Raw genomic sequence first — 57,671 nt, forward strand, 5'->3', positions numbered from 1 at the left:
AGTCATCTACGAAAGGGTTGTGCGAGACGAGCACGTGGATAGGCGGCAGGTGCAGGGGCAGAGATGTCTAGAGCTGAGCCGTACTAATGAGCCCGGGAGCGTATAATCGATTCTATCTACAAGCTATCTTCTTTTCTCGACGGCGAGAACAAGTCTATAAAGTACAGGCACAAAAGCTACCTCATTTGGGGTGGCTTTTGTCGTTTATAGTTGTTGAACGTAATTTAATAATGCAAGTTTGACGTCTATCGCCTTTTTTATACGGACTACGTCATTTGCTTTCGCGCTGACTAACAAGAAATACGGCTGGGTGGACGATACACCTGTAATTGGGGCCGGGACGTATGCCAACAACAAAATCTGTGCTGTGTCGTGTACGAGCTACGGATAATTCTTCATCCGGGCCGTAGTTGCCTACGACATTTCGTAGTGATGGAGTGCAAAAGTTTATCCTTGAAAGAAGCCTGTGACTACGTAGTGCAGAACAAACTGAAAGTGATTGGGGCGAGGGTGGTCTGATCGCTGTTGATCGTGAAGGTATTGTTGAGTTACCGTTCAACTCGGAGGGGATTTACTGCGTTTGGTGCAACGAAGCTGGCTAAGGCGAGGTAGCGATCTTTGCGTGAACAGGAAGCAAACGTTTTAGTGCGTAGTGACGAATGATTACTCTCATCAGGTGTGCGGGTCGGTTCCTAGACAAAATACCGCACTTGTTTTGAGGTACAATATGCTTTCCTTCAATCTCGTATAAACAGTACCGTACGCCGGATTGTAATTAATTGTACGGATTTAGACGGATTGGGCAATTAGCGGGTGATCTTACCAACACCGTGGTTGTTCATGGGTTTCAATTTAAGCTCGTCGATATGAACGCGTCGACTGACGCAGCTACAGTCAATTAACAAGCAACCCGACTAACGACGCTGATCGTAATCGGGTTGCTACACTCGTTTATGTGATGAGGTACTCCGCAATTATTAACATCCTCAAGAAGGGAAAGTTGTTGGTAACCGTTACTGGTGAGGCAACGGCCAAAAAAGCCCGATCACATAAAGCAATCGGGCTGGTCGTTCCAAGACGGTAGGTTAACCTCATCACTTAAACTTGATTCATAATCTATAACTCTGGTAGTTTTGTGGATGTTTAGCCGCTGACTCAAAAAACAAACAATTTCTACAAACAAAACGTAGCCAACTGCTTTAGCTGATCAGTCAGTTTTGCTGGTAATTGACTCATTTTCTGCTGGGTAATTTGCTGAAAACATACATACTTCTTCATTGATTCGTTCCGAGTTATTCTCTCAAATTAAAGTTGTGAATGGGTTGGGTTGCCGATACGTAGCCCTACTACGTATCGGCAACCCAACCCATTCGCTAGTAGCTATGATCTGAACCGAGCTATACCTTAATGCAGTTGGGCCAGTGAGTAGTTACTCACTGGCCCAACTGCATTAAGGTATTAAGCTACCAACAGCTACCTTATTGATTAAAGGTTATGCTGTTCAACTGAATGATGTCGTTGTTGGGTTTGGTACGTTTCACCACCACAACGTAAACATCGTGCTTGCCACTAATGGGTTTGTCGAGTGTCATCGTTACCTGCTTCGCCGTTTTCCATTCGCCAGTGGCAGTGTAAGCAGTTCGGCTAACAACGGGCCCAGCATAGGAGTCGAGCCGGAGTTCAATCTCACCGTCTTTGTCAACCGACGAATAGTCGTAGGTTAACGATTTGATTCCCGTCATGTCAATGGATTTTAGCAGGACGTACGCCTTGTGGCCACCGGCGCTCAGGCGGTTGCCCCAACGAGGGAAACCCACGTACGAGTCGGCATCGAGCGTCCGCACCTTCGCGTTACGTAACGTGACTACATCCGTACTCGTCAGCGGCCCAACCACCTTTCCGCCATTATCGGTATACGTTGCTACCAATGTATACTGGCCACGGGGCTCTTCGGCTTTGTGTTCATTCAGAGCCAGTTGACCTTGCAGCGGAATGGTTTTCTGCTTTTGTTCATCAGTCAGCGAGAAAATGTACTTCACCATTTCCTGCGCATCCTGTACTGGAATCTGCGGGTGCGCGCTCATCAGGTGGTCTTTGCTCCAGTTGCCGCCACCCCCTTCAATGATCTTTTTCGCGAGCCGCTCGGTGATACCGGGCTGCCCTTTATAGCGGCTGGCAACGGCCAGGAACGTTGGTCCTACTGAAGGTTTATCAATCGTGTGACACGCTTTACAGTCGCTGTTCGCAATCAAGGTTTTACCCAGTGATCCATTGCCAATGGCAGCCAGATCCTGGTGCCCCTGCTGAGGAGCGGCTACAGGTCGGCTGCCCGGCTGTCCGCTGTAAGCGTAGTAGATCTTAATGCGTTTAGGATCGATTTTAACGTCCTCTTTGTCGGTTACTTTCACCGCGTAGGTAAAGGGTTTGCCCTCCCAGAAGAACGATTTGTTGCCAGGTGTCGTGATCGCTACGTCGGGTTTAGCATTGCCAACCTTAACCACAATGGTATCCATGCCTACTAGACCGGTTTGATCCGACACTTTCAGGATGGCATTATAGACACCAGGTGTGGTATATGTGTAGGTCGTGTTTGGTTGTTTGGCACCTACTGTTTTTCCGTCGAACAGCCACTGATACGTCAGGACGTCGTCTTGGTCGAGGTCGGTACCCCGGCCGCTGAACTTAACGCGCAGAGGAGCCTGTCCAACGGCTTCCCGAATGATGGGCGCATTCCGCGTGTCGGAAGTCAGGAACGAGCGGGCACTCAACTGAGCCATTGCTACGGAGTCGACCACCGCAGCGCGGGCAATCGGCGCGCGGTTACCGGTGTTGTATTCAATCTTGACCAGACGTGCATCGTCGTTGTCGGCACCATAAACCGAACCGTATTCCAGCATGTACATAACCCCGTCTTTGCCGAACACCAGGTCGATCGGACGCCGGAAGTCTCCGTTTGTAGCCATGAACGGCTCGTTCCGTACGTAGTTTTCGTTCTGGTCGAAGCGGGCGGCTACGACCCAGTTGCGCATCCAGTCGAAAAGGAACAAGGTACCGTCGTAATATTCAGGAAACTTGTTTTTCGAAGGTGAACTCCGATCATAGCTATAAAACGAGCCCGCCATAGCACTTCGTCCACCCTGGCCCAGTTCCGGAAACTCTTTCGAGGCCGCGTATGGGTACCAGATCATCGCCGAATTGGTGGGCGGCAGGTTTTTCAGGCCGGTATTGTTCGGCGAACTGTTAACGGGTGCTTTCGGGTCAAATTTCGGACCGGCATTGTTGGTGGCATAGTCCAGATCAGGATAAGGCTGGCTGTTACCGATGAACAACGGCCAGCCATGATTACCGGGTTTTTTGGCCTGATTGAATTCGTCGTACCCGCGTGGACCAATGGTGCTGTCTTTACCCGCATCAGGCCCGATTTCACCCCAGTATAAAACCGAACTCTTTGGGTTAACGGCAATGCGGTAGGGGTTACGTAGGCCCATGGTATAAATCTCCGGACGGGTCTGCGCGGTGCCCTTAGCAAACAGATTACCATCGGGAACGGTATACGTACCATCGGCCTGGGGACGGATACGTAACACTTTGCCGCGTAAGTCGTTGGTATTTGCGGCCGAACGCTGTGCGTCGAGGGTCAGGTGATCGGGCCGTTCGTCGATTGGCGAGTAACCATTCGACGGGAAGGGGTTGGTATTGTCGCCGGTCGACAGGTACAAGTTTCCTTCTTTATCCCAGGCGAATGAACCACCGTGGTGGGCACTGGCTTCGAACTCGTGTGGAATTTTGAGCAAGACCTTTTCCGAAGCCAGATCCAGCGTATTGTCGTTCTTCACCACGAAACGGGACAGGTGATAGGCCGGATTCGCGTCGACATTGGGCGAGTAATACACGTACAGAAAATGGTTGCTCGCAAACTTCGGATCGAGCGTCACGCCCTGTACGCCAAAACCCTGTTTGGTGGTTACGTTAAACTTGTGAACCAGCTTATGCGTGTTGGTCTTGGTATCATATACCGAGAGATTGCCACTACGTTCGGTGAAGAACACGCGGCCATCGTCCGAGATGGTCAGCTCCATGGGCTCGTTCAAATCGTTGACGAGTACCGTTTTGATGAACCGATTCTCTTCGGGCATCACCACGGCATACGACTTACTATAGTCGAGTGGTTTGCCATTACCCATTACGTAGTTGAGTCCACCCAGTAAATGCTTTATAAATAGGGGCTCACTAAAACTAGCATTTTCGTGGCCACCGCCCGTGTAATAAGCCCGACCACCGTCGAACTCGTGGTACCAGGCGATGGGGTGATTGCTGCCATTCGTGCCGCCTTCGTACGTATTCTCGTCGAGGTTGGCCAGGACGTTCAGGTCGGTATAGAACGAACGGTAGTTGTACCATTCGTCGGTACGTTCCCAATGATCGGGTAAGTGGGCCGTTGACGGATGATTCTTATCCGTTACGTCGACCGTGGCTTTGCGCACGTTCGAGTTGCTGGGGTGACTGGCAAAATAGGCACCTACTAGTTTGTTATACCACGGCCAGTCGTATTCGGTATCGGCAGCTGCGTGGATGCCCATGTAGCCGCCACCGGCCTGAATGTATCGCTCAAAAGCTGCCTGCTGAACCGGATTCAAGATGTTGCCCGTCGTACTCAGGAACACAACGGCCTGATAATGTTTCAGGCTGTCGTCGTTGAAATAATCGGCGTTCTTGGTCGTGTCAACGCGAAAATTGTTTTCCTGCCCCAGTTTCTGAATAGCCGCAATGCCGAAGGGTATGGACGTGTGCTTCCAGCCTTTGGTCTTCGAAAAAACCAGCACGCGACGGGGAGATGACTGAGCGGGCGGAACGGTTTCCGTTGTCTTGGCCGCTGTTGTGCTGATTGTTGGTTGGAAAACAGCCTGTTCTGAGTTAATGGTGGCAAACAGTCCAGCCGTTGCGCTTGCTGTCCCGAGCAGATAAAACCAGTGCTTAGCCAATGAGGATGACCAAATCATAATAGAGTACTAGTGTTCATGTATAGGTAAAATCATAGGCAGTTTTATGACGCGAAGTCGTATCAAAAACTGATAAAGTAGTAAGTCGAATCCGTTCATAAACTACCCGTTCGTTTGCTTGACGATACGCATTGGCTGCTAGCGGCCTGATTACTTAGCTATAGGTATACTGAATTTGGCTTTTTGCACATTACTGACACCGGTCAGACGCCGTTGACGATCGGCCGTTGCCCTTACGTCTTTCAGGGGATGAAATCCAGAAGGTAGCCACCTCAAAAAGAAAACCGCTCAGTCTGTTACGTCTGAGCGGTTTCTTAACTAATTCCTGGTGCGTTACTTTGTTTCAACCAGACTAGGCGTAACCCAGCGCTGGGCTACATTCAGGGTGTAGTCCAGAAAGGCGCGGGACGTACGTTCGTAGATTTCATGGCCGATGAAGCGACCGTTCTCGTCAAGGTTTTTATCCGTTTCGTGCGATTCGTACAACTTCGGCGACACAATCGAGTAGCTGTTCGTGAAGCTGATGATTTTGCTGACTACCGTGGTCATATCTAGCGCCGGCTGCCGACCACCGCGTCCGTTCGATATGCCAACCATGGCAAACACCTTGTTTTCGAACAAGTGCTTGAATGCCGGGCCACCTAACTGGTGAATCGTATTTGTCGCTTGCGGAGGGGCAGTCCAGTTATATTCCGGCATGGCAAAAATCACCAGATCCGCGGCCTCCCAAACACCAATCAATTGTTGCTGGAAAGGGGTAAGGGCATCTTTCCTGACCGGGCCTTGGCCAGCAAAAGGGATATCGTATTGCTCAAAGTTGACAATCGATACGTCATGCTGACCGCTTTCGGCTAATGTATGCTCTACGTATCTGGCAAATCGAAGAGAATTGCTGTTTTTACGTGAGGAGGTTGAAATTATGGCGATATTCATTGTATAGGCTGCGTCAATCTGGATTACTAACTCTAAGGGTAAGCGTTTAGTTTCTTTGTTAATTTCAGCTCACTATGCAACGTTTCCAACGAACTCAGAGTCTGATAGATAGGCTGTTCCCTAAACAAATCTATAAGTCATGAAACAACTCATTTGTCTTCTCCTGTTAAGCGGATATACCTACGCGCAGGTACCCGCAACAGCCATCCGGCGCGACTCGGTACCAGCGGTGTTTCCGCCCGATCATATCCCCAACGCAGTACCGAACGTATCATTTTATCGGTACCCAACAGACCCGGCCACGATCATGCGGGCCGACCTGGACAACATGCCGGTCAAACGGCCCGATTCGTCAATTACCTATGCGAAGAAATCACAGTCCATACAGCCGTATAGAGTGCCTGAGCAGCCGCTGTTTCTAAAGCCACAACTGCAAGTGCTACCCAAGAATTGGCGTTGGAAATAACCCTAGCTGACCAGTGCCTGTGCCAGATCAGCAATGAGGTCTTCTGGGTGTTCCAGACCAATCGAGATACGTAACAGATTTTGCGGAGTCGCCGAAACGGGGCCTTCTACCGACGCCCGGTGCTCGATCAGGCTTTCAACCCCGCCCAAACTGGTGGCTCGGATAAATAGCTTAAGCTTACTGATGAAGCGTAGTGCAGCGTCAGCTCCTCCGTTCACCTGTACCGATAGCATAGCACCCGGCCCGTTCATCTGCTGACGAATTACATCCCGATCGGGGTGGTCCGGTAAGCCGGGATAATGCACGCGTTCAACCGCCGGATGGCCGTTCAGGAAATCTGCGACTACCTGCGCCGTTGCCATTTGTGCCCGTACCCGTACGCCCAGCGTTTTAATCCCCCGACTAATCAGCCAGCAATCGAAGGGTGACGGAATTGCGCCCGACAAACCCTGAAGTGTACGAACCCGCTGCGTAAAGTCGGTATTATGTTTGAAGACCAGCGCACCGCTCAGTACGTCGGAGTGGCCGCTGAGGTACTTGCTCGTCGAGTGCATCACTACATCGCAATTAAGCTCAAGCGGGCGCTGCAGGACCGGAGTCGCCCAGGTATTATCGCAAACGACAAGGGCACCGGCTTCATGAGCCAGACGTACTACCGAAAGCAGATCCGTAATCGCCAGCATGGGGTTCGATGGCGTTTCGCACCAGACGATACGTGTATTTTCGTGTATCGAGCTTTGCACGGCGTCCAGATCGCTCATGTCCACACGGGTGTAGGTCAGGCCCCACGGATGAAACACCTGTTCGAGCAGGGCAGGCGTACCATAGTAGGCTTCGTTGGCCAGCAGAACATGGTCACCGGGCCGCAGCGCCTGTAAGAGTGTCATGGTTGCCGCCTGGCCGGAACCGAAGGCCATGGCGACAGCGCCCCCTTCCAGCGCAGCCAGCGCTTTTTCCAGTGCTTCGCGGGTGGGATTGTTGGGTCTTGCATACGAATAATCGTCCGGCAACTCATTGGCTTCATTGCGGGCGAAGGTCGTAGACAGGTGAATAGGAGAGACCACCGCACCGGTGGTTGGGTCAATCTGGTGGGTAGCGCGAAGGGCGAGCGTATCGAAATGCATGTGGGCGAGTGTTTGAAAACACCAGGCTTCTTGAGGAGCAAGGATGATTCCCGTAACGCAGTAAGTGAGGATTTGATTCCCAAGTCAGTACCCCTCCTAACCTCCCCTTTGAGGGGAGGTTAGGAGGGGTACCGACCATACAAAAATCCATCATTCGCTTCTGGCTCTTCCATAGATACTATCTCCTAGAACGAATGGCTGGGAGGGGTATTGACCTATAAAGCATTATTCACTCTTGAGGACCTTGGCTGGGTTGCTGCGGGCGACGCGAATCGTTTGCGAGCCAATCAGCAGAAAGGCGATACCCATCACAATCAGGGCCCCAGTCAGCAGTTCCAGGCCAATCGGCAGATGGTAGGCAAAGTTGCTTAGTACGATCTTATCGAAAAAGAAGTAGGTGGCTGGCAGGGCAACCAACGCTGCCAAAACCAGCAAGCTCAGAAAACCTTTGCTTAGCAAATACACCAGTCCGCCTTCACTGGCGCCCATTACCTTCCGGATGCTGATTTCCTTCAACCGGGTTTCGGTCGTAAACACCACCATGCCAAACAAGCCAATGGAGGCAATGCAGATGGCCAGGAACGTAATGAAGCCGATAACTTCAATCATGACCGAAAACTGACGGTAGGCTTCTTCAATCTGATCGTCGTAAAACTTAGCTTCGATTGGGTGCACGTTGTCAATCGTCCGCCAGGCCTGTTCAATACGTGCCATCGTTGCGGGTAGATCGGCGGAGGTGATTTTAACGTTCAAATAACCCCAGGGCTCATCGGCCGAATAGCGGAACATGACAGGCTCAATCGCTTTCTCTACTGTGCCGTAATGAAAATCTTTTAGTACGCCCACGATCGCCAGCTTCTTATTGTCAACGGTTATGAGTTCACCTATGGCTTTCTGCGGGTTCCGTTTCGCGATGTTAAAGCGCTTCAGCGTCTGCTCATTGACGATAACCTCGCGTTCTTCGCCTTTCTTCGGTCGCAAGGTGAAATTAGTCCCGGCCAGCAGTTTGTGCTCATGAATTGGCAAGTAGTGTTCATCGACCTGGTTAAGCCAAACCATCGCCGAGTCCTGCGGATTGTTGTACTTCACAGACGTACCGTGGATGCTGCCCAGACTGGTAATCATCATGGATTTGGAAATCGCATTCACTTCGGGTAGCTGGGCAAGCTCTTTGGCCAATACATCACCGTTAGTGCCCATCAGTTTGATATTCAGGATGTTTTCGGTCGTGAAGCCTAAATTAAAATTGAGGAAGCCTTTGTATTGGCGATAGCCTATGATGGTCGTGGTAATAAAGATGAGTGAGAACGTATACTGGATGACAATCAAGGCTTTACGTAGGTTGACATGCCGGAATACGGTTAACGACGACACATCTTTCAGGACCTGAATCGCTTTAAGTCGAGAAAAGAAGATAGCGGGGGCGAAACCAGCCAGAACGCCCACTGTTACGGCCAGTAACAGAAAATACAGAATCAGCTTCGGCGAAAGCTCCAGGACCACCAGGTTGTTGAGTTGAGGAGCCAGTGACAGGAACTGGGTACGTAAAATCAGGAAAAGAACGAATGAAAACAGCAGGGCCAATAGCGAAAGAATCACCGATTCGGTCAGGAACTGGCCGAGTACATGCCCTTTGAGCGCGCCGTTAATCTTCCGGATGCCCACCTCGCGCGAACGGCGCAGTGATCGGGCAATAGACAGGTTTGTATAGTTGAAACAGGCAGAAATAATGATCACTAACGCCAATCCGCCCAATACCCACAGCACGACAGGTATCATGTTGGGGCCAATCTGATTGTCGAGCCTAGGGCCCAGGGCAATCTGCTTGAGCGGTTGCAGGGATACGGCAATGGTTCGGTTCGCTAAGTGTCTTTTCTCCTCGGCGTTTATCTTGTCCAGTGAAGTTTGCACCGTTTGAGGAGTGCCATTTTTGGACAACAGCACATACACGTAATTCTGCCAGATATTGTCCCAACCGTAAAAGTTCGGGTCATGTTTACCAAGCTGTGCTTCGGCCGTTGCAAACGAGACCAGGGCACCGAACTGTAGGTGAGATAGTTTCGGAACGTCTTTCATCAGCCCTGTCACTTTGTAGGTCAGCGTATCGAACCGGACCGATTTGCCAAGTGGATCAACTTCGCCGAACAGCTTTTGGGCCGTTTTCTCGGTTAACACCAGCGAATAGGGGTCTTTCAGGGCCGTGGCCGGGTTGCCTTCCAGCAGCGGGAACGTAAAGACCTTGAAAAATGAAGTATCGGCGAAAAGACCGTCGAGGGGCAAGGTTGTTTCGCCAACGGTGGCATCGCCGTAAAAGCCATTCCGCATAATTGTTACCTGATCCAGACCAGCTACGGATTCACGAATGTTCCTGCCTATTTTGACCGATGTAGACGCAAGGCCTTTTTTAGGCTGCTCTGGCGTTTCGTAGCTGCTGATAACCCGATAGATGCGGTCGCCGTTCTCGTGAAAATCATCGTACGAGCGCAAGTCGGTAACAAAGGCAATCACCAATAAGCCAACCGACATGCTAACGGCTAATCCGAATATGTTGATGGCGGAAAATAACTTGTTGCGCACCAGGCTGCGCCGGGAGGTTTTAACGTAGCTGCCAATCATGATCCAGTGAATAAACAGGTTTATAAAATCGGGTTTGCGGACGGTATACAATCGGAAAAATTTCAGTACGTCGAGTACGTAAATCAGGCGTGCTCGTTTAATGCCTTTGGTACGTAGGTTGCGGGCAAAGTATTCGTTCAGATCCCCCTGAAGATCTTCCAGTAAATCGGGGCGGCAATACCAACTGAGTAATCGTATCGCCCAGCGGGGTGGCTCAGCAGAGGGTTCGTTGGACGTTTTCATAGCGAGCCTTCGAGATTAAAGCCGGGAATAATGCGCCAAAGTCCTTCTCGAACTTCTTTGGCCTTCAGCAAGGCTACTTTACCGGCGTGCGTTACTTCATAAAAGCGTTTGCGTTTGCCTCCGCGGGTGCTGGTTGCTGCGCCCAACTGACTTTTCACCAGGCCTTTTTCTTCCATCCGATTCAAAACCGCATGAACGACGCCAAGTTTGGCGGTCCGGCCAGTATGTTTTTCAAGTTCATCACAAATGGCAACGCTGTAGGCGTCATTCACTAACGCGGCAATGGTCAACAGCACCAGTTCTTCAAATTCACCCAGGTTTGTGCCTTTCATTAATCTCGTTCGTATAGACGCGTTTAATTAAGTCCTTAAATGTATGTAAAACAGATTTATTAATTCATGCTTTGTATGTAAAATAATTGTTCTCGAACAACTCTTTACCTGATTTAGTCTACTACATGAGCACCAGGCTGGCATTGAATCCCAGAATACTACTACCTTTATGCCAACCGTATGCAAGCATACTATAGGTTATGGAACAATCGTATCAGAGCTTATCATTTGAAGAGGCCAACGGCGTGTTAACTGTCTCACTGCTGGGGCCGGGTAAAGGCAACGCCATGGGGCCGGAGTTTTGGGAAGAACTGCCCAGAGCAATGGATGAGATAAACCGCATGAGAGACGTGCGCTGCCTGGTTTTTCGGGGAAGCGGTGATCATTTCAGCTACGGGCTTAATGTGCAGCAGATGATGCCCAAGCTGGCCAGTATGACCACGGGAACGATGGTCGCTCATCAGCGCGCCGAATTGATGGAGCAGATTCGGCAGATGCAGCTGGGCTTTTTTAAGATGCATGAGTCGCCCAAGCCCGTGATTGCGGCTGTGCACGGCTGGTGCATTGGGGGTGGCGTCAACATGATTGCCGCTGCCGACATTCGGCTCTGCTCACGCGATGCCAAGTTCAGTCTGCGCGAAACGAAACTGGCCATTACGCCCGATATTGGCGGTCTACAGTGGCTGCCGCCGATCATTGGTCAGGGCTTTACGCGCGAAATGGCCTTTACCGGGGGTGATTACGATGCTGCGTATGCCGAACGGATCGGCCTGGTCAACCACGTATACGATACGCCCGAAGCGCTGTTCGAAGCGGCAGCTACGTTGGCTCGTCAGATTGCCGATAATCCGGCGACTGCGGTTCAGGGCGCAAAACGAGTCTTAAATTACAGCATGAACAAGTCCATTGAGGATGGACTGCAATACGTTGCCGTCTGGAATTCAAGCCAACTGCAATCCGACGATTTCAGCGAAGCTATGCAGGCAACCATTGAAAAACGTAAAGCCGAGTTCAACAAGAAAAGCAGTAGAGGCTATTAAAGAGTGAAATCGAACCGCCGAAGCGGAGATAAATAGATAAAGGGCAGTTTGGTCTTTTTGCTTTATATCTCCGCTTCGGCGGTTCGATTTCACTCTCTAAAATATGACTACACAGATACTGGATCGCCTGCGTATTACGAGTTTATTTGCTGCACTGGTAATTGCTTTTTGGACCTGTTCCACTAAAGAGGCTACCCCTGAACCGGCCGAACCTGTAAAGAATTTCTTTACTCGGTTAGTTGATATTGTTGAGAATAACTCAATCAATCGGAAGAAGATAAATTGGGTCGATTATAAGACTAAGGTTTGGGCGAAAGTTGGGGGAGCTAAAACGGTTCCCGAGACCGAAGCTGCAATGACGCTGGCATTGGGTCTATTGAAAGATAATCATAGTACGATAGTGGTCGACAACAAGCGGGCGTTATACGGCGGAATTGGCTGTACGCAAGCACCAGCGCCCATCCCGTTCAGTTTTAACCGGCCAGACATCGGCTACGTTGAGGTGAAAGGATTCAACAGCTCTGGCCAGGAGGCTGTCAATTTTGCACAAGCTATCCAGAATGACATAGCTCGCCAGGATAATGCCCGCATGGCCGGCTGGATCGTGGATTTGCGACGTAACACGGGTGGAAATATGTACCCCATGATTGCCGGATTAGGCCCCTTGATTGGCGAGGGCATTTGCGGCTATTTTTATGACGTTGATGATAAGCAGATTGCCAGCTTCGCTTACAAGAACGGAGGGGCGCTAATTGGCCAAAGTAATGCAGTCCAGATAGAAAAGCCTTATCAGCTTATCAATTCGAACGTGAAAGTTGCTGTACTAATTAGCGGAACAACCGCCAGTTCAGGCGAAGCAACTGCAATCGCCTTCATGGGTCGTTCGAATACCCGATTTATCGGAACAGCCAGTTGTGGTCTTACAACTGGGAACACGGGGTACGACCTACCTTTTTACGGGTACAAACTAAATCTGTTCACGTCGAATATGGGCGACCGGACGGGAAAGATATACGGCAAGGAAATCACACCCGATGAAGTGGTTGCTTATGATGAGGCTGTTGACCGTGCCGTTAAGTGGATTATGCAATAGCCCCTAATTTTTACAAGTCTCAAAATAACTGAACCGAATGACCACAGGAATGCTGCGCGACGACGCGTTTACGGGAAAAACCATTATTGTAACCGGCGGAGGTACAGGGCTGGGCAAATCCATTACGAGGTACCTGCTCCAGTTAGGGGCTAACGTCACCATCTGTAGTCGTCGGCAGGCCGTTATTGACCAGACAGCCCAAGAGCTGATGGATGAAACAGGCGGACAAGTTTTGGCCGTAGCTTGCGATGTACGGAATCCTGAGCAGATCGAAAACGTAATTGCGGAAACTATCGCGAAGTTTGGCAAGATAGATGGCCTCCTCAATAACTCGGCCGGAAACTTCATCAGCCCTACAGAACGCCTATCGTACAAAGCGTTTGATACGATCGTTGACATTGTGTTGCGCGGTACATACTATTTTACGCTGGCCGTCGGCAAGTACTGGATCGAGAATAAAATTCCGGGCGTCGTGCTCAACATCTCGACAACCTACGCGACGACGGGTTCTGGCTACGTAGTACCGAGTGCCGTAGCCAAGGGCGGTGCCTTGATTATGACGAAATCGCTGGCGGCTGAGTGGGGTAAATACGGCATTCGGCTCAACGCCATTGCTCCTGGTCCCTTCCCAACCAAAGGGGCCTGGGATCGACTGTTCCCTGAACCCCTGGCGAGTATGATGGACCCAACAAGCCGCATCCCGCTGAAACGTGTGGGTGAGCATGGCGAACTGGCAAACTTGGCAGCTTACCTGTTATCAGACTATTCAGGCTACATCACCGGCGAAAGCATTACCATTGATGGGGGAGAGGTATTGATGGCTGGCGAGTTTAGTCACCTCGAAAACGTTACGTCGGAACAATGGGATATGATTGGCGAAACGATTAAACAGGCCAACCGAGCCAGTAAAAAAGAAGGTCAGGGGTAAAGGGCTTTAATCAAGCTTGTAAAAGTTGCTGACGCCTAGCCCCGCTACGGCGGGGCTAGGCGTCAGCAAAAGCCAATAGCAAAAGCTATAACTTCTTCTCGTACGCTAAAAAGCGCAGGCCTGGGCGAAAGCTGAGCGTTATTTCACCGGCGTATTGATAGCCCAGCTTTGGAAATAGCCGCTGAGTTGCCTGATTCTCCGAATTCGTGTCAATCCGTAAGAAGGCGATGTTACGTTCCTGAGCAAGCTGCTCCGCCTGGGCCAGTAAGGCAGCAGCTACCCCACGACCCTGAAATGCTGAATCGACGGCCAGGCGGTGGGTAACAATGGCTTTCTGGCTCAGATCGAAGCCTACCTGTGCGTATTCGGGTTCCTGATCTTCGGTCAAAGCCGCAACGCCCGCAATCTGACCATCCAGTTCAGCTACCCAAAGCTGTTGTTTCACAATATCCTGGCTGAAAACAGTCTCGTTTGGGTAATGGTCATCCCACTGGAAGTTGCCGGCCTGGTGCATTAGCGGCACCACGCGTCGGACCAGATTTGTAAGGGCGGGTAAATCAGCTAAAGTGGCTAAGCGAATAAACATAAATCAGTTGTTGTCATCACATGGTCATTCATGGGCATTCATCGTAGGACAATTAATAACCATAAATGACTAATTACTGAATGACTCTTTTAATAACGCGAGCAGTTTTTGATTCGGTAAATTCTGCCGTCGGCTTTTGTGTAAATGTAGAACGTATCGTTCAGACCCAGACCAAACCGGAGGTCCGTTTTCTTGCTGCCCGACAGCTCCTGGAACGTAGTGACTTTGCCACCAACTTCAATCTGCATTTCTTCAATTGATGCCTGTTTACCAAGTTTCAGTTGATTGTTCTCCACGAAAAAGACGCGCCCGTTAACGATGTCGCCGAAGATGTATTTACCCGTCAGCAAGGGTAGGTCGGTTCTCGAGTAAACAAAGCCAGCCGAAAACGCATTGCCTTCGTCGTGGTCGTACATCGCCACGGGATAGGTGTAGTGCATGGCCTGATCGTTTTCGGGAAGCGCGTAGACGTAATCCATTTTCGCCCGGTAATTCATAAGATATAAACCTTCCCGTTCGGGCCAACCGTAGTCGGCTCCCGCTACGCCGATATTTAACTCCTCGATATTGTGGTGACCAATGTCGGAGATCAGCATTTTACCATCGGGTGTCCAGCTAATTCGGTTTGGATTCCGGAAGCCACGGCAAAACACTTCACCCAGCGAATTCGGGTCATTGTCCTGGGCGTATGGGTTGATGGCCGGAATACCGTAGCGTCCGTTCTTGCTGTTCTTTCCCCGTGGATCGATACGTAACACTGAGCTCCAGACATCCGATTTATCATTACAAATAAATGGAAAGCCATTTTCGGTTGCCCCACCGTCACCCACGCCGATATACAATAGGCCGTAGTCCGGACTGCCGGTTTTAGCGTGCGGATTAAATGTGATTTCCTGCACACCGTGAATGGGTGATACCATATTGACCCGCATCAGTTCTCGACCGGTACCGGCAAACGTATCACTCGTCGGATCGCTTACCTTCCATTCCGTCAGCACCCATTGTAAGGTGACTTTAATCGAGTCAGCGTAGGCAAAATCAGCGGGAGCGGCATTCGCTTTTTCGGTGTGGGTGGTGTACAGAAGGCCGTTGCTGTAAAACTCCGGGTGAAACGCATAACTTCCGAATCCGGTGGCTAAACCCGGCGTATTGATGAAGGCAGGTCGCTCTTTGCCCATCTGCATGTACGGACGTAGTTTATCGTCAACTAGCTCATACAGCGTACCCCGCAAATCTTCCAGAAATACCCGGTCTTTTTTGCCGGGTAGCACCTGCATTTTATTGATCCGGGCAAGTGGAACCTTGTCGGCACTAGCCGGAGCCGTAAGTACTTCTTCTAAACTTAATCGCAAGCCGGAGCTGGCGATTTTGGCCGGAATAGGATCGGTTAAGGCGGCACCTAAGTTAGCGGTCCCGGCAACGGATGATTCACGCTTCTGATTGGCGTGGATGTACGACATAATCGCTTGCACATCTGCGTTGCTCAGCGTTGGAAACGCCGGCATCACCTGCTTATACTCGTCAACCAGCCTTGTTGCCCGCTTATCGCCATGTTTGATAACATCAGGGGCATTGCGAATAAACTTACGGATCCAGTCGGGCGATACGTCCGTCGTCACTTCGGCTAGATTCGGGCCGATGCCTTTTTGCAGAAAATTATGACAGGTAGAACAGTTGTTCTGAAACAGTTGCTGTCCTTTCGTAAGGGTTTGTTTATCGGTTGAATACGAACTTGTGGCTGAGGCTACTACAGCGGCTGATTGTGCTTTCCTCGATGCGGTTGGCTGTTGAGCGTAGGCAGCGGCACTTACGCCGATACTGCTCCCGATCAACAGAGCCCAGAAACGGTAAGAGCGTATAGATACAGTAAGGTTTACGGATAAATCCTTTTGGGCAGGCATTGACGTAGTACAGTTGATCGACGGGGGCGTCAGTTGGATTCGCGTTCTTGTAGCTGTAAGCCTTAGTTTCTTACGGCTTACAAGTAAAAATAATGAAGACCGAAAATCTACTTTCCTTCTTTCAACATCTCCACCACCATCGTCAACTCGTCGACTGTAGCCTCCGGATTACCATTGTAACCGACCGCCCGGTAACGAACCCGACCACTGGCGTCAATTACTACTTTGGTTGGAATTCCCTGCACTTTATAGGCATTAGCCACCCGCTGTGAACCGTCGAGGGGAACGGTAAAATCGTATGGGTGCTTGTTCATGAAGTCGTACACGCGCTGGATGGGACCGCCTTCGCGTGTGTTTATAAACAGAAACCTGACGTTCGGATCGTTCTGGAACCGCGTTTTAGCCTGTTGCATAGCCGGGAACGACGCTATACAGGGACCGCACCAGGTCGCCCAAAAGTCCAGCACGACCACTTTACCCTTTAAGGCCGATGAGGCTATTGTCCGCCCCTGTAAGTCCGTCATGGAAAAAGCGGGGGCAGGTTCATTGATCATTAATTGCTTTAATTCGTCGCGTTGTTCAGCCCGTATGTCGGCTTCCAACTCGGCCAGGTACGTATCGGCTTTGGTCAGATCGTTGCCGGGCTGTTTGGCATACCAGTCGCGCAGGGCGGTTTTCAGGCGCTTTGTCGCTTTTCCAATTTGCACGGCCGCTTCGGCCATGGGCTGGGCGTCGGTTCCGTGATTTGTCCGAACGGCACAGAGAAAGTAAAGCTCATTGGTCCGCGGGTCGCTGCTATCAACATCGTCTGGATTCATCACTTCCTTATAAGCCGCAAATGCGTCGGGGTCTTTGCCTTGCTGTTCCAGGGTTCGGGCGTATGTTAGCATCAACTGCCGATGTCGGACTTGTTTTTCGAGAGCCCAGTCACCCGTTACGCTGGCTGGCTTAGGCTGCGTTTTCAGTACGGCCAAGGCTTTTTTGATGAGCTGCTCCGCTTCGGGTAAGGCGCGACGATCTTCCGCCAGTTGGGCCGCCATGCCGTTCAGCATCAGTACGTCAATCTGAGAAGCCGGTTGCGGCTCTACAAACGCCAGCAAGCCACGAATGTCGTTATTCTTGAAGTACCCGTCCGTCATCATAACGGTTAACGCGGGTAGGTGAGGGGAGTTTGGGAACTCCTGGGCGAACGCCTGATAAGCTGTTTTTTTGCGATTCCAGTCAGGTTGGTTTCGCACAGCCATTGCCTTATCTTTCTGGGCAAGCGAACCCACAGGATCAACCGTTTTCAGGCGTTCCCGCAACGTATTAACCATCTTCAGGTCACCAATGCTTTCGTACAATTGTATGGCCGTGTTCAGATCGCTCGTGGTTGGTGTAGGCCGCGAAGCCAGATACGACTCAATACCGGCTTTCACTTTGGGACCATACCCCGGCTTTTTCTGCTTGACCAAGGCGGCCAGATAATCAGACCAATAGAGCGAATGCAGCTCCGGATGTTTCCGGATTTCATACTCGTACAGAGCCGCTACCCAGTTGGGGTCAGGACGTCCGCCCGCTTCGTAAATGAAGTTCGTTCGGGTGTATACCGACGCCTGCCCACCCATGGCGTGCGGAACCAGTCGTCCGGTTGCATCATAGACCGGAATCATGTACAAATGTCCGCCTGCCAGATCCGTACGTTTCGGTTGTTGGCTATTTCTGAACAGCAGCAGAATGCCAGCCGCGTCTTTCTGGGGAATGTACACCTGCCCAACATATTCTTTCCCTTGCCGAACAAGCGTAACGGTTGTCGGGCGACTCAACTGCATCGTCGACGGTGCTCCGTAGCGCACGTATCGTCCCTCTATGGTGCTGTCACTGGCAAGAGACGTACCCTGGGGCGTATACGTAAACGATACCGTTTGCCCAACCTGCGGAGTCGCTGGTGAGAAACAGATTTGCGCAGTAGCTGCCTGAAAAGCAACCACTGACAAGCTAAGGGGTAGAATTAGTCGTGCGTCCATAACGTAGTAAGAAAAGGGTTAGGCCGCCACCGGCTGCTTCTCCCGAACGGGTTTAGAAACAGCCAATAGGCCAACAAAGGTGAACAGACCGTTCAGCAGGAGCCGCTCGAAACCGAACTGATACCCGCCAAACCAGGCCACCGAATTCTCATTGACAATATACGTCAGCACCGGAGAAACAAGACAAATCCAGGGAACAAATCGATCTATAACGGGCCGTTTGCTGAAGATGCCAAAGGCATACAGGCCTAATAGAGGGCCGTATGTGTAGCCCGCAATATCGAATACGGCCGTGATCACTTCTTTGCTGTTGAGTTGCCGGAAAACGATGATCACTACGTAAAACAAGAGCGAAAAACCTATGTGGACGATGTGTTTGATGCGTGACCGGTCGGCTTCGGGCCGGTTTTCAACGTTCATAAAGTCAACGCAGAAGGAGGTTGTCAGGGCTGTCAGCGCCGAATCAGCACTGGCGTAGGTGGCTGCGGTAATGCCCAGCAGGAACGTAATGCCAACCACTAAACCCAGGTGATTCAGGGCCAGGGTCGGATACAGATCATCGGTGCGTTCGGGAATCGCAATGCCTTCGCGCTGGGCGTAGATGTACAGCAATACACCCAGCGACAGAAAGAGGAAGTTGACGATAACCAACGTAACGGTAAACCAGAACATGTTTTTCTGAGCCTCGCCAATGTTCTTACAGGTCAGATTCTTTTGCATCAGATCCTGGTCGAGCCCCGTCATGACAATGGCGATGAAGGCCCCCGAAATGAACTGCTTGAAGAAGTTTTTCGGATCGTTGCCGTCCCAGAAGAAAATCTGCGACATCGAGCTTTCCTGAACCGTATTGACCAAACTACCGAACGATAAGCCAAGATCTTTCGATATCAGAACAATGGTTAAAATAACCGCTGTAATCAGAAAAACCGTCTGTAGAGTATCGGTAACGATAATAGTTTTAACGCCCCCTTTGAAGGTATAAATCCAGATGAGTCCTATAGTGATAAGCACCGACACTTCGAACGGAATGCCCAGGCCATCGAACAATGCGAGTTGTAATACGCCTGCGGCCACGTACAGGCGCACGGCCGAGCCGACCGTGCGGGCCAGCAGGAAGAACCCCGCCCCGGCTTTGTACGACCAGAAGCCAAAGCGCTTTTCGAGATAGCCGTAGATGGAGATGAGGTTAAGCCGATAGTATAAGGGCATCAACACCGTTCCAATGACGATGTAGCCAATGATATAGCCCAGGACAACCTGAAAATACGAGAAACCAATTTTGCCCACGGCACCCGGCACCGAAATAAACGTAACGCCCGAGAGCGACGTACCAATCATGCCGAAAGCCACTAACCACCAGGGTGACTGTCGGTTTGCGGTAAAGAACGTATTGGTATCCGCCCCCCGCGCCGTGTAGAATGAGACGGCGATCAGCATGGCGAAATAGGCAATCAGAATCACTAAAGCAACGGTGGTATTCATGGGGAATAAAGCAACTTTTCAGGCCCAATTGGGGTTCTTCTATAGCGCAGTTGGGGCTTTTAAAAATGCCCATTTTGCCGTAAATTTGCTAAGTAAACACGATTTTATCTCCCATGCAACCTTTTGAAGAAAACGAATGGTCCGACACTTCGGTGGACGTGCTTGACGAAGTTATCGAAACAGACGTTCATAATCTCGTAGTCTTCAACGACGATGTAAATACGTTTGAACACGTAATCGATACGTTGATCGACGTATGCAAACACACCCCTGAGCAGGCCGAGCAGTGTACGTTACTGATTCATTACAAAGGTAAATGCGCCGTGAAGAACGGCTCGTGGGAGGAACTTGTGCCGATGCGCAATGAAATCTGTCGACGTGGCATTAGCGCAGAAGTCTTAAACTAATTAGTGAAGGAGCGATTGAGTGATTGAGCGAATCGCTGTTAGACCCATTCACTCAATCACTAATTTATTCAATCACTCAACTGAATGGAGTATCCATCCAAACTTATAGAAGACGCGGTGAATGAGGTGTCGAAGCTGCCAGGGATCGGGAAAAAAACCGCCCTTCGGCTGGTATTACACCTGCTCAAGCGCGACGAAGAACAAACCGAATCGCTGGCGCAGAGTTTAGTGGCCGCTCGTACGAAGGTTAAATATTGCCAGAAGTGCCATAACCTGTCGGATCACGACCTGTGCAGCATCTGCTCCAGCAACAAGCGCGACGAATCGCTGATTTGTGTCGTTGAAGATACCCGCGATGTGCTGGCCATCGAAAATACGTCGCAGTATAAAGGCTTATACCACGTATTAGGCGGCATCATCTCGCCTGTTGAGGGAGTTGGCCCGAGCGATCTGCAAATTGATTCGCTGATCACTCGCCTGAGTGGCTCCGAAGGCGAACAGGTACGCGAAATCATCCTGGCAATCAGTCCGACGATGGAAGGCGATACCACGGCGTTCTATCTGCAAAAGAAGCTTAAGCCGTTCAAGCTCAAAATATCGACGATTGCCCGAGGGGTGCCCATTGGTGGCGACCTCGAATACGCCGACGAGATAACCCTCGGTCGGAGTATCCTCAGCCGAATTGCTTATGACTAACCGAAGAAGCCCCAGATAGTTGGGGCTTTTTTGTTAAATGGAGGTATAGCTGACGTAAATCAGGCTGGCTAGTTGGTATCAGCTAATGCAGTATAAAGGTTTATAAATTATAAAAAGTCTATTTCTTTTGCGATTACAACGTGAGTCAAGAAAACATCCCTTAAGTGGGTTAGTTAATAGGTAATGGCGTTGTAAACGCATTTTCATTCTTCTACAAACCAACATTCGCATGAATCGCTCCGAGTTTTTGAAGTTGGCTTTCGGTGCTTCGGCCAGTATGATCGCTTTCCGCTCGTTTGGGTTTTCGAACCAGGCTGAGGGGCCGTTTAAACTGGCTCCGTTACCCTATGATGCTGGTGCCTTAGAGCCGCACATCGATAAAATGACGATGGAAATTCACCACGGTAAGCACCATAAGGCGTATGTCGATAACCTCAATAAAGCGGTTGCCGGTACCGATATGGCCAAGATGGACATCGACGCGTTGGTGAAAAGTGTGAGTAGCAGCACGCCCGCTGCCGTTCGGAACAACGCGGGTGGTCACTGGAATCACACCTTTTTCTGGAATATCCTGGGCCCGCAGGGGGGCGGAGCACCGAAAGGAGCACTGGCCGATTCCATTAATAAGAAATTTGGCTCGTTCGACAACTTCAAAACCGAATGGGGTAAGGCGGCAACGGGTCGCTTTGGCTCGGGTTGGGTGTGGCTCATTAAGAGCGGCAACGACGTTGAGATTACATCGACACCAAATCAGGACAATCCGTTGATGGGCCTAGCCGAGAAAAAAGGAACGCCGATCATGGGTCTCGACGTATGGGAGCATGCGTACTACCTGAAATACCAGAACCGTCGCCCGGACTACGTAGCGGCCGTCTGGAACGTATTTGACTGGAACAAGATCGGAAAAAACTTTGCGGGATAAAGACCGTACGCCCGTACTCTAAAGGGGTTGTTACGTCAACTGCGGATGGACAAGATGCCGTTCATGCGCTGACGTAACAACCCCTTTAGGATTTTAATCAATTAATCGCTAACTGGTTCGGCAGTACGTAGCGGCAAGTAGACGTGGAACGTAGTGCCGTGATCTATTTCGCTTTCTACCGTTATGGTGCCGCCATGGTTTTCGGCTACCCGTTTGCAGGTGGCCAGCCCTATGCCTGAACCGGCAAATTGCTGCTGACCGTGCAATCGGCTGAAAAGGCCAAACAGTTTGCTGATATCCTCGGGCGCAATCCCAATACCCTTGTCCTGTACGCTAACCAGGGCGTACGACAAAGAACGATCGACGCTGGAATAATCCGGAACGGCGTTACCTGAAATCACCTGACCAGAAACGGTTACGTTCGGCCGCTGGCCGGGTCTCGTAAATTTTATGGCATTGCTGAGCAGGTTTTGAAATAGTTGCCGTAATTGAATCGGGTCACCCAACATCGAGGGGAGCTGCATGTTTACCGTAACGGTAGCCTGTCGTTCGTTAATGAGTACCTCCAGGTCGTTCTGGATATCGGCCAGCAACTCCTGCATATTAACCAGACTACCCTTGTCAGAAAGCGTCAGACTAGTCGGGGTTGTGATGCGTGCGTAGGCTAACAAGCCTTTGATGAGCCGGTCCATCCGCTCGGCCGCCAACTGCATGCGTCGAACCAGATCCAGCCCGTTCGGCCCCAGTGTTTCGGCATAATTTTCGTTCAGGAGGTTGCCGAACGATCTGATCTTCCGGAGCGGCTCCTGTAGGTCGTGACTGGCTACGTAGGCAAACTGCTCCAAGCTATGGTTCGAACGCTGAAGATCGTTGTTCATACGCTGAAGCCGCTGCTGCTGGCGGAATTGTTCGGACACGTCACGGTAAACGCACATGGCCATCACCACATCGCCCCGTTCGTTACGCACCGGTCCGACGTAACATTCGCAGCGCCACCCGCCCCATTGGTCGCTAAAGGTATGCTGCTGACCCATCAGAGCCGTGCTTACGTAGGACTGCCAGTCTTCTCGAAACTCAGGAAGAATGGTGTCGGCGATACGTTTGCCCACTACATCGCTGGCTTCCTGGCTATCAAACAGGCCGGGTAAACTGCCATTCGCGAACAAAACTTTGTGAAAGTAATTGACTACCACTACGCACATGCCCGGCACAGTCGACGACAGCGATTTAAACAGAATGGCTTCACCCAGCAGGGTGCTGGTTGTATTTTTCAGCGCCGTTATATCAGTGAACGACACTACGGCGCTCTGACCGTCGCCGAGGGGTTCAATGCACAGGTCGAACCACAGTTCTTGTCTGGTGCGGCTTATCTGGTAAAACAGTTCGCTTCGGTGGGGTTGGCCCGAATTAATCACCTCGGCAATGTCATCCCAAAGTGTGGTGGGCTGGGAGGGAGGGAAGAGTTCGGCGGCAGTGCGTCCAAGCATGTCGTCGCGTTCCAGACCTAAAATCTGCTCAGCGCGACGATTCGCCAGCCGCACGATGAACGTATCGATGTCGTCTTCTTCATTGCGGACAGCTTCATAAACGAGTATTCCGCTAGCAGACTGATCCAAGGCCTTCTGCCAAAGTGAGGCAGGCGTTTGGATCGCATGGGCGTTCTTTACATTCATACTGGACAGTGATCCGGAAGTAACGTTTCCGGATTTGGATAGCGACGAATACAAAGTAACAAATCAAAAAATAGTCTTGTTATAAAATTTATTGAATTGCCTTTTGGCTATGACTGTGGCGTTTCGTACTCTGCCCACAGAATTACCAAACTTTCGTATTTTTGTGAAAATAGTTTAGTCTATGTCATCACAAGAGTTATACGACGAAATCCCGTCGCTTGATTTAGCTGATTTTACGTCGGGCGATGCCGAACGGAAAGCCCGATTTGTTCAGGATTTAGGGCGGGCGTTCAATCAGATTGGGTTTGTGGCCATCCGGAATCATGGTCTTACTACCGAGTTAACCAAGAAGTTATACGACACAACTCAGGCTTTCTTTTCGGCTCCTGATCAACTCAAACAAAAGTATGAGCATCCAGAGCTGTTTGGCCAGCGTGGCTATATTGGTAAAGGAAAAGAAACGGCAAAAGGCTTTAAAGTCGCTGACCTGAAGGAGTTTTACCACATTGGTCAGCCCGAACCCGTTGGCGACATGCCCGCTAACGTATTACCCGAGGAGTATCCTGAATTTGGCGATGCTACGTTAACCGCCTACCAGACCCTTGAGAATGCCGGCAAACAGTTGCTACGGGCCATTGCCTTGTATCTGGAACTGCCCGAAAATTACTTCGATGATAAGGTAACCAACGGCGATAGTATCCTGCGGGCGTTGCATTACTTCCCGCTTGATCCGGAAACAACACCAGATGGGGCCGTACGGGCGGCTGCCCACGGCGACATCAACCTGATTACGCTGTTGATGGGAGCCTCGGCCGATGGCCTGGAAGTGCTTCGGCGGGATGGCAAATGGATTGGTATTACGGCCTTACCTGATCAGGTAGTGGTGAACGTCGGTGATATGCTCGACCGGCTGACGAATCATAAGCTGAAGTCAACGATTCACCAGGTGGTGAACCCGCCCCGGGAGAAAATGAATCAGTCGCGGTATTCGATTCCCTTCTTCATGCACCCGCGTGCTGATATGGACCTGAGTTGCCTGGAAAGCTGCATTGACGCCGAACACCCGAAGCTGTACGTCGACATGACCGCCGGTGAGTTTCTGGATGAACGTCTGATGGAATTGGGCCTCAAAAAAGCTTGATTTGCGGGCTGGTTTAGTGGACTGATGCAGCCGCGGGTTCACTAAACCAGCCAACGCTATGTTTCTCCTTCCCCTTCCTAACCCGCTACATGCTGCCTTATCTACCGACCGTTAAGCCCGTACGTCGAATTCGGTACTTCATCTTTCTGAAAGATGTGCTGATACTGGCGTTGACAACCTTCGGTGGGCCGCAGGTACATCTGGCCATGTTCTTCGATCGGTTGGTGCAAAAACGGCGCTACCTGACTGAGGGCGAACTCATGGAGTTAAATGCGCTGTGTCAGGTGCTGCCAGGCCCTACCTCAACGCAGACTATCACGGCCGTAGGCTACAAAATAGGCGGACCTAATCTGGCTTACATTACGTTGCTCATCTGGGTATTGCCTGGTGTTTCGATTATGACGGCGGCCGCAATGGGCATTTACTACCTCGAACAGCAGCATCTGTCGCTTCAATTTGCCCGGTTTATTCAACCCATGGCCGTCGGCTTTCTGATAGTTGCCGGATACCGGATCGGGCAGAAGGTCATTAAGAATCAGATCAGTTTGGCGCTGGCCATTACCGCGGCTCTGGTCGCCTACGTCTTTCGGTCGCCCGTGATGACCCCCATTGTTATTGCCGTTGGCGGGCTTACGACAGCCCTGACGTATGCCAAGCAGGAGCGTATGGAGAAGAAACCGTTACAAATCCAGTGGGCTAATTTTCTGCTTTGGTTAGGCGTATTGATTCTGGCGGCCGGACTAGGCGCTATTACCCAGTTGCTGCCCGTTCGGCTCTTCGAGAACTTCTACCGGAACGGCAGTCTGGTTTTTGGCGGAGGGCAGGTATTGACGCCTATGCTGTACAACGAGTTCGTAGCCTTCAAGCATTACCTGAACCGGGAGGAGTTTCTGTCGGGTTTAGGTTTAGTGCAAGCCCTACCTGGACCCGTGTTTGCGTTTGCTTCGTATATAGGAGCGTTATCGATGCGTGACGCTGGTTTATCCGGCCAGTTCTGGGGCAGCTTCGTGTCTACGGCGGGTATTTTTCTGCCGGGTACTTTTTTAATCTTCTTTGTCTACCGCTTCTGGGAGCAGCTCAAGCGCTACCGGGTTGTACGGGCATCGCTGGACGGTATCAACGCAGCCAGTACAGGACTTACGGCCGCAGCGGCCATCGCCCTGTTCGAGCCAATGGCTCCTCACTGGCCGTCGGTGGTGGTGGTGCTGGTTACCGTCGTTGTGTTGCTATACACCAAAATACCGCCTTATCTGCTCATTCTAGGCGGGTTGCTGGCAGGTGTGTTCCTGTAACCGCTGTAACGCGAACGGATTGCTGCGGAGACCAGCTTACTGTCTGTAACCCCTCGGCGAGTTGATGTGACCACCCCTTTGTCGAGCAACGTCAACTGATCGCCCAGCGTAGAAATTCCCGTTATCTCAAGCGCATGGTCGGTTTTTTGAATGCAGCGTACTAAATCTGCTTTCGGCTCCCTAATTCAGGCGTTTACTTTGCTACCCTAAGCTGACGAATAAGCGTTAAAGTCCGTCAGTCGGACTGGCGGCTTGTCACCCCGATTCTGCAAACACGCTTCCTCCGGTTTGCACGTACTACATGTTTTTACCCGTCTGTTTATCAAGGTAATTTTATAATTGATCTTTTGGGTCAAGCGTAATTGCCTAATTACCAGCGACAATATATGTCGATTGGCATTGTTTTATTAGAAGAAACTTCCTACAACCGTCAGCCGCAGAGAACAATTTATATAGGATTTTAAGTGACAAAAGAGGGCAAATAGAATCTAAATAGAGAATGCCGATCGATTAATAACACTGAGTAATGGAGTATGGTAAGTAATTCTGCCCCAATAGCCAAGCCGCAGCGCGTCACCAGGATCGATAAGCGAGCGAACATCTCCCGTGACGAACTGATTGCCGAATATATTGAGCCGGGTATACCGGTTGTGCTGACAGACGCCACCCAGGACTGGAAGGCGATGGGGAAGATTACCCCCGAGTTCTTTAAAACCCACTACGGTCACCTGACAAAGCAACTAAAAGGAACGACCTATACGCTGGCCGAGTACGTAGACCTTATGCTGGCCTCTACGCCCGAAAATCCAGCCCCTTATCCGTTTAGCTTCAACGTTGGCCAGACGTGCCCTGAATTATTTGAAGATATAAAGCCCGAGGTCATCTACGGCAAATCGGACCGGATCAAGCACCCGTTGCTGCCCAAGTTCATGCTGCATGGAACCGAGACGTATGAATTCTTTTTGGGTGGAAACGGCGCTAATTTCCCCGTTCTGCACGTCGATGCCTTGTTTTTACATACGCAGATTACCCAACTCTACGGAGCGAAAAAGTTTATCTTTTACCCGCCCGATCAGGACGAATACATGTATCCCAGCGCGGAGAATCCCAAGGTTTCTCAGGTGGATGTGTTCAATCCTGATTACGAAAAGCACCCTTTATTTAAAAAAGCCACCCCAATTACGGTTATGGTAGAAGAAGGGGAAACGGTCCTGTTTCCCACCCGATGGTGGCACACGACGCGCATCCATGAGCCGTGTATTTCGCTCGGGCGGGTTCACCTGAATGCCTACAACTGGGCTGATTTTACGCGGGATAACTATAGCCACTGGAAAAAACAGTACCCCGCCATTGCACTTCCTGCGTTCCTTTACGCCAAGACGTTAGGGTATGTGATGGATATACAGGAAACGTTTAGATGAGCGCTCTTTTCCTGGTAAGTAGCTGTTTTAATAAAAACCCGGTTAGGTCAATGACCTAACCGGGTTTTTCATGCTACGTATTAAGCATATTGTACACGTCTTCGCGAATGAACGTGCGCTTCATTGCCTCCGTGGAGTGGACTAAGACATAGCCCGCTTTCTTTAGTTTGTCGCAGGCGCTCTTAATGCGGAAGTGGAAGAGTTTATCGGTAGCATTGTGAACCTCATCGAACTCGACCAGGATCGCTTTAATATCGAGTTTGTCTTCTACAATTGTATCGATAACCGTATACTCAGCGCCTTCGATTTCGATCTTAACTAAATCCAGGGCCGTGTGGCCAAGCATGTTCATCAGGTTGCTCAGTCGATCCACGGGAGCTTCAATGTATTCGCCCGATTCTTTGAAGAGATAGACCGAATGTGACGGATAATCGTCGCGGGTTGGGGCGTAAAATTTGAGTGTCGTCTGGCTGTCCCATACCCCAATATCTACGAACCGGATTGAATCAAGCTGCTTCTGAGTAATCCGATACGTAAACGGGTCGTTGACATGAATCGTCAGCGGCTGATTTCTGCTCGTATACTCGTTCAGTTTCTGAAAGTGAAGTATACCCTCCGGCATCGGGTCGAAAATAAAGACCTGCGCATCAAAGAGCACTTTAAGCTCGGTATCAAACGAAATGTCTTCGCCTGCCCCAATGCAATAGCAGATCGAATTGCTGTTCAAAAAATTGGCAGGTACGTAATAGCCATGATAAGGCGAACCGACATGCAAAATGTTACGTAGAGGTTTTAAGCCTTGAGTAGGATGAATTCCGATCACTTTCTTAGCAAGATCAATCACATTAGTCATTTTTTAAGTTACTTACTTCTTACATAGTACGTTGTGAATTGCCTAATGGTCACTCTCATGTGAAAATATATTCACCTGGTCACGCTAAACAGTTATTTTTCGGCTAAACAGCGAGTTTCCAGAATGAAAAAAATGATATACATCAACTCACAGAGGGGTCTTTAATGAACGAGCGTACCCACCTGTATGAACGGCGCTTGACTACTTCCCGATTGCGCAGACACAAAAACAGCCTGACGAGTATGACCCATCAGGCTGTTAACGTAATCACTACGTAAAAGGGGGTTATCTACAGCTCATCCGATAAAAACTTGCGGATTGTCTGGTGAGGCCGCAATGCCTGGGCTTTGCCGTTGGTAGGTGGTGTACCGTTCGTGCGCTCGGTTGGGCGGCTACCATTGGTGCGATTGCTAGTCTGGAGCGTAAGCATCTCTTTGCGTAGCTGCTGCTGCTCGTCGTCCGACAGGACGGTACGTGTCGCTTCGCCCTGCCCGTATCCATCGTTGAAATTACTGATGCGGCTATCGGTCTGAGCCAGCTTTAACTCGGCCAACAACTCATTCAACTCCGCCTGCAGGGTTCGGCGCTGCTCGCGCAGTTCATCAAGTGCGGGTAATAAGTCGAGGTTATGCTGCAATACGTTCTGACGGATGCGTTGTTCCGCCAATTGTGCTTCGAGGGGAGCCAGTTCTTTGTCGACACGCTTGAGCCGACGGCGTAGCTTCCAGAGTTTAATATCGGCCTGCAACCATCGGAACCAGTACGCCGACAGCACAGGGAGGGCAATTCCCAAGCACACGGCACCGGCCAGGGCGAACAAAATTCCGCTCAGCACAAACGACAGCAGTGCCCAGGGGCTATTAACCAACGCCAGATTAAGCTCGCTCGACTCACTGAGCTGTTTTTCAATTTTGTTGACTACTGATGGGCTAAGCGTTTGCGTAGCGGCTGTTGGATCGGTATTCAGCTGAAGTTGCCGGACCGATTTGTTAATGGCGGCTTTTAGCTGATCGGTACGGTAGGCTTCGTAGCGGAACCAGCCCAAAACGGCGAGGGTAAGTACCGAAAACAGCGCCAGGGCAATCTTGAACCGCTCGTATTTGGTGCGATTTTGTTCAGGGTTTTCCTGATAGGGCTTCTCGATCAGGCGATCGTAGGCTGGCTTCAGCAGAATCGACACCATCGCCAGACCAACCGCAAACGCCCAGGCTTCGTTGGTATTTCGAATGTTCAGCGCGTAGGCAACAATCTCGTGCGAAATGATCAGGTCACCCGCCAGAAAAGAAATGCCAGCAATTAAGAACAAGAGACCCGCCAGCAATGAGTAATCGGGGGCTGCTTTTGTCCGGCGCTCCCGCAGATCATCACGGTCGGCCTGTAAGGCTTGCCGCTCGGCCTCGCGGTATTGAACCTGTTTATCCAGGCGCTCGACCTGGAGGGTATGGTTCTGTAGATCGGCATACGCGCTGCGGTTGGCTTCCGTGGATTCGGCAAGTTGCCGTTCCGTGTTAGCGAGCTCAGTGCGTTTTTCGTTGATTCGGTCCGTCAGCCAGTCCGTATTTACCTGACTGGACAGATAGCCCTCGTATGTTTCCCGGTTGACTCCTTCTACGCCACTGGTGTAGCCATGCTGGAAGTCTGGATTATTGGTTGGTTCCATGCCGTTAAGTTTAACGTTATAGAGTCACAGCCTTACCAACGGATTAACGTCAGCAGCCCATAGCGGTTGTTCAGATTGTATGTGACTCTGTAAATTGTGTACCTACATAACGTTATAACGTTGTAATACTTCGGTTCGCTGCGATTCAGAAAGGCGGTCGCGCAGGCTTCGGGCAAGTTCGAACTCGCTCAGAAATAAATTAACAAGTCTATCCCGCTGTGCGTTCATTTGCGCTAAGTCGGCGTCGGCCTGACTTAAGGCCGTTGCAATTGGCCAAACCTGAGTACGCATAAGGTTGATTTCCTGTTGTATCTGGTCTGCCTGCGCTTCCCAAACCGGAGTCAATTGCTCTTTATCGCTCAGTAACTGCCGATTCGCCTGAATATTAGCCAGGTCATGGCGTAGGGTTGTCAGCGTGCTAAGCAGGAGTTTTCCGGCGAGTAGAAACAGGAAAAAGATAAAGATAAATAAGGCAAACGCCTGCCAGACCGACTTAGTCTGTAATGCCTGGACTAGTACAAACACTGATGCCGCCAGCGGTAATCCGATCTCTTCGATCAGTCGCCGACCCGATACTTTTGACCCTTCTTCGTAGAAAAACGATTGCCGCCCGAACAAGCTAAACATACCGGCCAGATACACGCCCACCGCCACCCAGCGATTCGGAAAAGCGGGTTGCAACGTATCGTCGACCAAAAAGAAAGTACCTACGCTCATGACGGCCGACAAGCCCAGGCTGATCAGGGTACGTACCAGGTTATCCTGAGCGGGCTGACGGTCGCGCAGTTCTTTGATGCGGTTAAGCAGGTCAGTACGGTTGGCTTTGCGTTGGGTGATGAGCGAGTTAACGTCGTCAATACGTTCGGAGCACTGCTCCCGAAAGGCCTCTAACGGTGCCGTCTGTTGAGAGAAATAAGCCGTTATTTCGGCCATTTTCTGGTCGGGCTGCGCGTCGGTTAAGCCGAATAAGACGCCTTCATCCCGCAGTAACTTCTCATCCGTCAGCCAGTCGGGCGGCTGATGCGTGACCTGATACGTATTGGATTCTGCGAGTACTGGAAGCGGTAGAGTCGGAATGGGTGCAAAGGAAGGGGCTGACGTAGCGCCAAGGGCTACGGGATTGGCAACCGCAGCTACTGGGGCAGACGAAGAGGCAGTCGATGAAAAAAGGCGTTTGAAAATCGTCATTTATGAAACCGGCTACCAGACCAGTCGGATTAGCGTACACAGAAAACGCCCTGAAATACGCGAATAGTACCCCAAAGAAGCAAATCTTAGTCGGAAGTCGGAAGCGATGGCGATTGAATGGCCGGGAGTACCAGCCACTTGAAGAGGAACCAAAGCACCGCCATTAGCCCAGCGTACAATACGCTTAGACCGGGGTTGAAATAGATAATGGCTACTAAGCAGATGATGGATAGGAGTAGGGCTATGAGCGGAATAGCCGGATAAAAAGGCGTTAAAAATGGCCGGTTCAGGCTAGGTTCCGTCCGGCGAAGGCGAAACAGGCTGAGTAAACTACTGATATACATGACCAGAGCCCCGATAACCGAAAGCGTAATGATTTCGCCGGTTGTTCCCGAAAATAAAGCCGCCAGACCAATAATTCCGCCTATGAGTAACGACCAGTGGGGCGTACGAAACCGCTGGTTAACGTCGGCCAGAAACCGGGGTAAGTAACCCGCTCGGGCCAGCGCAAACAGTTGGCGGGAATACCCGAGCGTATTGGCATGAAACGACGCGATAAGACCGAACAGGCCTAACCCAGCAAAGACTTTTGCCCAGGAATTCTGTCGCCCGAGTACAATGGCCAGCGTTTCGGGCAGGGGATAATCCAACTGGCTCAGTGGACGCCAATCGCCGGAGCCAGCGCACAGCAGCATCGTGCCGAGAGCCAGCACCACTAACGTACCGATACTCAGCAGATAACCTCGTGGAATGGTTTTTCGGGGATCCCGGACCTCTTCGGCCACCATCGCTACACCTTCAATAGCCAAGTAAAACCAAATGGCGAAGGGCAAAGCCGCAAATACGCCCGCTACGCCAAACGATTCGTTGTGCGCCAGTACGTTCTCTGTTTTATAGGCCGGTGCCACCAGGGCCATGAACACCAGCAATTCTACAACCGAAAGCATGGTAATGATCACCGAGAAATTGGCTGACTCGCGAACGCCCAGAATATTAACGCCGATGAATAGTACGTAGGAGACTACCCCTACGCCGAGCACGGGCAGCGCTGGATTTAGAAAGTGAGCATAAGCACCGAGCGCAGCCGCAATGGCGGGAGGAGCCATCAGAAAATCGACCAACGTAGCAAAACCGGCGATAAATCCTCCGGTAGGCCCGAAAGCCCGAAACGCGTAGGCAAATGGTCCACCAGCGTCAGGGATTGCCGTGGTCAGTTCAGTGTAACTGAAAATGAACGTCAGGTAAAGAACCGTAACGAGTAAGGTGGCGATAAGAAAGCCGATCGTGCCCGCCACTGCCCAGCCGTAGTTCCACCCGAAATACTCCCCCGAGATGACCATGCCAACGGCAATCGCCCACAACTGCGTGGTAGAGATAACCTTCCGTAAGCCGGATGGAGCCCCCTCCGTCGGAGTCTGACCAGTTGTAGAAAGCAAAGAGGAACCGTCGGCGGAATGAGGCATAAGAAGTCAGTATTTGTAGGATAAAATTCAGCGAATGCATGAGCCTATCGTTGCAGGAATACGCGCTGAAGAGCCGCCCAAAGCCGTTTCTTTAGATTCTGATCGGCTTCGATAGTCGGCAGCGAATCGGCCATCAGGAACGTAATACCCTCAAAACGAACGGGTGAATACCGGTCCATCATAATATCGAGGCTGATGCGCTCAAACGGCACCCCGAACGTAATGAAGTGGTTGATGTATTTACCCCGCAGGAGTTCGGCGAAGTTGAGGTCGTGTACCCCGTGCAGGTTTAACAAATCGACCCCGTCAACATTCAGGTTTACCGCTTTCAGAATCTTCTCCAGAAACAGCAGGTTGCTCGGGTCCAGCGCTTCGTCGGCGAGCAGCAACACTTTATGGTTCAATTGCGGGAAGCGCGGCTGCTGTTGAACGGGTGGAAGAATAGAAGGGGTTGTCGCGCGCGGAACAGGTTGGGGTAAGGGCTCAGGAGTCGGAATGACTACTCTTGGCTCGGGGATCAGAGACGTCGTCAGCGGGGGAGCTGGCGTGTCGACCAACAGGGCCTTATCCCGCTCATTTGTAACCAGGCCATTGGATAAGGCATCCAGCTCTTTAAAGAAGTCAGGCGTTTCATTCTGCTCAGCCTCGTCCGCATGGGTAGCCGTAGCCACTTCTTCGCTGACACCAGTAGCGCCTGCCCATACGTCGTTCTCCAGCCGAAACAGTTGGTCGGTCTGGTAAAACGTCTGGTAAAAATTCTTTATGGACATAAGGCTGGAGTTTAGCGGCTGGGGCTTAATGGATACCACTTTACAGGTTTCAGGGGCTCCCGTCGACCGTCGAATTTCTGGTCCAGAGGTCCGTAATATTTAACGAGGTAGTTCAGGATGGTAGGTTCTGAATCGCCTAAATCCCAAAGCTTCTGCGTTCGTTGCATCCATCGGATTCGCTCAATCCACTTCTCCCGCGAAAAATGACTTTGCAGAATCAGCTTACTCGAATGACAGGCCGTACACTGGGCTTTCACCAGCATCAGGTGTTCATCGAGGGCAAGGCCTGTCTCCGCATCGGTTTTGGTCGAGTCGGAAGCTTGGCTGATTGCCAGTCGAGGTGTCATGCCCGTTAGGCTCTCCGTTCGGAGTAACGACGAACTAGATTGGTTTGAGACCTTATTTCGAACATGGCCTTCGGTTGTCGTGAGCGTAGTAGCCGCTACCGATGCCCAAACGGCAATGGCTAGTCCAAGAATGGTACGTTTGTTATTAATCATCCTTTCGCTCCTTTCGTCTGACCGTCCGCTTTCACCGCAATTCGGTGACAGGCATTGTTACAATACCCTTCGGGGTTCCATTGGGGCATAACCATCGGCTGCGATACACCGGCGTCATCCGTTGCCCGCGCCCAGATCTCGTAGTAACCCGCCTGCGGAAGTTTGACCGTAGCTGACCAATGCTGCCAGGCAAGCCGGTTTTTGGGTGATTTCAGTTCTGCTTTTTGCCAGGTAGCGCCAAAATCAGTGGATACGTGCAGTTCGCGTACCGCACGGTCGCCAGCCCAGGCATGACCACGTACCGTCAGTGGTTGACCAGGGGGGAGGAGCGCACCTGTTTTGGGGAACGTAATGAGCGATTTAACCGGCATCGACTCAATAATCCGGAACTGGTCCTCCGGCGGGTCAACGCCTGGTTCAACCGGGTTTATCGGTACTTTATAGCTCTTGCCCGTCATTTTGGCTCCGTCGTGCACTTTGTTACGTACGGCGATGGTATGCAGCCACTTTCCCGAAACCGAAGCCGGCCAACCACCGACCACCAGACGTAATGGAGCGCCGTGTACAAGTGGAATATCCTGGCCGTTCATCGCCCAGGCTACCAACGTTTCGTCTTCCAGTGCCTTTCGCATGGGCACGCCCCGCGAAATAACAGGCTTTGCGGGGTCGAGACTTACGTGCAGGTCTTTACCGTAATAGCCAATGTACACAGCATCACTGGTTACGCCAACATCGGCCAGTATGTCTTTCAGACGAACGCCCGTCCATTCCGCGCAGCCTACGGCACCGTCGGTCCACTGGTTACCCGATGTTTTCGGGAAGTAACCCGCCCGACCGTTGCCCGCACATTCGAGCGTCAATTGATACGTATAGGCCTTAAATTTTTTCTTAAGTTCACTCAGGGTATAGGTCTTTGTTTTTTTTACCGACTCGCCATTGATGGTCAGTGTCCAGTTCGCTACGTCGATGGTTTCAGGGGCCAGCCCGTTGTTGCGGATAAACAGCTTATCGGCGGGGGTAATGGCGTCATCTAACAAATGGGCGGGAGCCTCTACGTTCCAGGGTTTGTCGCTCAGCACGACCATCTCCTTGCTCTTGCCCGCCAGCGGATTAACATCAAAAACAAGTGGTATATACTGCTTGGGGAGTCGATCAGCGAAAACAATGTTAGTGCCGAGTAAAGTGGTTAGCGTTGCCAGCGAACTCTTCTTGAGAAAGCCCCGGCGGTCGAATAAGCGATCCGATGAACCTGAAGATGTCATGGGTTGTGCGTAAATTCCGGTTGTAGTCCTCAAAAATACGCAAAAAAAGACAGCCCTGCTCAGAGGAGACAGGGCTGATTAGACAGAAATGGCCGTTGACGACTAGGAATTAACTTCCTGCCGGGTCGAAATTTTCAACGTATCGTAGAGCCAGCAGTAGCCGGTAACACAGCTTACAAACAGCACCGCTGCTAGTGCTAGCATAAGATAAGAAAAGGGGGTGGAGATTAAGCCCAGCAAACAGGGGATAACGAAATCGAGGATCAGTAAGGCCCTGATGACCAGATCGACCCGACCAATATTTTTTACGAAGTTCATAGGTTAAGAATAAAGTTACGATAGGTACGAGGTAAATATAAAAAGTTTACAAGTAGTTACTGCAAATACTGTGCAAAGGCCACAAAAAAAGCCCCGGTTAACAGGGCTTTTTTGCAAAAAATATACTAAACGGATATGTAACCCGCGTCTAATCAGACCATACCAACGGCTTGCCGGTAAATGATGGCCTCCCGATCAGGGCTGGTCGAGATGAAACTAATCGGTAGTCCCAGTGCATCTTCCAGAAAATGAACGTAGGTCGCCAGTTCAGCGGGCATTTCATCAAACGCATGCACATTGGCCAGGCTGGTTTGCCAGCCGCTGAAGGATTTGTAAACCGGCTCCACCGCGGTATCGCACAGGTCGTACGGAAGCAACTCGGTTATCGTGCCATCGGGTAATTTATAGTGGGTACAGACGTTGATTTCGTCGAAAATGTTCAGCACGTCGACTTTCATCATCACCAGTTGCGTTACGCCATTGATCATGATAGCGTATTTCAGGGCGGGCAGGTCGAGCCAGCCACAGCGACGTGGGCGGCCGGTTGTAGCACCGAATTCCCGGCCTTCCTGCCGAATGCGTTCGCCAGTTTCGTCCGCTAACTCCGTCGGGAAAGGGCCGCTGCCAACGCGGGTGCAGTACGCTTTAAAAATACCGAATACTTCCCCAATTTGGCGGGGGGCAATGCCTAAACCCGTGCAGGCACCAGCCGTCATCGTGTTCGAGGACGTAACGAACGGATACGAACCGAAATCAATGTCGAGTAACGAGCCCTGAGCGCCTTCTGCCAAGACCTTCTTACCGCTTGTGAGGGCATTGTTAACTGCGTATTCACTATCGGTAAGCTGGAATTGCTTCATGAACTCGACCGCGGCAAAGAACTCTTCTTCGGCCTGGGGCAGCGCCGTCGCGTAATCAAATCCGTTCTGTTCCAGGATCACTTTGTGCGTATTGACCAGCTTCTCGTATTTGGTCGGGAAGTTCGGCGACAGGATATCGCCCACGCGCAGACCCATCCGGGCGACTTTATCCTGATACGTCGGACCAATTCCCCGCAAGGTCGAGCCGATTTTCGATTCACCTTTTGCTTGTTCGTAGGCTGCATCCAGCAGCCGATGAGTCGGCAGGATGATCGAGGCTTTTTTGGAAATCTCCAGGTTAGTCGTCAGGTCGAGGTTGTATTTGGCCAGCCCGTCGATTTCTTTTTTAAAGACGATCGGGTCCAGCACCACGCCATTCCCGATGATATTCAAAATATCAGCCCGAAAGATTCCCGACGGAATCTGGTGCAGCACGTGCTTAAAGCCGTCGAACTCAAGCGTGTGCCCGGCATTGGGGCCACCCTGAAACCGAGCAACAACCTGGTACTGGGGAGCCAGCACATCTACAATTTTACCTTTTCCTTCATCGCCCCATTGGAGGCCTAATAAAACATCTACCATTCTGATCGGACCGCGGCTGCGGTTTTGATTAAGCTAATTCATTAAGGATGCGGACATCAGTCGGCATGGGCTGAATATCCCGAAACGTAAATGCCAGTGGGCCTGACCCGTGCGTATTCAAGCACTCAAGCCGTTGGCGGGCTTCCTCTACAGTGGGCTCATGCCCAACCGGAACCCACCACAGCACGGTCAGCAACCGATCTGGCTTTTCAAACCACTTCCGGCGGTCTTTCATGACCTCCGTATGCATACTTTTAAATACGAATGCCTGCAAGGTCTCGGGCGAACTCCAAACCGACATATTGACAATAATACGCTCATCGTCAAATGGACGTAAGTCAGTAGCGTTATTACCATCGCCTTTTAACCGCCAGACAAACCCCTCACTTCCCTCGGCTAATCGATTGATGGTATCGAGCTGGTCGACAAAATCAGCCATGATTGGATGATTAATGTCAGGAGCAAGCATACGTGAGATGTTTAGCTGAGCTAAGTGCATGGATGTTATAGGGTTGGCAATATAGGGCTGTGCCAGACGTAACCGTGTCTGACGACATAGGGTGCTCTAGTCTTCGATGGGTACCTGCACACCTTGCTGGTCTTTTTCGCGGTCCGACGTTTCGGTTACCTGGCGGTTTTCGCACTGGTCACGCGCGCAGGAGCCGTAGAAGATCAGCGAGTGGTGCATCACGTTAAACTTCAACATATCGCCCACCATGTTCTGAATATTCTGAACCCGGGGGTCACAGAACTCCATTACTTTATGGCAGTCCGTACAGATGAGGTGATCGTGCTGGCGGTATCCATACGACTTTTCGTACTGAGCCAGATTCCGGCCAAACTGATGCTTTGTAACCAGATCACAGTCTACCAAAACGTCCAGCGTATTATAAACCGTGGCCCGGCTGACGCGGTACTTCTTGTTTTTCATCGAGATGTATAACTCGTCCACATCGAAGTGGTCCTGCCGGTTATAGATCTCTTCCAGTATAGCAAATCGTTCGGGCGTTTTTCGCAGGCCTTTCCGTTCGAGGTAAGCCGTGAAAATCGTCCGGGCCGATTCCAGATTTGTTTGAGTGGGAGCAGACATAACGCAAAAATAGTGATGCGTGATGAGTTATGAGCGATGACGGGCAATTAAGTGAAAACGACCCGCGCTTTGAACTCATCACTTTTTAAGAATCAAACCGTACGACCTCAAACACGCCCTGAACTCGTTCCAGTTTCCGCATCAGCGTTTCGAGGTGAGCCGTATCGTTGACATACAGCCGAATGTTGCCCTCAAAGATACCATCTTTTGAGTCAATCGTTACCGAGCGCATGTTGATGTGCAATTCGTTGCTGATCACCCGCGTTACGTCGTTGACTAGCCCAACGCGGTCGGTTCCCGTGATCCGAAGGCCAGCCAGAAACGCCAGTTCTTTCTGGGACGTCCACTTGGCTTTGATAATGCGGTTGCCGTGGTTCGACATCAGCTCAACCGCGTTGGGGCACGTAACGCGGTGTATTTTAATGCCATCGTTGATGGTCACAAAGCCAAATACGTCGTCGCCGGAAATCGGGTTGCAGCATTTCGAGAGGGTATAGTCAATCCGGTCCATATCCTCGCCGATGAGCAGCATATCGGCATCGGCCCGTTCGCCGTGGATTTTCTTTAGCTCTTTAACGAAGGCTTTTGCATCCGGTAACGTGTCGGTGTTGAGCTTATTGGCGCGGTTCTCTTTGGCTTCCTTATCCGCTTTAAACTTCTTGAGTTCCTGAACGTCGACATGGCCTTTGCCAACCCGGTAGAAGAAGTCATCGGCGGTTTTGGAGCCGAAGTAGGCACGTAGCTGGTTAATTACCTCATTGGTCATTTCCAGCCGCAACACGCGCAGTTTCTTCGCAACCAGATCCCGACCGTCGGTTACATACCGCTTGTTCTCTTCCTTAATTAAGTCCTTAATCTTGGTCTTCGCCTTCGACGTCACCACAAAGCGCAGCCAGTCTTCGCTCGGCTTCTGGCGGTTCGACGTGATTACTTCGACCTGATCACCGTTTTGCAGTACGTGGCTCAACGGGACCAAGGTATTGTTCACCTTGGCCGCCATGCAGCGCGCGCCAATCTGAGTGTGAATGTCGAACGCAAAATCAAGCGCTGTAGCTCCGCGCTGCAACACTTTCAGATCACCTTTCGGCGTAAAGACAAAGACTTCTTCGCTGTACAGATTGCTTCGGAAGTCGTCGACAAACTCGATGGCGGCCTTTTTATCGCTGTTGCTGGCCGACTCGATCATGTCGCGCACCTGACTGATCCAGGCTTCAATGCCCGCGCCGGTCTGGGTATCGTTGCCTTTGTACTTCCAGTGGGCGGCATATCCCTTTTCGGCAATTTCGTTCATCCGTTCGGTGCGGATCTGCACCTCTACCCACTGCCCCGATTTGCTCATCACCGTGGTGTGGAGCGACTCATAGCCGTTGGTACGTGGGGTACTGATCCAGTCTTTTAACCGGTCTGGATTAGGCTTATAATGGTCCGTTACGATGGAGTAGGCCCGCCAGCAGGCGGCTTTTTCTTCTTCCGGCGCTACATTCAGAATAATGCGAACGGCGAACAGATCATATATTTCCTCGAACGGCTTCTTCGATTTATTAAGTTTCGTCCAGATGGAATAAATCGATTTCGGCCGCCCTTTTATTACGTATTTGATGCCGGTTTCGGCTAAATCAGCTTCAATCGGCTCAATGAACCGGCCGATAAACCGGTCGCGGGCTAATCGGGTCTCGCGCAACTTCTTGGCAATATCCTTGTACGCTTCGGGCTCAACGTGCTTTAGGTAAAGATCCTCTAACTCCGATTTTATGGTATATAAACCCAACCGGTGGGCCAGGGGGGCGTAGATATAAATTGTTTCGGAGGCAATCTTTAGCTGCTTATCGCGGGGCATGGAGTCCAGCGTTCGCATGTTGTGGAGCCGATCGGCCAGCTTGATCAGAATAACGCGGACGTCATCGGATAAGGTCAGCAGCATTTTGCGGAAATTCTCGGCCTGCTGCGACGTACCGTACTCGAAAATGCCCGAAATCTTGGTGAGTCCATCAATGATCTTGGCCACTTTAGGGCCAAATGCCCGGTCGATATCCTCGATGGTGGTATCGGTATCTTCGACTACGTCGTGGAGCAGGGCCGCTACGATGCTGGTCGGCCCCAGGCCAATCTCTTCAACGGCAATTTGCGCAACGGCTAACGGGTGGTATATATAAGGTTCGCCCGAGCGCCGACGCATATTTTTATGGGCTTCAGCCGAGGTGTTAAACGCCTTTTTAATCAGTTTGGCATCATCCCCCTTCAGCATTGGTTTGGCCGCCCGTAACAATCGTCGGTAGCGTTTCAGGATTTCCTGACGTTCCAGTTCCAGGTCGATCACGGGTTCAGCCGCGTCAGCGGGCCGACCGGGTCGACGGTCAATTGCATTCATCATGGTTCGGCGTCTATAGGGGCAAGGGCCCTTCGGGTTGTACTCGTACTACCAAGATAACAAATTAATAACCGAAAGTAGACGAGATAAACGTTAAAAATAAAAGCTCGCGCCTGTTTCTTGGTGAATTAAATTCTTTTTGTACCTTTGCAGTCCCAAACGGCTAAAATCATCGATTCAGCCAATTAATTGGGGTGCAGCGGAGACGCTGTACTGGCCATAAGTTCCGCGGGCGTGGCGAAATTGGTAGACGTGCCAGACTTAGGATCTGGTGCCGCAAGGCATGGGGGTTCGAGTCCCTCCGCCCGTACAACGATTCAAAGAGCGAAAGAGTGAAGGAGTGAAAGAGCATTGCTAAACAATCCACTCTTCATTCTTTCGCTCTTTCCCTATTTAAAACTGATACATCTGTGGATATTACGTTAGAAAAATCCAGCGAAACGAATGCGTCGCTGAAGATTACGCTGACTCCGGCCGACTACAAGCCCGAAGTAGATAAAAAACTGAAAGACTACGGCCGTAAAGTCCAGTTGAAGGGCTTTCGTCCGGGCCACGTACCTGCTTCGCTGGTTCAGAAGATGTACGGCAAAAGCATTCTGGTCGACGAGATCAACTCGATGCTTAGCAAGACAGTTAGCCAGTATATCCGGGAGAACAAATTACAGGTAGTGGGCGACCCCGTTCCCGATCGCACGGAGGCTGACGCCATCGACTGGGATAACCAGACCGATTTTGCGTTTAGCTATACGCTGGGCCTGGCTTCTGAATTTGACATTGACTTTGCTGATCTGCCGAGCGTAACGCAGTACGAAATTCAGGCGGGCGAAGCTGAGATCAATACTACCATTTCCGATCTGCAGCAGCGGTTCCATACCCACAGCCACGGCGAAGAAGTTGGTGATGGCGACACCATCTACGGTGAATTGAAGCAACTGAACGTTGCTGAAGGTGCTGAAGGATTCTCGGCCAAGACAGCGTTTCCTATGAACCAGATGGCCGAAGAAGCCAAAGGTCAATTCGTCGGTAAGAAAAAAGGAGAGGTTGTTACGTTTGCGTTGGAGCAGGCGTTCCCCGACGAGAAAGCGCGGGCTACGGCTACGGGCGTTAAGAAAGAAGAAGCGGCTGAACTGACAGGTGAATTTACGTTTGAAATCGACGACATCACCCGCCACGAGCCAGCCGAACTGAATCAGGAGTTTTTCGATAAGGTACTCGGCGCGGGTGCCGCTACTGACGAAGAGCAGTTCCGGGCTAAAGTAGCCGAAATCATTCGTAGCAACTACGGCCGTGAATCGGCGCAACTGCTGCGGTTAGATATTGAAAAAACGCTGCTCGACACTACGCCAATTCTGCTGCCCGACGAGTTTCTGAAAAATTGGCTGCTCGAAGTAAACGAAGGCAAGTTCACGCCGGAGCAGGTTGAGGAGCAGTACGAGGACTTTACGAAGTCGGTTAAGCTGCAGCTCATCAAAAACAAGATTGCCGAGAAAGCTGACATCAACGTCGAATTCGAGGAAGTGTTGGAAGTAACCCGCCAGATGGTTCGTGAGCAGTTCGGTTTCATGAGCGGTGAAAACGAGGAAATGAACCAGACCATCGACCGCATTGCCCGGAATTACCTGGTCGATGAGAAAAACAACGGCCAGAACTACACGAGTACGTTTAACCGGGTGTATGACGACAAAGTCATTGAATACGCGAAAACGCAGATGACCCTTGCCACCCAGGAGGTATCGGTCGATGAGTTTAAAGCGCTGGTTGAGAATCGCTAGTACACGATAAGACTATACAATACAAGACGAAGGCCCGGTCATTGATCGGGCCTTCGTGCGTTTAAGATGTTTTCGGACGCTATGTAACGTAGCCAGCTTTTATCCATAATTCACGCTACTTACCGGAACATATCCGCGATAGCGTGTTTATACTTCTCCAGAATAATCTTGCGCTTGAGTTTAAGCGTCGGGGTTAGCTCACCGCCCTGAACCGTCCATTCGGCCGGTAGCAGCTCAAATTTTTTGATTTGTTCGACGTGGTTGAAGGCCTCATTAAAGCGATTGACATCGGCCGAGATCAGCGCTCGTACCTGTTCGTCTTTGGCGGCACCGGAATCTCCTGGGTATGATTTGTTCTCCTGAGTGTACCACTCCTGAACCAGCCTGAAGGCGGGCACAATCAAGGCTCCGACAAACTTCTGCCCTTCACCGACCACCATTATTTGCTCAATCCATCGGCTTTCCACCATTTTATTTTCAATAGGCTGGGGCGCTACGTATTTGCCTCCGCTTGTTTTGAACAGCTCTTTCTTCCGGTCAGTAATCTTTAAAAATTTACCATCTACCAGCGTACCAATGTCGCCCGTACGCAGCCAGTCGCCCGTCATGACCTCTGCCGTCAGATCCGGGCGTTTGTAATAGCCCATCATGACATTCGGCCCTTTGCACAGAATTTCACCATCTTCGGCAAAGGATACCTGGACATCCTTAAGCAAAGGACCAACGGTGCCGAACATCCGGTTCGCTTCACTGTAGCGGTTTCCGCTGATGATGGGCGACGCTTCCGTTAAGCCGTAGCCTTCCATGACGATGATCTGAGCTGCGCCGAAAAGACGTAACAACCGAACCTGACAAGCGGCTGCACCGGTAATGATTGCCTTTACCTGACCACCCAGCGCTTCCCGCCACTTCGTAAACACGAGCCGGTTCGCCAGGGCCAGTTGCAGCCGATAGCTTAAGCTAGTTGGTGTGTTGATCGTGTAGCGCTCTCCCAGTTGAATGGACCAGTCAAACAGGCGTTTCTTGATACCTGTCAACTCGGCTCCCTTGGCCATAATGCCTTCGTATACTTTCTCCAGCAGGCGGGGCACCGTTGTAAAAACGGTTGGCTTCACCTCGCGCAGATTCTGAGCGATAACGTCCATGCTTTCGGCATAGTAGATCGACACTCCGCAGTAGATGTAACAATACGTAGCCATCCGCTCGACCGCGTGGTTCAGGGGCAAAAAACTAATTGCCCGGTGGCCACGAACGCCTATTTCGTTAATGACCAGCGCACTGTTGAACATGTTACTGAGGATGTTCTCGTGCGACAGCATCACCCCTTTGGGCGTACCCGTGGTACCGGAGGTGTATAAGATTGTAGCCAGATCGCTGGGGGCTACCAACTCACGGAGCTGATGAAGTTGCTCCTGCTGGCCCGTATCCTCGATGAGCAAACTGCGCCAGTGCTTAGCATTGGCGACGTTCTCAAACGTGAAAATGGCTTGCAGCGTGGGTACGTATTGGCTGATGCCCTGTACTTTTTGATATAGCTCCGCTTCGCCCACAAAGACCATTTTTATCGACGCATCGTTGAGGATAAACTGAAGTTCAGCCGGGTTAATGGTCGGATAAATCGGTACGGAAACAGCGCCAATCTGCTGAATAGCCAGGTCGACCAGCATCCATTCGGGGCAGTTTTTGCTGATGATTGCCACTTTATCCCGGCCTTCGACCGTACCATCGCCCCGCGAAATACCCTGGTTTAATAAACCGACGCTGAGCTGGTTCACCAGGTTAATGACCTCCTGCGTGCTGTATGTTTTCCAGTCGCCGGCTTCCTTAGCCGCCAGCATATCGGTTAACGGATAGTTCTTAAGTTGGTACGCGAGGCAATCAAATAATCGGGTTGGTTCGTTCATGTGGTACTAACAAGTTTCTTAATACGTATTTTCCGGCCATACATACGTGCGGAGACGGCACAAGCTAAAAACACGTCGGCGACGAAAATGTCTTGCCGACTGACAAGGCGTTTTCGTCGCCGATTCTATTAAAACGGGCAGCCCAACATTCGTGTTTTACTTGTCGGGCTGAATATACGCGGCCATGGAGTAGGGCCTCTAAATTTTTCTTTCTATCGGTCAATGGATGTATAAAACGGCCATGCCCTTACTCGTTTGGGTTTTAAGCTTCATGGACGGGTTAACGAAAGAGTAAAGGCGCAAACTGATACAAGTTCTGCCGCCACGCCAGAAACGAGTGACCACCGGGCACTTCCGTGTACTGGTATTTGATGCCGTACTTGTCGAAAAGAGCCATTGTGTTCTTGTTGTTCTGGTAAGCGATGTCTTTTTCGCCACCCATGGCAATCCAGAATAGCTTCCAGTTGTTGATTTGCGGGTTTTTAAGCACCTGGCTGTACTTCGCTTCCAGTTCCGACAGTACCGGCGGGAAATAGCCCGTACTCAGGGGCAGTACGTAGCTGAACAGCTGCGGATTCCAGAGTGCGATGTTTATGGTCTGAATACCGCCTATCGACAAGCCGGCCAGTGCGCGGCTCTCGCGCCGATTCGAGACGTTGTAGTGTTTCTCGATATACGGAATAATGTCCTGCACAAAATCGCGGGCGAACGGGTCCTGGTCAGGCCCTGCACCCATCGGTAAGGCTGTGCCCGGTACGTGTCCGGCGGGCATCACCACCAGCATCGGCTTAAGTTTACCCTCGGCCAGTATATTATCGAGAATGAAGTTTGCCCGGCCAAGGGTTGTCCAGGAGGCATCGTTATCACCCCCGCCGTGCAGCAGATACAGCACTGGTAGTTTGTCCTTCATCGAAGCGTAGCCGGGTGGGGTGTACACGTGCATCCGGCGGGTGATGCCCAGCGCCGACGATGGATACCAGACGGTTTCTACTATTCCGTGCGCTACGTTCTTAACCGCCAGGTAGTCAATCTCTTTCCCGGCCAGCTCAAAGAAGTTGGATACGCCATTCAGCGATTCCTCAAATCTCGGATTTTTCGGATCAAACGTTTTCACACCATCTACGGTCAGATCGTAGCTGTACACATTCGGTGTAAGCGGTCCCAAAACCAGCGACCAGACACCATCAGCCCCTTTCGTCAGCTTCTGGGCCGGAAAGCCGCCCGGAAAATCGCCGGAAACCGTTACGTCCGAAGCTTTGGGTGCGTAAATGGCCAGCTGCACTCGTCCATCCGCCAGAAATTTAGGAGAAGCTAACGTATCGTTGGGCGTATTGCTGCGGAAGTTCGGCTGAGCCTGTGCCCATTGGGAAAGCAAGAAAAAGGCAAACATATAAAAAAGCGGGTAACGTGGACGGAAAGAAATCATGCCGGAATAAGGGGTTAAAGGAGTCTATAAACCTGAATAAGCACCTGGTCGGGCCGACGGATGCCGGTAGCGATAAAGACCGATTTAGTGAGCCAGCTATAGCGCGCGTCGGCGGTCTCGAATTGGGGTATTGACCGAAAATAATACGTAGCCGGATCGACAACCTCACCTCGCGCGAGCCGTCGCATTACGTCCGGTGGACCATGCCGTAAGCCCTGGTTCACAATGGTGATGAGGGAGCCGTCGTCTGTGCTAAGCAGGTAACGGGCCTCAACTTCTGTTACGCCATCGGACCGACCGATCTGCCAATCGTAGCCACCGGCCACAACCTGACCGCGAATGGCCGGACCTTCAAACACACCGCCGGTGATAGGAATGACCCGACGAATGCCTTTAGGTGTCGGGCCCAGCTCCTGAATGGCGGCCACGTTAACCCGTAGTTCGAACACAAATTCCTGTTTGATCGACTCCATTCTTCGTTCAGCTTAAGGTGCTTTGGTCAATAAACCCAGAAAACCGAGCCACTCGCCGAAGCGATCAATCCAGGTGTCGACCGGCAGGTTCTGCTTGTGCATCCCAAAGCCATGACCACCTTTGGCGTACATGTGCAGTTCAGCTCCTTTACCGGCGGCTATCCAGTCGGTGTAGAGCTTGGTACTGTGCGGAGCCAGCTTCAACTGGTCGTCTGTGGCGGCTGCGACAAATAGTGGGGGCGCGTCGGTAGGAACCGTAGTTTTGTCTAGAGCACCGGTGTAGGCGTAAATAGGGGCAACAAACGCCAGTCGCCCCGCTTTTGTGTCACTGAAAACGACACCGGCCGCTACCGTCCCCCCGGCCGAGAACCCCATAATCCCGATTCGGGCCGGGTTGATGCCAAATTCGGCCGCATGTTGCTGAACGTAGTCAACCGCTTTTCGACCATCGGCAATGGCCAGCGGAACAACGGGCGCATTTTCGGCATCCAACTTTTTGAAGTCCTGCATTTTGGGAAGTAGTTCGGCGACCGGATCGTCGGTCAGACTGTGGACGAGTCGGTATTTGAGCACAAACGCGGCTACTCCTTTCGCATTGAGCCATTTCGCTACGTCGATACCTTCGTTGTCGATGGAGAGGGTGTGAAAGGCACCACCCGGACAAATAATAACGGCCGTGCCATTGGCGGTTGCAGGGTTAGGCAGATAGGCCGTGAGCGAGGGGTTGACTACGTTATAGACAACCCTCGTTTTAAACATATTCTGCGCGTTTTCTTTTTCCTGCCAGTTCCAGCTCTCTGAACCGGGTGCTTTACCGGAATAAAGCGGAATCACCTGCTGAGCCTGAAGGGCCGATGCACAGAGCAGCAAAAGAAGAGTTTTTCTGAAATAAGGCATAGGTAGGGGTTGGGTAACTAGTGAGTAATCAAGACGGACGCACCGTTTTCTGGTTCAGGGTTTCCTTGTCAAATCCGGCAATCTGGCGGTACCGGTCCATCACCGCTTTCAACTGCGCATACGGAATGGCGTCGTAGGGGTTCCGAAACCCATCGGGCGCTGCTTCTTCCATCATGTCCATAATCTGATCGGGGCCTTTCTGCCGGTTTTGGAGCACAACCTGCGTAGTGGCCGGCAGGCGCTCGCGTTCGTAGCGTTCCAGCGCCCGGCTGGCATCAGGCTCCTGAGTCAATGCGTGTGTTATCGCGTCGGCATCCAGAATCGCCTGCGAGGCTCCGTTAGACCCGATCGGGTACATCGGGTGAGCGGCATCGCCGAGCAAGGTAACCCGACCAAACGTCCAGCGGTTCAGTGGATCGCGGTCCGACATCGGGAACTCGTACACCGCTTTCGCACCGGCAATCATAGTGGGTACGTCGAGCCAGTCGAATGTCCAGCGCTGATACATGCGGACCAGCCGTTCCTGATCCGCCTGCCGATTCCAGTCGCGTTCGGTCATTACGTCCGCATCCGACTCCCGAAGATTGGCCACCCAGTTGACGAGTTGACGCCCCGATGTGTCTGGCTCCTGAATGGGATATACCACCATCTTTTGCTTCAAATGACCAATCATCACCATCGAACGGCCCGTTAGGAAAGGCGGCATCAGCGTTGTGCCTCGATACAGCACATTTCCTGAAAAACAAGGGCCTGCCTCGCTCGGATAGAGCTGCCGACGTACAACCGAGTGAATTCCATCACATCCAATCAAGACATCGGCCGTATCGGTTCCGACAACTTCGCCCGTTGGCCGGTTGATGAACGTAGCAGTTACGCCTTCGGATGTTTGCTCGAACGAAGCCAGATGGTGGCCGGGCCGAACGGCATCCGGTCCGATAACCTGCCGAACCTGATCGTAGAGAAGCTGTTGAAAATTACCCCGATGTACTGAATACTGCGGCCAGTGATAGCCCGCATGTCGTCCCCGTGGCTCTTCCCAGAAGAGCTGGCCGTGTTTGTTGTAATAGCGGAGATCCTGGGTTTCTACAGCAATCTGGGCCAGGCGCTCGGTTAGCCCCAGGTTAGTCAGCACCCGCACGCTGTGGGGCAACAGATTGATGCCGACTCCCAGCGGTTTCAGCTGACTTACCGATTCGTACACGCAGACGCTGATTCCTGCCTTATGCAGACTTAGCGCCGTTGTTAATCCGCCAATACCACCCCCGATGATAAGAACCCGCATGTGTTCGCTGATAGGATATAGAGTCACAAGTCTGCACCAGACTGTGTTCATCTGCAAAAAGATAGAAAGCTGCGGATAGAATCCAATCGTATTTTCTTACCTTGTGATAAGTTTTACTTATCACAAGGTATGGAATTGCGTCAGCTTCGCTACTTCGTTGAGATTGCTCAGGAACTTCACTATCGAAAAGCAGCTAGTCGGCTATTTGTCTCGCAACCCGCTTTAAGCCAGCAGATTCAGCTTCTGGAAGAAGAACTAGGCGTTGACTTGTTTGTCCGAAGCCGCCGTACCATCCAGCGGAAAGTAGAACTGACAGAGGCCGGTAAAGTACTGCTTCGTAAAGCCCGGCATATTTTGCAGTTAAGTCAGCAGGCGATCGACGCCACCCGGCAGGCGGGTCAGGAAGGCCCGATTCGAATGGGGGTGTTCAAAACGCTGCTCCGGAGCCGAATTATGAACGTAATGAATCTACTGTCGGAGCGACTGCCCCAGGCTAGAGTTAAATTAGTTGAACTGCCATCGTTTTTAAGCGTTCAGCAAGCGTTGCTGGACAACGAAATTGATTTGGGTTTAACCATCCTGCCCCTACAGTATCCGCAACTGGCGGCTGTGCCGTTCACCCAAGGCAATATAGCCGTGCTGCTACCCCGGCATCATCCGTTACGTCATGAAACCGATCTGACACTCGCGCAATTAGCCAGCGAATTTTGGGTGGAGATACCCGCTCCGTTAAATCCGGTTTACGAAGCGGTGGAAGCACTTTGTCGACAGGCGGGATTCGAACGTACCATCGCTCAGGAAGTGAGCTCGCTGGAACTGTTAGCCGATTTTGTGCAGGTGGGTAAGGGCATAGCGCTTATTCCGTCCCATTTCGACGTAAGCCAGCGCGACGGAGTTATCGCAAAACCACTCGTTACCAGCCAGCATACGGCTTATCCGGCATTGAATCTTCAGCATGTGGTCGCGTTTCTGGCCGGAAACAAATCACCAGCGGTAGGGGCGTTACGGCAACGCTTTTCGTCGCTTCCGTAATGCCCCTACCGCTGGCGTCGTATTCACTGATAGACATATAAATCCAGACTTGGACTTACATCTGTTCTATTTACTGATATTGAATGTACATGGGTATTGGCGTGAGTGCCAGTACCTCCGATGGGGTCATGATGCGTGAGCCCGGTTTGCGGAAATCGTTATCGTAGAACAGCTTAAAGCCGGTGTACTGAACGGGCTCTTTCTGAATATAGTCGTGGTACGAATCTTTCTTCAGTACCGGCGGTCCCCAACCGTCCATGTTCATGACGATCTGAACGTTCGGGTCGAGCTTGATATTCTTGTAATTTTTGACCATGCCCTGCGTAAAGCGGTGAACTACCAAAACCTTGGGCGGCAGCTTGTTTTCCCGAACGACGCGGCTTAAGAACGCGACCGTCTGGTTGATGTCGGCCGCATCGTAACTACCGATTTTCGTGCCCGGCCGGGCACCGGTTACCATCGAGAATTCAGGATCGATACCGAGGTGGACGAACGGAAGTTTAAGGTATTTCTCCATATAGGCCAACTCCGGACCCAGTGGAGCATGCCCCCGCTGAATGTCGAGGAACACGATAGCTTTGTGCTCATTGCCCCACTTGATAACCTTCTTAATGGTTTTGTCGGACATCCGCATCCGGTAGCCTCCGTCTTTGCCGGGCGCGCCCTGGGCTGAGGTAGCGACCAGGTGCAGGGCGGGCTGAATAGGGGTTTTGGGATCAGCTTTTTCCCAGTTCTTAATTTCTTCATCTAACCGACGTAGCATATCCTCTTTAGGATATTTACCCAGAATGCCCATTTTTTTGGAGTGCGGGTTACCGTAATAAGCGAAGATGCGTTTTTTGGGGAGAATCGCTTCGGTAGGGGCATACGTCAGCGAGTCGAGCGTTGAATCGCCGGTGCTTACGGTTCGGGTCGAACTGATGGATGGGGCTTCCGAAGAATCGGTTTTGGCGGCAGCATCCGCGGATGTGGCCGAACTTGGTTCGGCAGATGCTTCGGTGGTGAGCTTACCGTTTTTTGACGTACTCTCTTGTTTCGATTCTGTTGACGAACAGCCGGTGAGCTGACTCAGGGCCAATAGGGAGACAACGGCCAATGACAAACGCATACTGTAGGGATGAAAAGGTTAATTCATAAAAAAAAGGGTTAAACTCCGTGATGAAGGAGCGTTAACCCTACGATGCAAGTATAGAATGTTACGTCAACTTTTCAAAACACTAATTCGCCCAGCCCCTGACGGATGATCGAAAATTCGTCGCTGGTGGCATCAACGATTGTCGAGGGAACATTACCGCCATACCCGCCGTCGATCACGATGTCGACCTGGTGCTGAAACTTCTCAAAAATCAGTTCGGGATCGGTCGAATACTCAATCACCTCATCCTCATCGCGGATCGACGTTGTGATAATCGGATTGCCGAGTTCGTGCACAATCTGCCGGGGTATATCGTGGTCAGGGACGCGAATACCAACCGTTTTTTTGCTGGTGTTCAACAGCTTGGGTACGTTACCACTAGCTTCGAGCAGGAACGTGTACGGACCCGGCAGCACCTTTTTCATGAGCTTGAATGCCTGATTGCCCACCCGGGCGTAGTCGGCGATATGGCTCAGGTCATAACAGATAAACGAGAAATCGTTTTTGGCGGGTTTAATGCCTTTGATGCGGGCCACTCGCTCAACCGCACGGGTATTGTGGATGTCACAGCCCATTCCGTAAATGGTATCGGTTGGGTAAATAATGACGGCTCCGTCCCGAAGCGCCCGCACAACGTGCTCAATTCGACGCGGGTCGGGGTTTTTAGGGTACAATTTAAGGAATTCGGCAGGCATGGCGACGAAAGTTAACCGACGTTAGGTCGTACAAACGTCTAACTATAAACCGTGTCGGGTGTTTTAAATGAGCGTGGCCGATGATCACAGCGGCTGGCGGATACGGCTCAGTTTGAGGTACTGGCGATAAAGGCCATTGACCGGCGGGCGAACGTAGCTCAGGGCCAGAATGACGTTCGTGACCAGGTCCGATTGTTCGATGTGCTGGAGAAGCTGGCCGAATTTCAAGGCCAGATCGAACTGTTCGGCGTAAAAAGCTTTCCGGATAAACGTACGGATTCGTCTGGCGAGGGCTTTGTATTCAGCGGGGGTGGTGCACCGCTCGAAAGCTTTCTGGCAAACGACGAGGGTAGAACTTAACAACGTATTGTCGGGCAGCACTACCTGGGTCGACAGCGAATTGGCTAACCGTCGTTTAAGGGTTAAAACTTCATCCAGATAGGCGTAATGATAGAGCCGGGAAGAGCGAACCCAAAAGTCAAAATCTTCGTAGGCCAGTGTTTCATCGTAGCCACCCAATTCATTCAGAACGTCCCGGCGCATCATCATGGTCGGTGTACAAATGAAATAAGACGATAAAATGGGCTGAAACACATCGCCCGACGGGACCTTGCAGCGAGCCCGTCCCCGTTGATCTACTTCGTAATGATACGCCGTTTGCCGGTTGTGCTCATCGATGTAGGCGGCATTCGAAAATACGACGGCATAGGGACCCGACAAGCGCTCGAATAAAGCAACCTGTTTCGCAATTCGACCCGGCAGCAATACGTCGTCGGCCGCCAGATCGATTACGTACCGACCGCTGGCTAAGGCTAATCCCTGATTGAAGGCTTTGTTCAGGCCAACGTTCACCGGGTTCTGAATAAATTGAACGGATGGGTGCTGTTGACTAAACCCGGCGATAGTCAGGGCCGACTGGTCCTGACTGCCATTGTCGATCACAATAAGCTCGACGTTTGGGTAATCCTGCTCGACGACCGATTGAAGGGCCTGCCGGACGTAACGGTCATGGTTATAACACGTACAGATAACGCTCACCCAAGGCTTGATCCCATTGAGGTAGGGACTCATCGGAAGGGGATTCGACTGACCAGTAACGGAAACCATGCAGTAAGATATGCTCCTCTCGGAACATGAAGCCGATCGGCCTATGGGGTTTGTTGTACGCCTAAAATTACAAACTGGTTGTTACCGAATTGACTGGTTTTTGAGCAAACGGAAAAAAGCTATTCAACAAACCGTATACAATATGAAGTTGGCACGGTTTTTACCCAATAGTAATTAAACGCAGTCTGGTACGTGCCAAGCGCGGTACGTTTGTCAGGCTGTGTATACTACATTTATGGGTTAGGGTTTGCAAACGCCACTTCATGTCTTAGAGGTGGCGTTTGTTGTTTTCTTTGGCTCGCGTGGGTGCTTTTTTCCCTCCAGATCGTACAGCGCGACATTCATCTCAAATCCCATAATGAGCAATAACGCAATCAGGTTGATCCAGATCATCAGGGCGATGAGCGTACCGATGGACCCGTAGACTTTGTTGTAAGAGCCGAAGTTGGATACGTAATAGGAGAAACCCAGCGTGGTTAAAACGATCAGCAGGGAGGAAATGACCGAACCGGGGGTAACAAACGCCCACTTCATATCCACGTCGGGGCCGTATTTATAAATGACGGAAACTGCCGCGACGAATACTGCGAATACGAGCAAGTAACGAGCTACGGCCAGCAGGTTAACGAACACTACGTTGTTCAGGATGCCAAACTGCAACAGGTAGTCACTGACAACTCCGCCGATAATCAGGACGACCACGGCAAGAATGAGGGCAAAGGCGAGGGTGATTGTCAGCGCAATGGCAATGCCGCGGATTTTAAAGAAACCCCGGCGGTCGGCCGATTCGTGGCTGGAGTTAAACGCGTTCATCAGGGCAACCAGGCCGCTCGTGGCCGAATACAAGGCCAGCAGAAAGCCAAACGACAGCACACCCCCGCGCGGCCGACTGATAATGTCCCGGATGGTTGTGTCTACAGAGCTGAACGTATCGCCAGGAAGTGCACGCCGGAAAAAGCCCATGATCTGATCCTGAAGGTGATCGATCGGGAAGTAGGGAATCAGGGTGAACAAGAAAATCACCGTCGGGAAAACGGCTAGAATCAGGCTGTATGAGACCGAAGCCGCCCGTTCGCTGGTGTCGTTCTCGGCAAACTTATCGATTACGTCGTTTAGAAAATGATACCAGCTTTTCTGCGTACTGAATGCGTTATGCGTAAGCAGCCACGCCCGAACGTTACGCATCGCACCGAAGCTCATGAGTTTTTCGAACATAACCTATCCGAGTCAGTGAAGTAGTAGGTTGGAGTGGCCGCCAGTCAGTCTGGTTGTTTCACGACTTAATTGGTGGTCCTCCGGCTAATTTTCTAACCTACGAGTCAAAAAAAGGTTTGGCCGCGGCCACCAGGTCATCGGGTGCTGAGCAGGGGCGACCCGTATCGGATCGAAGAAAAACCAGCGTCGTCTGTCCCGTATTCAGCAGTTGACCGTCCTGATTGAAAATCTCGTAGGAAAACATGAACCGGGTTTTGGGGAGCTGCGGAATCGTAACCCGAATCGTGAGCAGGTCGTCGTACTTAGCCGGCCGGATAAAGCGCGACGTTAGGTCGTAGACCGGCATCGAAATGCCGCGCGCTTCCAGGTCTTTATAATTGATGCCCAGGTGCCGAATGGCTTCTACCCGGCCAATCTCATAGAAACGGGCGTAGTTGCCGTAATACACAATGCCCATCTGGTCGGTATCGTAGTACCGAACCCGAATATTTGTTACGTCGTAAGTCAGCATACTAGGGAAGGGGGAATAAGGAAAGAAAGGGCTAGTCCAGAAGACTTTTGTCCCTTTCCTCCTCTTGCTCCTTTTATTTCATAATCTTCATCCGGGTCAGCGCCTGTTGGTACAGGCGGGCGTTGGCCAGGTGCTCCGACAGCGTTTTCGAGAACGTATGGTAGCCGTTGAAGCTGGCGTTGACTACGAAATACAGGTAATCGTGTTGCTCGGCGTTCAGCACCGCATCAATCGTTGCCGGAGCGGGCAGGTTGATCGGACCCGGCGGTAAACCGGCGTACCGATACGTATTGTAGGGCGAGTCGACCGTCAGTTGCTTATTCAGCAGCCGCCGGATGCTAAAGTCGCGCAGCGCGAAGATGACCGTTGGATCGGCTTCGAGTTTAATACCCTGTTTCAGGCGATTCAGGTACACACCGGCCACGCGGGGCTGCTCGTCGCGTTTGTTGGTTTCGGCGGCCACAATCGAGGCTAGCACCTGCGCCTGCGTCTGGCTCAGTCCCAGTGCTTTCGCTTTGGCCTGACGTTCGGGCGTCCAGAACTTTTTGTATTCTTTACCCATCCGCTCCAGGAACGCTTCGGGCTTGATCGTCCAGAAAAATTCATACGTATTGGGCAGGAACAGGCAGACGATGGTGGTGGTGTCGAAACCAAATGACTGGCACGTTGCCGGATCGTTCAGCAGTTTGCCCAGCGCTTCGGGGCCAAACTCAAACTTACTACCCAGGCGTTGGATGAGGTCACTTTTCTGGCGGATGTTGTTGAACGTAACGGGCATGGCGTCCTGGCTGCCGCTCCGTAATTTAACCAGCGCTTCGCGGTTGCCCATGCGCGGCCGAATCTCGTAGCGCCCTTCTTTTACCCGCTCCGGGTACTTCATCATTTTGGCCAGAAACCGGAACGACAGCTCATCGTTAATGACCTTATGGGTTTTTAACGTATCCATAACCGACTCAAACGTAGAGCCTTTCGGAATAAGCAGGGCAAAGGTTCCGTCACCCTCTCTAGTCTGGAGGTTTGGGCTTTTAAAGACCTGCCAGAAGTAAAAGGTGAACGTAGTGAGCAGGATGGATGCGGTGAGAAAGAGACCGATTTTAAGGTTACGCGACATAGCAAGGAATGAGTTACGATTTCCCAATGGCAGCACTGGTTTCAGGCGTGGGCAACGATTTCGGTACGATTTTGGATAGGTGAACTGTAACCGTAAACCAAAGCCTGCATTCAGGAATCAGCGCGCAAATTTACGCCAAATCATAACCAATTAATCTACCCATAATGAAGTACATCGCATCAATTTTAGGTATCCTGGCGCTGATCAGCTCCTGCCGATCCCGGGTTGAGAACCCACGAGCCATGAATCCGGCCGCAGCCGCGCGTCAGAAAGCGATCGACGAAATCCGGGAAGCGGATTATAATTTCAGCGTACTCTCCGAAAAACAAGGCATGGCGAAGGCATTTACGACCTACGCGGCTGACGACGCGATAAAATTAAATGATGGAGCACCCCCGGCGATTGGCTTCGATTCGCTACGGGCGCAAATGGCCCGTATGCCGCGCGATGGAGCCATACTGACCTGGCAACCCCTCAAAGCCGATGCGGCCCTGTCGGGTGAACTGGGCTATACATTTGGACAGTGGATGCTGACGAACCGCGACGAAGCGGGCAAACGCTCGACGCAATACGGTACGTATGTGACCGTCTGGAAACGCCAGCGCAACGGCCAGTGGCGCTTTGTGGTCGAGGGCGGCAACGAAACCCCCGAACCGAAATAAGCACCCGTGAATTTGAGTCGGGGGTAATCTAGTCTCAAATGAGCGACGTTTGTCATCCCGGCGGCCCGGTCCTAGCGTCGCGATGACAAACGTCACGCGGAAAAAGAAATCCGAAATAACTACATTAACCGCCTTAATTAAGGTTTAATGACAAACGCTTTCAGTTCGGCCATCTTACCATCGCGGAATCGCCAAACGTCGCAGTACAGATAGTCGGCTATTTCTCCGGTTTCATCCTTCAGGCTGATCTGGCCAAGCGCGGTAACGAAATCACCCTCAGCAATCAAGTTCTCGACCCTGAATTTTGGCGGCTCAACGTACGCTGTTGCCATCCACTGCCGAACCGCTTCCTTCCCTTCCAGGGTTATATCGCCGACAAAAACCCACCTAGTGTCCTCGGTGCAATGAGCCAGAAACCCCTCATTGTCGCCCTTTGTGATAGCCGCGTTCGCCTTTTCTAAAATTGCTTTATTCGTCTCGGTCATGTGAGTAGTCTTTATTCCAGGCGGAGATAAATACTTGTGTTAACGAATCTGCGTCTGGATGAGATGTCAAAGCGGTTAAGTTTGACCCATCGCGGCAACTAAAGAAAAATGCCACGGAACAAAAACTTAGCAAGTATTTTATTTCGTCAGATTTGGCCTAAGTATTTAGTTGTTGTCGAGTTACATAGCACACAACGCTCACGGCCTGCCGCATGTACGGAAATCAGCGCACTGCGGTCTAGCCTAGAACTAGTGTAAAATAAAGATATGGCTTTCAGCTATTGTGTGTCAGCCCGTATTGCGGCAAGCCGATGTTGGGCGCAGGCCTGTTTACCAGATAACTTTTGCATTGTAGCTGCCAAAGTATGTGTCTTTGGAGATAATAGTCAGACCATTGTTGAAGCTTTGGGCAATGATGATTCTATCGAAAGGATCTCTATGGTGGAAATGCATTGTAGAAAGTGTCAATGTATCCCCAAAAGTGATAGGCAAAATTTCAAACCCATTCTCCTCGATTTGTTTGCTTATTTGATGGAATGATGTTTTTAGCTCAAGCTTTCCCAAGCTGATCTTGATGGCTATTTCCCACAAAGAAGCAATGCTAACAAAAGTAAGGGCACCGTCTGCTTCGATGGCTGCTCTTGCAACTTGTGACAGTTCTGCATCACCGTTGATGAACCAAATGAGTGCATGTGTGTCCAGGAGAATCCGCTGCATCAGTGCATATATTCATTGAAATCTTCTAAAGGCTCGTCAAAGTCAGGCTTTATAACGAACATTCCCTTGCCACTGCCGAAGGTCGGCTTTTTCCTGTTTTGAAGCTTTTTTCGTTTGGCTGCCAAAAAGTCAACGAAGTCTGAGACCTCGGCCTTGAGATCATCAGGCAGTGTCGCCAGCTTACTATATAAAATGATGTTGTCCAAAGTGCTTGTTTTTGTTTTTCAAATTTAAGCAGTCATCCATTACCAAGTATCCTTTGATCACAGCCTTGTTCAGGACAGTTGCTTGCGCCCAACGAAAGGGCTTGCTGCTGTGCCGGGATTTATATTCGTCAGCCCGAAACTGAAGCCGATTGAAAAACCAAAGTACAAAATATATTCTCTTGTTCAATAGCGTTCGGTCACGCTGGAACTGCTGATGATAAGCGAACCAAATGTTGATGCTGCGTGCCGTCTGCCAGCCTATTGCAAAACTGCTGTTGTGCGTTCGTGCTTGTTATTAGTGCATTTACACAGTTTCAAATGATTTGTCAATTACCCACGGAATGTTTGTGTCAAACTCCACTTGCACCAAACCCGTTTTGTCCTCAAAAAAAGTCAGGTCGTTTCCTTCCGCAAAGCCAATAGCAAAATTGTCTGTTATCGGTGTCAAGTCAAAAGTGTGTCCTCCTGATAGAAGTGGAACACGATAATTCTTACCTGTCAAAACTCGCCCCTTGAAATGGAACCAGCCGCCAATGTGATGACGTCCATTGGGTAGCGTCTCCCAAGCCGTGATTTCAACTTCCTTTCTGAAGTCAACTCCCAAGTTGCTGAATAAATCAATTATTTCTTTAGGAAAAACCTTGTCACGATAAGCAACATAGTTTTTGCAGTCATTACAACCACAAGTGTCTGCTCCGCTACAAGAGATGTCCCGATAAGCTTTCTTAGTCTCTTCCTTGTCAACTTCAAAAGTCCAATCTCTGAATTTCACTGTAGTTGTCATCTAATCGTTATTGTCTGTCCTTGACGTTTTTTGGAGTTGCA

At 51.1% G+C, this 57,671-nt stretch carries 51 protein-coding genes, 1 tRNA gene and 1 rRNA gene; 16 read left to right on the forward strand and 37 right to left on the reverse strand.

Annotated elements, in window-relative coordinates; all coding sequences use genetic code 11:
• Positions 1-108: ribosomal RNA gene (locus ACYVIY_RS27225) — 23S ribosomal RNA — on the forward strand; the annotation flags it as partial.
• A gap of 202 nt (positions 109-310) precedes the next feature.
• Entirely contained in the window at positions 311-391 is an 81-nt protein-coding gene (locus ACYVIY_RS27230) for an isoaspartyl peptidase/L-asparaginase (RefSeq protein WP_460979860.1), read from the forward strand.
• 1,087 nt (positions 392-1,478) lie between these two features.
• Here the strand turns inward: ACYVIY_RS27230 and ACYVIY_RS27235 are convergent.
• Together ACYVIY_RS27235 and ACYVIY_RS27240 are read right to left on the reverse strand one after the other, a co-directional pair.
• The gene (locus ACYVIY_RS27235) at positions 1,479-5,000 is read right to left on the reverse strand and encodes a ThuA domain-containing protein (RefSeq protein ID WP_460979770.1); all 3,522 of its coding nucleotides are present in this window, start codon (positions 4,998-5,000) and stop codon (positions 1,479-1,481) included.
• Positions 5,001-5,333: 333 nt separating this feature from the next.
• Positions 5,334-5,933: an NAD(P)H-dependent oxidoreductase gene (locus ACYVIY_RS27240; RefSeq protein WP_460979772.1), complete on the reverse strand. Its 600-nt coding sequence runs from the start codon at positions 5,931-5,933 to the stop codon at positions 5,334-5,336.
• A gap of 139 nt (positions 5,934-6,072) precedes the next feature.
• On the opposite strand from ACYVIY_RS27240, the gene ACYVIY_RS27245 reads away from it, so the two are divergent.
• Positions 6,073-6,399, forward strand: a complete 327-nt coding sequence (locus ACYVIY_RS27245; RefSeq protein WP_460979774.1) for a hypothetical protein — start codon at positions 6,073-6,075, stop codon at positions 6,397-6,399.
• Between the two features lie 2 nt (positions 6,400-6,401).
• Here ACYVIY_RS27245 and ACYVIY_RS27250 read toward each other — a convergent pair whose 3' ends face one another.
• From ACYVIY_RS27250 to ACYVIY_RS27260, 3 genes are all read right to left on the reverse strand, one after another.
• A complete protein-coding gene (locus ACYVIY_RS27250) occupies positions 6,402-7,523 on the reverse strand; it encodes a trans-sulfuration enzyme family protein (RefSeq protein WP_460979775.1) in 1,122 nt (373 codons plus the stop codon).
• Positions 7,524-7,748: 225 nt separating this feature from the next.
• Complete coding sequence (locus ACYVIY_RS27255) at positions 7,749-10,382, reverse strand: ABC transporter permease (RefSeq protein ID WP_460979776.1); 2,634 nt, start codon at positions 10,380-10,382, stop codon at positions 7,749-7,751.
• The gene (locus ACYVIY_RS27260; RefSeq protein WP_460979778.1) at positions 10,379-10,714 is read right to left on the reverse strand and encodes a PadR family transcriptional regulator; all 336 of its coding nucleotides are present in this window, start codon (positions 10,712-10,714) and stop codon (positions 10,379-10,381) included. Before ACYVIY_RS27260 ends, ACYVIY_RS27255 begins: the two co-directional genes overlap by 4 nt.
• A gap of 200 nt (positions 10,715-10,914) precedes the next feature.
• On the opposite strand from ACYVIY_RS27260, the gene ACYVIY_RS27265 reads away from it, so the two are divergent.
• From ACYVIY_RS27265 to ACYVIY_RS27275, 3 genes are all read left to right on the forward strand, one after another.
• Positions 10,915-11,754, forward strand: a complete 840-nt coding sequence (locus ACYVIY_RS27265) for a crotonase/enoyl-CoA hydratase family protein (protein WP_460979779.1) — start codon at positions 10,915-10,917, stop codon at positions 11,752-11,754.
• 103 nt (positions 11,755-11,857) lie between these two features.
• Entirely contained in the window at positions 11,858-12,847 is a 990-nt protein-coding gene (locus tag ACYVIY_RS27270; protein WP_460979781.1) for a S41 family peptidase, read from the forward strand.
• 37 nt (positions 12,848-12,884) lie between these two features.
• Entirely contained in the window at positions 12,885-13,775 is an 891-nt protein-coding gene (locus tag ACYVIY_RS27275; RefSeq protein WP_460979783.1) for an SDR family oxidoreductase, read from the forward strand.
• 85 nt (positions 13,776-13,860) lie between these two features.
• On the opposite strand, the gene ACYVIY_RS27280 is transcribed toward ACYVIY_RS27275, so the two are convergent.
• The 4 genes from ACYVIY_RS27280 to ACYVIY_RS27295 form a co-directional block, all read right to left on the reverse strand.
• Positions 13,861-14,361, reverse strand: a complete 501-nt coding sequence (locus ACYVIY_RS27280) for a GNAT family N-acetyltransferase (protein ID WP_460979784.1) — start codon at positions 14,359-14,361, stop codon at positions 13,861-13,863.
• Positions 14,362-14,450: 89 nt separating this feature from the next.
• The gene (locus tag ACYVIY_RS27285; protein WP_460979785.1) at positions 14,451-16,262 is read right to left on the reverse strand and encodes a PQQ-dependent sugar dehydrogenase; all 1,812 of its coding nucleotides are present in this window, start codon (positions 16,260-16,262) and stop codon (positions 14,451-14,453) included.
• Positions 16,263-16,369: 107 nt separating this feature from the next.
• Complete coding sequence (locus ACYVIY_RS27290) at positions 16,370-18,268, reverse strand: TlpA family protein disulfide reductase (RefSeq protein WP_460979786.1); 1,899 nt, start codon at positions 18,266-18,268, stop codon at positions 16,370-16,372.
• A gap of 18 nt (positions 18,269-18,286) precedes the next feature.
• Positions 18,287-19,750, reverse strand: coding sequence for a sodium:solute symporter (locus tag ACYVIY_RS27295; protein ID WP_460979788.1), 1,464 nt, complete (start codon positions 19,748-19,750; stop codon positions 18,287-18,289).
• A gap of 113 nt (positions 19,751-19,863) precedes the next feature.
• Here ACYVIY_RS27295 and ACYVIY_RS27300 point away from each other — a divergent pair, with 113 nt between their 5' ends.
• From ACYVIY_RS27300 to ACYVIY_RS27310, 3 genes are all read left to right on the forward strand, one after another.
• Complete coding sequence (locus ACYVIY_RS27300; RefSeq protein WP_460979789.1) at positions 19,864-20,157, forward strand: ATP-dependent Clp protease adaptor ClpS; 294 nt, start codon at positions 19,864-19,866, stop codon at positions 20,155-20,157.
• 84 nt (positions 20,158-20,241) lie between these two features.
• Positions 20,242-20,853, forward strand: coding sequence for a recombination mediator RecR (gene recR / locus ACYVIY_RS27305; RefSeq protein ID WP_460979790.1), 612 nt, complete (start codon positions 20,242-20,244; stop codon positions 20,851-20,853).
• A gap of 229 nt (positions 20,854-21,082) precedes the next feature.
• Entirely contained in the window at positions 21,083-21,775 is a 693-nt protein-coding gene (locus tag ACYVIY_RS27310; protein WP_460979791.1) for a superoxide dismutase, read from the forward strand.
• A 101-nt stretch (positions 21,776-21,876) separates the two neighbouring features.
• Here the strand turns inward: ACYVIY_RS27310 and ACYVIY_RS27315 are convergent, their stop codons facing one another.
• The gene (locus ACYVIY_RS27315) at positions 21,877-23,448 is read right to left on the reverse strand and encodes a PAS domain-containing sensor histidine kinase (RefSeq protein ID WP_460979792.1); all 1,572 of its coding nucleotides are present in this window, start codon (positions 23,446-23,448) and stop codon (positions 21,877-21,879) included.
• A gap of 181 nt (positions 23,449-23,629) precedes the next feature.
• On the opposite strand from ACYVIY_RS27315, the gene ACYVIY_RS27320 reads away from it, so the two are divergent.
• The 3 genes from ACYVIY_RS27320 to ACYVIY_RS27330 all read left to right on the forward strand — a co-directional run bounded on the left by ACYVIY_RS27320 (position 23,630) and on the right by ACYVIY_RS27330 (position 27,302).
• The gene (locus ACYVIY_RS27320; RefSeq protein ID WP_460979793.1) at positions 23,630-24,589 is read left to right on the forward strand and encodes an isopenicillin N synthase family dioxygenase; all 960 of its coding nucleotides are present in this window, start codon (positions 23,630-23,632) and stop codon (positions 24,587-24,589) included.
• An 89-nt stretch (positions 24,590-24,678) separates the two neighbouring features.
• Positions 24,679-25,881: a chromate efflux transporter gene (gene chrA / locus ACYVIY_RS27325; protein WP_460979794.1), complete on the forward strand. Its 1,203-nt coding sequence runs from the start codon at positions 24,679-24,681 to the stop codon at positions 25,879-25,881.
• 533 nt (positions 25,882-26,414) lie between these two features.
• Positions 26,415-27,302 carry a cupin-like domain-containing protein gene (locus tag ACYVIY_RS27330; RefSeq protein WP_460979795.1) on the forward strand — a complete coding sequence of 296 codons (888 nt, stop codon included), beginning with the start codon at positions 26,415-26,417 and terminating at the stop codon, positions 27,300-27,302.
• 73 nt (positions 27,303-27,375) lie between these two features.
• Here the strand turns inward: ACYVIY_RS27330 and ACYVIY_RS27335 are convergent, their stop codons facing one another.
• From ACYVIY_RS27335 to ACYVIY_RS27390, 12 genes are all read right to left on the reverse strand, one after another.
• Positions 27,376-28,155, reverse strand: a complete 780-nt coding sequence (locus tag ACYVIY_RS27335) for an FkbM family methyltransferase (protein ID WP_460979796.1) — start codon at positions 28,153-28,155, stop codon at positions 27,376-27,378.
• Positions 28,156-28,444: 289 nt separating this feature from the next.
• Positions 28,445-29,815, reverse strand: a complete 1,371-nt coding sequence (locus ACYVIY_RS27340) for an AAA family ATPase (protein WP_460979798.1) — start codon at positions 29,813-29,815, stop codon at positions 28,445-28,447.
• A gap of 102 nt (positions 29,816-29,917) precedes the next feature.
• Positions 29,918-31,003: a hypothetical protein gene (locus ACYVIY_RS27345; RefSeq protein ID WP_460979799.1), complete on the reverse strand. Its 1,086-nt coding sequence runs from the start codon at positions 31,001-31,003 to the stop codon at positions 29,918-29,920.
• An 86-nt stretch (positions 31,004-31,089) separates the two neighbouring features.
• The gene (gene eat / locus ACYVIY_RS27350; protein ID WP_460979800.1) at positions 31,090-32,466 is read right to left on the reverse strand and encodes an ethanolamine permease; all 1,377 of its coding nucleotides are present in this window, start codon (positions 32,464-32,466) and stop codon (positions 31,090-31,092) included.
• A 44-nt stretch (positions 32,467-32,510) separates the two neighbouring features.
• Positions 32,511-33,236, reverse strand: a complete 726-nt coding sequence (locus ACYVIY_RS27355) for a hypothetical protein (protein WP_460979801.1) — start codon at positions 33,234-33,236, stop codon at positions 32,511-32,513.
• Between the two features lie 11 nt (positions 33,237-33,247).
• Entirely contained in the window at positions 33,248-33,736 is a 489-nt protein-coding gene (locus ACYVIY_RS27360; protein WP_460979802.1) for a hypothetical protein, read from the reverse strand.
• Positions 33,733-34,998 carry a sulfite oxidase gene (locus ACYVIY_RS27365; RefSeq protein WP_460979804.1) on the reverse strand — a complete coding sequence of 422 codons (1,266 nt, stop codon included), beginning with the start codon at positions 34,996-34,998 and terminating at the stop codon, positions 33,733-33,735. The genes ACYVIY_RS27360 and ACYVIY_RS27365 overlap by 4 nt, the downstream gene beginning before the upstream one ends.
• Positions 34,999-35,100: 102 nt before the next feature.
• A complete protein-coding gene (locus tag ACYVIY_RS27370; protein ID WP_460979807.1) occupies positions 35,101-35,316 on the reverse strand; it encodes a YgaP family membrane protein in 216 nt (71 codons plus the stop codon).
• A gap of 152 nt (positions 35,317-35,468) precedes the next feature.
• Positions 35,469-36,758, reverse strand: coding sequence for an adenylosuccinate synthase (locus ACYVIY_RS27375; RefSeq protein ID WP_460979809.1), 1,290 nt, complete (start codon positions 36,756-36,758; stop codon positions 35,469-35,471).
• Between the two features lie 28 nt (positions 36,759-36,786).
• A complete protein-coding gene (locus tag ACYVIY_RS27380; protein WP_460979811.1) occupies positions 36,787-37,257 on the reverse strand; it encodes a DUF3291 domain-containing protein in 471 nt (156 codons plus the stop codon).
• A 66-nt stretch (positions 37,258-37,323) separates the two neighbouring features.
• Complete coding sequence (locus ACYVIY_RS27385) at positions 37,324-37,848, reverse strand: Fur family transcriptional regulator (RefSeq protein ID WP_460979812.1); 525 nt, start codon at positions 37,846-37,848, stop codon at positions 37,324-37,326.
• Between the two features lie 85 nt (positions 37,849-37,933).
• Complete coding sequence (locus ACYVIY_RS27390; RefSeq protein WP_460979813.1) at positions 37,934-40,219, reverse strand: RelA/SpoT family protein; 2,286 nt, start codon at positions 40,217-40,219, stop codon at positions 37,934-37,936.
• Between the two features lie 225 nt (positions 40,220-40,444).
• Here ACYVIY_RS27390 and ACYVIY_RS27395 point away from each other — a divergent pair.
• Together ACYVIY_RS27395 and tig are read left to right on the forward strand one after the other, a co-directional pair.
• A tRNA-Leu gene (locus ACYVIY_RS27395) sits at positions 40,445-40,526 on the forward strand.
• Positions 40,527-40,626: 100 nt separating this feature from the next.
• Positions 40,627-41,988: a trigger factor gene (gene tig / locus ACYVIY_RS27400; RefSeq protein ID WP_460979814.1), complete on the forward strand. Its 1,362-nt coding sequence runs from the start codon at positions 40,627-40,629 to the stop codon at positions 41,986-41,988.
• Between the two features lie 119 nt (positions 41,989-42,107).
• On the opposite strand, the gene ACYVIY_RS27405 is transcribed toward tig, so the two are convergent.
• From ACYVIY_RS27405 to ACYVIY_RS27425, 5 genes are all read right to left on the reverse strand, one after another.
• Complete coding sequence (locus ACYVIY_RS27405; RefSeq protein ID WP_460979815.1) at positions 42,108-43,892, reverse strand: AMP-dependent synthetase/ligase; 1,785 nt, start codon at positions 43,890-43,892, stop codon at positions 42,108-42,110.
• Positions 43,893-44,172: 280 nt separating this feature from the next.
• Positions 44,173-45,282, reverse strand: coding sequence for an esterase (locus ACYVIY_RS27410; RefSeq protein ID WP_460979816.1), 1,110 nt, complete (start codon positions 45,280-45,282; stop codon positions 44,173-44,175).
• A 50-nt stretch (positions 45,283-45,332) separates the two neighbouring features.
• Entirely contained in the window at positions 45,333-45,791 is a 459-nt protein-coding gene (locus tag ACYVIY_RS27415) for a DUF3237 domain-containing protein (RefSeq protein WP_460979817.1), read from the reverse strand.
• A gap of 12 nt (positions 45,792-45,803) precedes the next feature.
• Positions 45,804-46,688, reverse strand: coding sequence for an alpha/beta hydrolase (locus tag ACYVIY_RS27420; RefSeq protein WP_460979818.1), 885 nt, complete (start codon positions 46,686-46,688; stop codon positions 45,804-45,806).
• Positions 46,689-46,716: 28 nt separating this feature from the next.
• Positions 46,717-47,997 (reverse strand): flavin-dependent oxidoreductase, encoded by a 1,281-nt coding sequence (locus ACYVIY_RS27425; RefSeq protein WP_460979819.1) that lies wholly within the window; start codon positions 47,995-47,997, stop codon positions 46,717-46,719.
• Positions 47,998-48,099: 102 nt separating this feature from the next.
• On the opposite strand from ACYVIY_RS27425, the gene ACYVIY_RS27430 reads away from it, so the two are divergent.
• Positions 48,100-49,002, forward strand: a complete 903-nt coding sequence (locus ACYVIY_RS27430; RefSeq protein ID WP_460979820.1) for a LysR family transcriptional regulator — start codon at positions 48,100-48,102, stop codon at positions 49,000-49,002.
• A gap of 70 nt (positions 49,003-49,072) precedes the next feature.
• Here the strand turns inward: ACYVIY_RS27430 and ACYVIY_RS27435 are convergent, their stop codons facing one another.
• The 6 genes from ACYVIY_RS27435 to mltG all read right to left on the reverse strand — a co-directional run bounded on the left by ACYVIY_RS27435 (position 49,073) and on the right by mltG (position 54,776).
• On the reverse strand, positions 49,073-50,110 hold the full coding sequence (locus ACYVIY_RS27435) for a hypothetical protein (RefSeq protein ID WP_460979821.1): 1,038 nt from the start codon (positions 50,108-50,110) through the stop codon (positions 49,073-49,075).
• A 101-nt stretch (positions 50,111-50,211) separates the two neighbouring features.
• Entirely contained in the window at positions 50,212-50,832 is a 621-nt protein-coding gene (locus ACYVIY_RS27440; RefSeq protein ID WP_460979822.1) for an L-threonylcarbamoyladenylate synthase, read from the reverse strand.
• Positions 50,833-50,916: 84 nt separating this feature from the next.
• The gene (locus ACYVIY_RS27445; RefSeq protein ID WP_460979824.1) at positions 50,917-51,903 is read right to left on the reverse strand and encodes a glycosyltransferase; all 987 of its coding nucleotides are present in this window, start codon (positions 51,901-51,903) and stop codon (positions 50,917-50,919) included.
• Between the two features lie 297 nt (positions 51,904-52,200).
• A complete protein-coding gene (locus tag ACYVIY_RS27450) occupies positions 52,201-53,154 on the reverse strand; it encodes a YihY/virulence factor BrkB family protein (protein ID WP_460979826.1) in 954 nt (317 codons plus the stop codon).
• A gap of 97 nt (positions 53,155-53,251) precedes the next feature.
• Positions 53,252-53,665, reverse strand: coding sequence for an acyl-CoA thioesterase (locus tag ACYVIY_RS27455; protein WP_460979827.1), 414 nt, complete (start codon positions 53,663-53,665; stop codon positions 53,252-53,254).
• A gap of 73 nt (positions 53,666-53,738) precedes the next feature.
• Positions 53,739-54,776 (reverse strand): endolytic transglycosylase MltG, encoded by a 1,038-nt coding sequence (gene mltG, locus ACYVIY_RS27460; RefSeq protein ID WP_460979829.1) that lies wholly within the window; start codon positions 54,774-54,776, stop codon positions 53,739-53,741.
• A 164-nt stretch (positions 54,777-54,940) separates the two neighbouring features.
• On the opposite strand from mltG, the gene ACYVIY_RS27465 reads away from it, so the two are divergent.
• Positions 54,941-55,438, forward strand: a complete 498-nt coding sequence (locus ACYVIY_RS27465; RefSeq protein ID WP_460979831.1) for a YybH family protein — start codon at positions 54,941-54,943, stop codon at positions 55,436-55,438.
• Positions 55,439-55,575: 137 nt separating this feature from the next.
• Here ACYVIY_RS27465 and ACYVIY_RS27470 read toward each other — a convergent pair whose 3' ends face one another.
• The 4 genes from ACYVIY_RS27470 to ACYVIY_RS27485 all read right to left on the reverse strand — a co-directional run bounded on the left by ACYVIY_RS27470 (position 55,576) and on the right by ACYVIY_RS27485 (position 57,630).
• Positions 55,576-55,923, reverse strand: coding sequence for a nuclear transport factor 2 family protein (locus ACYVIY_RS27470; RefSeq protein WP_460979832.1), 348 nt, complete (start codon positions 55,921-55,923; stop codon positions 55,576-55,578).
• 330 nt (positions 55,924-56,253) lie between these two features.
• Positions 56,254-56,640, reverse strand: a complete 387-nt coding sequence (locus tag ACYVIY_RS27475; RefSeq protein WP_460979833.1) for a type II toxin-antitoxin system VapC family toxin — start codon at positions 56,638-56,640, stop codon at positions 56,254-56,256.
• Positions 56,640-56,846 (reverse strand): type II toxin-antitoxin system VapB family antitoxin, encoded by a 207-nt coding sequence (gene vapB, locus ACYVIY_RS27480; RefSeq protein WP_460979834.1) that lies wholly within the window; start codon positions 56,844-56,846, stop codon positions 56,640-56,642. Before vapB ends, ACYVIY_RS27475 begins: the two co-directional genes overlap by 1 nt.
• A gap of 304 nt (positions 56,847-57,150) precedes the next feature.
• On the reverse strand, positions 57,151-57,630 hold the full coding sequence (locus ACYVIY_RS27485) for a hypothetical protein (RefSeq protein ID WP_460979835.1): 480 nt from the start codon (positions 57,628-57,630) through the stop codon (positions 57,151-57,153).
• Between the last annotated feature and the right edge of the window lie 41 nt (positions 57,631-57,671).

Source organism: Spirosoma knui (genome assembly GCF_054780635.1).

Coding starts and splice junctions, on each gene's coding strand:
- ACYVIY_RS27235 (WP_460979770.1), bottom strand. CDS start 5,000: ATGATTTGGTCATCCTCATTGGCTAAGCACTGGTTTTATCTGCTCGGG.
- ACYVIY_RS27240 (WP_460979772.1), bottom strand. CDS start 5,933: ATGAATATCGCCATAATTTCAACCTCCTCACGTAAAAACAGCAATTCT.
- ACYVIY_RS27245 (WP_460979774.1), top strand. CDS start 6,073: ATGAAACAACTCATTTGTCTTCTCCTGTTAAGCGGATATACCTACGCG.
- ACYVIY_RS27250 (WP_460979775.1), bottom strand. CDS start 7,523: ATGCATTTCGATACGCTCGCCCTTCGCGCTACCCACCAGATTGACCCA.
- ACYVIY_RS27255 (WP_460979776.1), bottom strand. CDS start 10,382: ATGAAAACGTCCAACGAACCCTCTGCTGAGCCACCCCGCTGGGCGATA.
- ACYVIY_RS27260 (WP_460979778.1), bottom strand. CDS start 10,714: ATGAAAGGCACAAACCTGGGTGAATTTGAAGAACTGGTGCTGTTGACC.
- ACYVIY_RS27265 (WP_460979779.1), top strand. CDS start 10,915: ATGGAACAATCGTATCAGAGCTTATCATTTGAAGAGGCCAACGGCGTG.
- ACYVIY_RS27270 (WP_460979781.1), top strand. CDS start 11,858: ATGACTACACAGATACTGGATCGCCTGCGTATTACGAGTTTATTTGCT.
- ACYVIY_RS27275 (WP_460979783.1), top strand. CDS start 12,885: ATGACCACAGGAATGCTGCGCGACGACGCGTTTACGGGAAAAACCATT.
- ACYVIY_RS27280 (WP_460979784.1), bottom strand. CDS start 14,361: ATGTTTATTCGCTTAGCCACTTTAGCTGATTTACCCGCCCTTACAAAT.
- ACYVIY_RS27285 (WP_460979785.1), bottom strand. CDS start 16,262: ATGCCTGCCCAAAAGGATTTATCCGTAAACCTTACTGTATCTATACGC.
- ACYVIY_RS27290 (WP_460979786.1), bottom strand. CDS start 18,268: ATGGACGCACGACTAATTCTACCCCTTAGCTTGTCAGTGGTTGCTTTT.
- ACYVIY_RS27295 (WP_460979788.1), bottom strand. CDS start 19,750: ATGAATACCACCGTTGCTTTAGTGATTCTGATTGCCTATTTCGCCATG.
- ACYVIY_RS27300 (WP_460979789.1), top strand. CDS start 19,864: ATGCAACCTTTTGAAGAAAACGAATGGTCCGACACTTCGGTGGACGTG.
- recR (WP_460979790.1), top strand. CDS start 20,242: ATGGAGTATCCATCCAAACTTATAGAAGACGCGGTGAATGAGGTGTCG.
- ACYVIY_RS27310 (WP_460979791.1), top strand. CDS start 21,083: ATGAATCGCTCCGAGTTTTTGAAGTTGGCTTTCGGTGCTTCGGCCAGT.
- ACYVIY_RS27315 (WP_460979792.1), bottom strand. CDS start 23,448: ATGAATGTAAAGAACGCCCATGCGATCCAAACGCCTGCCTCACTTTGG.
- ACYVIY_RS27320 (WP_460979793.1), top strand. CDS start 23,630: ATGTCATCACAAGAGTTATACGACGAAATCCCGTCGCTTGATTTAGCT.
- chrA (WP_460979794.1), top strand. CDS start 24,679: ATGCTGCCTTATCTACCGACCGTTAAGCCCGTACGTCGAATTCGGTAC.
- ACYVIY_RS27330 (WP_460979795.1), top strand. CDS start 26,415: ATGGTAAGTAATTCTGCCCCAATAGCCAAGCCGCAGCGCGTCACCAGG.
- ACYVIY_RS27335 (WP_460979796.1), bottom strand. CDS start 28,155: ATGACTAATGTGATTGATCTTGCTAAGAAAGTGATCGGAATTCATCCT.
- ACYVIY_RS27340 (WP_460979798.1), bottom strand. CDS start 29,815: ATGGAACCAACCAATAATCCAGACTTCCAGCATGGCTACACCAGTGGC.
- ACYVIY_RS27345 (WP_460979799.1), bottom strand. CDS start 31,003: ATGACGATTTTCAAACGCCTTTTTTCATCGACTGCCTCTTCGTCTGCC.
- eat (WP_460979800.1), bottom strand. CDS start 32,466: ATGCCTCATTCCGCCGACGGTTCCTCTTTGCTTTCTACAACTGGTCAG.
- ACYVIY_RS27355 (WP_460979801.1), bottom strand. CDS start 33,236: ATGTCCATAAAGAATTTTTACCAGACGTTTTACCAGACCGACCAACTG.
- ACYVIY_RS27360 (WP_460979802.1), bottom strand. CDS start 33,736: ATGATTAATAACAAACGTACCATTCTTGGACTAGCCATTGCCGTTTGG.
- ACYVIY_RS27365 (WP_460979804.1), bottom strand. CDS start 34,998: ATGACATCTTCAGGTTCATCGGATCGCTTATTCGACCGCCGGGGCTTT.
- ACYVIY_RS27370 (WP_460979807.1), bottom strand. CDS start 35,316: ATGAACTTCGTAAAAAATATTGGTCGGGTCGATCTGGTCATCAGGGCC.
- ACYVIY_RS27375 (WP_460979809.1), bottom strand. CDS start 36,758: ATGGTAGATGTTTTATTAGGCCTCCAATGGGGCGATGAAGGAAAAGGT.
- ACYVIY_RS27380 (WP_460979811.1), bottom strand. CDS start 37,257: ATGCACTTAGCTCAGCTAAACATCTCACGTATGCTTGCTCCTGACATT.
- ACYVIY_RS27385 (WP_460979812.1), bottom strand. CDS start 37,848: ATGTCTGCTCCCACTCAAACAAATCTGGAATCGGCCCGGACGATTTTC.
- ACYVIY_RS27390 (WP_460979813.1), bottom strand. CDS start 40,219: ATGATGAATGCAATTGACCGTCGACCCGGTCGGCCCGCTGACGCGGCT.
- ACYVIY_RS27405 (WP_460979815.1), bottom strand. CDS start 43,892: ATGAACGAACCAACCCGATTATTTGATTGCCTCGCGTACCAACTTAAG.
- ACYVIY_RS27410 (WP_460979816.1), bottom strand. CDS start 45,282: ATGTTTGCCTTTTTCTTGCTTTCCCAATGGGCACAGGCTCAGCCGAAC.
- ACYVIY_RS27415 (WP_460979817.1), bottom strand. CDS start 45,791: ATGGAGTCGATCAAACAGGAATTTGTGTTCGAACTACGGGTTAACGTG.
- ACYVIY_RS27420 (WP_460979818.1), bottom strand. CDS start 46,688: ATGCCTTATTTCAGAAAAACTCTTCTTTTGCTGCTCTGTGCATCGGCC.
- ACYVIY_RS27430 (WP_460979820.1), top strand. CDS start 48,100: ATGGAATTGCGTCAGCTTCGCTACTTCGTTGAGATTGCTCAGGAACTT.
- ACYVIY_RS27435 (WP_460979821.1), bottom strand. CDS start 50,110: ATGCGTTTGTCATTGGCCGTTGTCTCCCTATTGGCCCTGAGTCAGCTC.
- ACYVIY_RS27440 (WP_460979822.1), bottom strand. CDS start 50,832: ATGCCTGCCGAATTCCTTAAATTGTACCCTAAAAACCCCGACCCGCGT.
- ACYVIY_RS27445 (WP_460979824.1), bottom strand. CDS start 51,903: ATGAGTCCCTACCTCAATGGGATCAAGCCTTGGGTGAGCGTTATCTGT.
- ACYVIY_RS27450 (WP_460979826.1), bottom strand. CDS start 53,154: ATGTTCGAAAAACTCATGAGCTTCGGTGCGATGCGTAACGTTCGGGCG.
- ACYVIY_RS27455 (WP_460979827.1), bottom strand. CDS start 53,665: ATGCTGACTTACGACGTAACAAATATTCGGGTTCGGTACTACGATACC.
- mltG (WP_460979829.1), bottom strand. CDS start 54,776: ATGTCGCGTAACCTTAAAATCGGTCTCTTTCTCACCGCATCCATCCTG.
- ACYVIY_RS27465 (WP_460979831.1), top strand. CDS start 54,941: ATGAAGTACATCGCATCAATTTTAGGTATCCTGGCGCTGATCAGCTCC.
- ACYVIY_RS27470 (WP_460979832.1), bottom strand. CDS start 55,923: ATGACCGAGACGAATAAAGCAATTTTAGAAAAGGCGAACGCGGCTATC.
- ACYVIY_RS27475 (WP_460979833.1), bottom strand. CDS start 56,640: ATGCAGCGGATTCTCCTGGACACACATGCACTCATTTGGTTCATCAAC.
- ACYVIY_RS27485 (WP_460979835.1), bottom strand. CDS start 57,630: ATGACAACTACAGTGAAATTCAGAGATTGGACTTTTGAAGTTGACAAG.